The sequence below is a fragment of the bacterium genome, assembly GCA_035419245.1.
Lineage (GTDB): Bacteria > Zhuqueibacterota > Zhuqueibacteria > Residuimicrobiales > Residuimicrobiaceae > JAKPUX01.
In genome coordinates this window covers 115,344-173,014 of sequence record DAOLSP010000003.1, presented here as the reverse complement: position 1 = coordinate 173,014, position 57,671 = coordinate 115,344, and the positions used below count along the sequence as shown (strand labels likewise).

At 60.2% G+C, this 57,671-nt stretch carries 44 protein-coding genes and 1 pseudogene (2 of these 45 cut by a window edge); 2 read left to right on the top strand and 43 right to left on the bottom strand.

From position 1 onward, the window contains the following. The 17 genes from PLH32_06630 to PLH32_06550 all read right to left on the bottom strand — a co-directional run. Positions 1-181, bottom strand: the 5' portion of a protein-coding gene (locus PLH32_06630) for a glycosyltransferase family 39 protein (GenBank protein HQJ64271.1). The gene continues 1,586 nt to the left of window position 1, outside the view; 181 of the gene's 1,767 nt are visible here — the first part of the coding sequence; its start codon is at positions 179-181; its stop codon lies off the left edge, out of view. Beyond that, the gene (locus PLH32_06625) at positions 178-1,284 is read right to left on the bottom strand and encodes a DUF1972 domain-containing protein (protein HQJ64270.1); all 1,107 of its coding nucleotides are present in this window, start codon (positions 1,282-1,284) and stop codon (positions 178-180) included. The genes PLH32_06630 and PLH32_06625 overlap by 4 nt, the downstream gene beginning before the upstream one ends. Then, positions 1,281-3,122 carry a glycosyltransferase family 39 protein gene (locus PLH32_06620; protein ID HQJ64269.1) on the bottom strand — a complete coding sequence of 614 codons (1,842 nt, stop codon included), beginning with the start codon at positions 3,120-3,122 and terminating at the stop codon, positions 1,281-1,283. The genes PLH32_06625 and PLH32_06620 overlap by 4 nt, the downstream gene beginning before the upstream one ends. Continuing rightward, positions 3,122-4,222, bottom strand: a complete 1,101-nt coding sequence (locus tag PLH32_06615) for a DegT/DnrJ/EryC1/StrS family aminotransferase (GenBank protein ID HQJ64268.1) — start codon at positions 4,220-4,222, stop codon at positions 3,122-3,124. Before PLH32_06615 ends, PLH32_06620 begins: the two co-directional genes overlap by 1 nt. A gap of 12 nt (positions 4,223-4,234) precedes the next feature. Continuing rightward, positions 4,235-5,941, bottom strand: coding sequence for a hypothetical protein (locus PLH32_06610; protein HQJ64267.1), 1,707 nt, complete (start codon positions 5,939-5,941; stop codon positions 4,235-4,237). 39 nt (positions 5,942-5,980) lie between these two features. Then, positions 5,981-6,988, bottom strand: coding sequence for an NAD-dependent epimerase/dehydratase family protein (locus PLH32_06605; protein ID HQJ64266.1), 1,008 nt, complete (start codon positions 6,986-6,988; stop codon positions 5,981-5,983). Next, positions 6,975-7,718, bottom strand: a complete 744-nt coding sequence (locus PLH32_06600; GenBank protein ID HQJ64265.1) for a glycosyltransferase family 2 protein — start codon at positions 7,716-7,718, stop codon at positions 6,975-6,977. Before PLH32_06600 ends, PLH32_06605 begins: the two co-directional genes overlap by 14 nt. Positions 7,719-7,734: 16 nt before the next feature. Further along, positions 7,735-8,577, bottom strand: a complete 843-nt coding sequence (locus tag PLH32_06595) for a ChbG/HpnK family deacetylase (GenBank protein ID HQJ64264.1) — start codon at positions 8,575-8,577, stop codon at positions 7,735-7,737. Beyond that, positions 8,564-9,907 carry a glycosyltransferase family 4 protein gene (locus tag PLH32_06590; GenBank protein HQJ64263.1) on the bottom strand — a complete coding sequence of 448 codons (1,344 nt, stop codon included), beginning with the start codon at positions 9,905-9,907 and terminating at the stop codon, positions 8,564-8,566. The genes PLH32_06595 and PLH32_06590 overlap by 14 nt, the downstream gene beginning before the upstream one ends. A gap of 7 nt (positions 9,908-9,914) precedes the next feature. After that, positions 9,915-10,922, bottom strand: a complete 1,008-nt coding sequence (locus PLH32_06585) for an SDR family NAD(P)-dependent oxidoreductase (protein ID HQJ64262.1) — start codon at positions 10,920-10,922, stop codon at positions 9,915-9,917. Then, complete coding sequence (locus PLH32_06580; protein HQJ64261.1) at positions 10,912-11,982, bottom strand: glycosyltransferase; 1,071 nt, start codon at positions 11,980-11,982, stop codon at positions 10,912-10,914. Before PLH32_06580 ends, PLH32_06585 begins: the two co-directional genes overlap by 11 nt. Continuing rightward, the gene (locus PLH32_06575; protein ID HQJ64260.1) at positions 11,979-12,953 is read right to left on the bottom strand and encodes a glycosyltransferase family 2 protein; all 975 of its coding nucleotides are present in this window, start codon (positions 12,951-12,953) and stop codon (positions 11,979-11,981) included. Before PLH32_06575 ends, PLH32_06580 begins: the two co-directional genes overlap by 4 nt. 3 nt (positions 12,954-12,956) lie before the next feature. Further along, positions 12,957-13,958 (bottom strand): glycosyltransferase, encoded by a 1,002-nt coding sequence (locus tag PLH32_06570; protein ID HQJ64259.1) that lies wholly within the window; start codon positions 13,956-13,958, stop codon positions 12,957-12,959. Between the two features lie 43 nt (positions 13,959-14,001). Beyond that, positions 14,002-14,961: a glycosyltransferase family 2 protein gene (locus PLH32_06565; protein HQJ64258.1), complete on the bottom strand. Its 960-nt coding sequence runs from the start codon at positions 14,959-14,961 to the stop codon at positions 14,002-14,004. Beyond that, positions 14,948-15,493, bottom strand: a complete 546-nt coding sequence (locus PLH32_06560) for a metal-dependent hydrolase (protein ID HQJ64257.1) — start codon at positions 15,491-15,493, stop codon at positions 14,948-14,950. The genes PLH32_06565 and PLH32_06560 overlap by 14 nt, the downstream gene beginning before the upstream one ends. Positions 15,494-16,090: 597 nt before the next feature. Then, positions 16,091-17,683, bottom strand: a complete 1,593-nt coding sequence (locus PLH32_06555) for a glycoside hydrolase (GenBank protein ID HQJ64256.1) — start codon at positions 17,681-17,683, stop codon at positions 16,091-16,093. Positions 17,684-18,131: 448 nt separating this feature from the next. After that, positions 18,132-19,052, bottom strand: coding sequence for an alpha/beta hydrolase (locus PLH32_06550; GenBank protein HQJ64255.1), 921 nt, complete (start codon positions 19,050-19,052; stop codon positions 18,132-18,134). 330 nt (positions 19,053-19,382) lie between these two features. Between PLH32_06550 and PLH32_06545 the strand changes: the two genes are divergently transcribed. Then, positions 19,383-21,020 carry a right-handed parallel beta-helix repeat-containing protein gene (locus tag PLH32_06545; GenBank protein ID HQJ64254.1) on the top strand — a complete coding sequence of 546 codons (1,638 nt, stop codon included), beginning with the start codon at positions 19,383-19,385 and terminating at the stop codon, positions 21,018-21,020. Between the two features lie 123 nt (positions 21,021-21,143). Here the strand turns inward: PLH32_06545 and PLH32_06540 are convergent. From PLH32_06540 to PLH32_06520, 5 genes and pseudogenes are all read right to left on the bottom strand, one after another. Beyond that, positions 21,144-21,509, bottom strand: a pseudogene (locus PLH32_06540) (DUF2867 domain-containing protein). Between the two features lie 285 nt (positions 21,510-21,794). After that, positions 21,795-22,142 carry a DUF2200 domain-containing protein gene (locus PLH32_06535; GenBank protein HQJ64253.1) on the bottom strand — a complete coding sequence of 116 codons (348 nt, stop codon included), beginning with the start codon at positions 22,140-22,142 and terminating at the stop codon, positions 21,795-21,797. 29 nt (positions 22,143-22,171) lie between these two features. Continuing rightward, complete coding sequence (locus PLH32_06530) at positions 22,172-22,399, bottom strand: hypothetical protein (protein HQJ64252.1); 228 nt, start codon at positions 22,397-22,399, stop codon at positions 22,172-22,174. Between the two features lie 285 nt (positions 22,400-22,684). Further along, positions 22,685-22,903 (bottom strand): hypothetical protein, encoded by a 219-nt coding sequence (locus PLH32_06525; protein ID HQJ64251.1) that lies wholly within the window; start codon positions 22,901-22,903, stop codon positions 22,685-22,687. Positions 22,904-22,944: 41 nt separating this feature from the next. Beyond that, on the bottom strand, positions 22,945-26,502 hold the full coding sequence (locus tag PLH32_06520) for a DUF4038 domain-containing protein (GenBank protein ID HQJ64250.1): 3,558 nt from the start codon (positions 26,500-26,502) through the stop codon (positions 22,945-22,947). Positions 26,503-26,873: 371 nt separating this feature from the next. Between PLH32_06520 and PLH32_06515 the strand changes: the two genes are divergently transcribed. Next, on the top strand, positions 26,874-31,307 hold the full coding sequence (locus PLH32_06515; GenBank protein HQJ64249.1) for an Ig-like domain-containing protein: 4,434 nt from the start codon (positions 26,874-26,876) through the stop codon (positions 31,305-31,307). Positions 31,308-31,378: 71 nt separating this feature from the next. On the opposite strand, the gene PLH32_06510 is transcribed toward PLH32_06515, so the two are convergent. The 21 genes from PLH32_06510 to PLH32_06410 all read right to left on the bottom strand — a co-directional run. Further along, positions 31,379-32,764, bottom strand: coding sequence for an aminopeptidase P N-terminal domain-containing protein (locus PLH32_06510; protein ID HQJ64248.1), 1,386 nt, complete (start codon positions 32,762-32,764; stop codon positions 31,379-31,381). Continuing rightward, complete coding sequence (locus PLH32_06505; GenBank protein HQJ64247.1) at positions 32,761-34,524, bottom strand: flippase-like domain-containing protein; 1,764 nt, start codon at positions 34,522-34,524, stop codon at positions 32,761-32,763. Before PLH32_06505 ends, PLH32_06510 begins: the two co-directional genes overlap by 4 nt. Before the next feature lie 93 nt (positions 34,525-34,617). Continuing rightward, on the bottom strand, positions 34,618-35,790 hold the full coding sequence (locus tag PLH32_06500; protein HQJ64246.1) for a polysaccharide pyruvyl transferase family protein: 1,173 nt from the start codon (positions 35,788-35,790) through the stop codon (positions 34,618-34,620). A gap of 21 nt (positions 35,791-35,811) precedes the next feature. Further along, positions 35,812-36,795 carry an NAD-dependent epimerase/dehydratase family protein gene (locus tag PLH32_06495; GenBank protein ID HQJ64245.1) on the bottom strand — a complete coding sequence of 328 codons (984 nt, stop codon included), beginning with the start codon at positions 36,793-36,795 and terminating at the stop codon, positions 35,812-35,814. Between the two features lie 17 nt (positions 36,796-36,812). Next, complete coding sequence (locus PLH32_06490) at positions 36,813-37,634, bottom strand: methyltransferase domain-containing protein (protein HQJ64244.1); 822 nt, start codon at positions 37,632-37,634, stop codon at positions 36,813-36,815. Positions 37,635-37,770: 136 nt separating this feature from the next. After that, a complete protein-coding gene (locus PLH32_06485; protein HQJ64243.1) occupies positions 37,771-39,444 on the bottom strand; it encodes a glycerol-3-phosphate dehydrogenase/oxidase in 1,674 nt (557 codons plus the stop codon). Positions 39,445-39,474: 30 nt separating this feature from the next. Further along, positions 39,475-41,358 carry an asparagine synthase (glutamine-hydrolyzing) gene (gene asnB / locus PLH32_06480; protein ID HQJ64242.1) on the bottom strand — a complete coding sequence of 628 codons (1,884 nt, stop codon included), beginning with the start codon at positions 41,356-41,358 and terminating at the stop codon, positions 39,475-39,477. 6 nt (positions 41,359-41,364) lie between these two features. After that, complete coding sequence (locus PLH32_06475) at positions 41,365-42,612, bottom strand: glycosyltransferase family 4 protein (GenBank protein ID HQJ64241.1); 1,248 nt, start codon at positions 42,610-42,612, stop codon at positions 41,365-41,367. Positions 42,613-42,625: 13 nt separating this feature from the next. After that, positions 42,626-44,083, bottom strand: coding sequence for a sugar transferase (locus tag PLH32_06470; GenBank protein ID HQJ64240.1), 1,458 nt, complete (start codon positions 44,081-44,083; stop codon positions 42,626-42,628). A gap of 69 nt (positions 44,084-44,152) precedes the next feature. Beyond that, the gene (locus PLH32_06465; protein ID HQJ64239.1) at positions 44,153-45,103 is read right to left on the bottom strand and encodes a GDP-mannose 4,6-dehydratase; all 951 of its coding nucleotides are present in this window, start codon (positions 45,101-45,103) and stop codon (positions 44,153-44,155) included. Positions 45,104-45,123: 20 nt separating this feature from the next. Beyond that, positions 45,124-47,382 (bottom strand): polysaccharide biosynthesis tyrosine autokinase, encoded by a 2,259-nt coding sequence (locus PLH32_06460; protein HQJ64238.1) that lies wholly within the window; start codon positions 47,380-47,382, stop codon positions 45,124-45,126. Between the two features lie 57 nt (positions 47,383-47,439). Continuing rightward, entirely contained in the window at positions 47,440-48,141 is a 702-nt protein-coding gene (locus PLH32_06455) for a polysaccharide biosynthesis/export family protein (protein ID HQJ64237.1), read from the bottom strand. A gap of 96 nt (positions 48,142-48,237) precedes the next feature. After that, positions 48,238-48,966, bottom strand: a complete 729-nt coding sequence (locus PLH32_06450) for an STAS domain-containing protein (protein HQJ64236.1) — start codon at positions 48,964-48,966, stop codon at positions 48,238-48,240. A gap of 408 nt (positions 48,967-49,374) precedes the next feature. Then, positions 49,375-50,868 carry a glycogen synthase GlgA gene (gene glgA, locus PLH32_06445; GenBank protein ID HQJ64235.1) on the bottom strand — a complete coding sequence of 498 codons (1,494 nt, stop codon included), beginning with the start codon at positions 50,866-50,868 and terminating at the stop codon, positions 49,375-49,377. 164 nt (positions 50,869-51,032) lie between these two features. After that, entirely contained in the window at positions 51,033-51,824 is a 792-nt protein-coding gene (locus PLH32_06440) for a tetratricopeptide repeat protein (protein HQJ64234.1), read from the bottom strand. Between the two features lie 141 nt (positions 51,825-51,965). Further along, the gene (lgt, locus tag PLH32_06435) at positions 51,966-52,781 is read right to left on the bottom strand and encodes a prolipoprotein diacylglyceryl transferase (GenBank protein HQJ64233.1); all 816 of its coding nucleotides are present in this window, start codon (positions 52,779-52,781) and stop codon (positions 51,966-51,968) included. 22 nt (positions 52,782-52,803) lie between these two features. Next, positions 52,804-54,027, bottom strand: coding sequence for a rod shape-determining protein RodA (gene rodA / locus PLH32_06430; protein HQJ64232.1), 1,224 nt, complete (start codon positions 54,025-54,027; stop codon positions 52,804-52,806). Between the two features lie 7 nt (positions 54,028-54,034). Next, positions 54,035-55,828, bottom strand: coding sequence for a penicillin-binding protein 2 (mrdA, locus tag PLH32_06425; GenBank protein ID HQJ64231.1), 1,794 nt, complete (start codon positions 55,826-55,828; stop codon positions 54,035-54,037). 22 nt (positions 55,829-55,850) lie between these two features. Next, a complete protein-coding gene (mreD, locus tag PLH32_06420) occupies positions 55,851-56,360 on the bottom strand; it encodes a rod shape-determining protein MreD (GenBank protein HQJ64230.1) in 510 nt (169 codons plus the stop codon). After that, complete coding sequence (mreC, locus tag PLH32_06415) at positions 56,357-57,163, bottom strand: rod shape-determining protein MreC (protein ID HQJ64229.1); 807 nt, start codon at positions 57,161-57,163, stop codon at positions 56,357-56,359. Before mreC ends, mreD begins: the two co-directional genes overlap by 4 nt. Next, positions 57,160-57,671, bottom strand: the 3' portion of a protein-coding gene (locus PLH32_06410) for a UDP-2,3-diacylglucosamine diphosphatase (GenBank protein ID HQJ64228.1). The gene runs 352 nt beyond the window's last position; only the last 512 of its 864 coding nucleotides appear in the window; its start codon lies beyond the right edge, outside the window — the gene reads right to left on this strand; it ends in the stop codon at positions 57,160-57,162. The genes mreC and PLH32_06410 overlap by 4 nt, the downstream gene beginning before the upstream one ends.

The window sequence follows — 57,671 nt, the reverse complement described above, 5'->3', positions numbered from 1 at the left end:
TCGACCAGTGGGTATAGTCGAGCAGATTGCCGGCATGGTAGACAAGCTTCATCTCGTCCGGATGGTAGCGGAAGGGATCGCCAAAGCCCAGTCCGATGGCCCGGAGGATGAGACCCAGCAGGACGATCAACCCGATTGCGCCATACTCCTCGCGGATCTTTTTTCCGTTCAGCCGCCTCATGGGCGCACCCGCCCGGCCACCCGGGTGAAAAGCGCCTCGTAATCAGCGGTCACCTTGTCCCATGAATAACGCGCATGCACCCTCTGCCGGACGACCTCGCGATAGCGCGCGACCTCGAGGGGGTTGTCGAGCAGGTGCTGCAGCTGCGCGCGCAGGGAATCCCGCTCGCGGGTGGTGAAGTAACAGCCCGCCTGCGCCAGCACCTCCCGGTGCTCGGGCACGTCGTTGGCGAGAATGCAGTTGCCGAAGCCCATCCCCTCGAGCAGAGCCGGATGGGTCCCTCCCACCTCGGTGGCCTGGATATAACAATAGGCGTGCGACTGCAGCTCGCGGTAGCCCTGGCCAAAGACATATCCGGTGAAGAGGATGCGCGGATCCTGCGTGGCGCGCAGCTGCGCGATGTACGCACTGCTGTAGGGCGCGTCGCCGACCATGACCAGCTTTTTGGCCGTCGTCACCTTCTCAAAGGCTTCAACCACGCGGTGGGCATTGTTCTCCGGCTCCATACGGCTGACATAGAGCACATACTCGCGCGGTTTGAGCCCGAGTTGGTCCAGGATGATGGTGGTCTCGCAGGGGGTTTCCGGAGCGCCGTACGGGATATAGGTCGATGGTTTCGCAAATTTTTCAAGATAGTAATTTTGCACCTCGCGCGCGTCGGAGACCAGGGCGGTGGCGGTGAAGGTGGCGAGAAATTCGGAGATACGGTAGAAGGCCTTGCCGGCCCAGTTCCATTTCTGCCGTTTCCACTCGAGGCCGTCAACGTTGAGCACGACGGGCTTGCCCATCAGCCGCGGCAGGATGCAAAAGGCGGCGTTGGCGCTGTTGCAGATGAAGACCATATCATAGCGTTTGAAAAAGCTGACAAGGGTGCAGACCAGAGTATGGACGACCGTATCCAGGTACTTGTGGCTGATCGTCGGCAGGATGCGGATGCGCACCCCCTTGTACCAGGGCTCGTGATAGTCGATGATGTTGCTGCGCCCGTAGACCGTGACCTCATGGCCGCGGGCGGCAAGCCGCGGCGCCATCTGCTCGATAAAGGTCTCGAAGCCGCCATAGTTGGCCGGGATGCCGCGGATGCCCATGATGGCGATCTTCATATCCGCCCCCCTTCCACTTGCCGGTCTGGTGCGGTCTCCCGCCGGTCGGCCGCGCCGCTTAGCCATGCCGGTTCCAGGGCCGCCTGTCCGGGCTCGGCGGCGGCCGGTTCCTCCTGGAGGCGCCAGACCTCGACCGCGTGCTTCGTGCCGCCGACTGCACCGACCCGGTAGTACTCCCGGGTGAGAGCGTCCTGAATAAAATCCCAGTAGCGGTAGAATTTCTTTTCGGTATACCCATCTAGGACGATGAAGGCCGGGGGGTGGGCCGTGAAACGGGCCTCGAATCCGGCATCGTATTTCATATAATAGATCGTCGGGTGCGAGACCATTTCGTAGGGCTGCATTCCCGCGGCGTAGGTCCATACCATCCCGCCGCTGAGCACTTGGTCTGCCGGCTTGCCTTCGTGGCAGAGCAGATGGACCACTTCATCCAGGGTGTACGGCGGCCAGACGCATTCATAGCGCGGGGTAATCAGCCGGCCGGACCAGGCCGCGCTGATAAAAAAGGCCGCAGCAAACAGAAGGGCGCCGAAGCGCAGCGGCCGCCGCCGGTGGCGGGCTTCCAAACCCAGCACCACGCCGGCGAAGAGCAAACCCAGTCCCACGACCGCCAGCCAGTGGAGCGGCAGCCTCCAGGCAAGGCGGAAACAGGCGAAAAGGACACCGTAGAGTAACCCGAGCAGGGCAAAACGGGTGATCCAGCCGGCCGGCCGAACCGCAGGCAGCGCCCTGATACCGAGCAGCAGTAGAGCCGGCAGAGCTTCCAGGAAATATTGGGTGTAAAAGCCGCGCGAAACGGATTGAAACGCGTAAGCCAGCACCAGGATCACCAGCCAGAGTCCGATGAACCTCCGGAACCGCTCTTCGCCGGCGGTCGTACGCCCGGCGGCTGCACCGCCTGGCCGGCGCAGGCTGCCCAGGGCGGCGGCGATGATGAAAAGCGAGAAGAGGATCGAGTCCCGCCAGGCGGCCAGGGTATACGCAGGATCCTGATCGAGGATGCGGAATCCCTCGCTGTCGACTACCCGCTGCTGCGCCGGCAGGATGCCCAGGGTATGGGCAAGGCGGTTCCAGACTAGATTGAGGGGATTGATCTGCGAAAAGAGCAGCTCCCTTCCGCTCAGCGGACCCCAGTAATAGAGAGCGGCGAGCAGGCAGGTCCCGACATACCCCGCAACGAAGAGGCCCAGGGCGCGCCAGCGGCCTTGAAAATCAGAACCCGTAGCGAAGAGCAGAAAGAGGGCCGCCGCCAGGGGCAGATAGAGGGTGGACTGGCGCACATACCAGGCCAGGGCCGCCGCGATGCCGCTGAGCAGGTAAAAACTCCAGAGGCCGCTCTCGTGCAGAGCGCGTAAGAGGAACCAGGCGCTGAGCAGGCAGAGAAACACCGCCGGCATCTCGGTCTTGACCACCGTCGACCAGATCAGGACGCCCGGCAGAAAGAGGTAGACGGCCGCAGCAAGCCAGCCGCGCAGAGGATCATACAGGCGCGTCCCGATGCGGTAGATCAGCCAGCCGCTGCCGAGCGAGGCAAGCAGGGGCAGAAGGCGCCCCGCGTTCAGGGTGGCGCCGCCAAGCTTGATGAAGAGGGCGAGCAGATAGGCATAGAGGGGCTGGCGCGAGCCATAATCGATCACCGGCTGCAGCCCCTGCCAGACCAGCCGGCCGTCGAGCAGATGCGCTCCCTCATCCGGATTGATCCAGCGCACCTGCATCAACAGCAGGCGCAAGAGGGCCCCAGCGGCCAGAGTCAGTAGCATCAGCAGCGTGGGCTGCTGTGCCAGCCCGCGGACGGCAGCGCCCGTTTTACTGTGGAGGGTTTCCAGGAAGGTCCTCATCATCCCTCGAACTGGTTGATGACCCCGGCGACATGGAGCACCTCCTCGTCGCGCATCTCCGGATAGATCGGCAGGGAGAGCACCTCCCCAGCGTACTGTTCCGCGATCGGGCAGGTGCCGGGGCCGAGCCCCAGATCCCGGTAGGCGTTCTGCAGGTGGCAGGGGACCGGGTAGTGAATTTGGGTCCCAATGCCATGATCGGCCAGATGGCGGCGCAGCGCGTCGCGCCGACCGCAGCGCACGACATAGAGATGGAAGACGTGTCCGCTCCCCTCTTGCTGGCGCGGCAGAGTGATGCCGGGATTGGTGATGGCCCGGCCGTAGAGGGCGGCGATGTCGCGGCGGCGACGGTTCCAGGCATCGAGATGGGGCAGCTGGGCGTGCAGAATCGCCGCCTGCATCTCGTCGAGGCGGCTATTGAAGCCCTTGATCTCGTGATAATAGCGCTCGATCTGGCCATAGTTGCGGAGGAGGACGATTTGCTGCGCCCGGTCGTCGTCATCGGTGACGACCATGCCGCCGTCGCCAAAGGCGCCGAGATTCTTGCTGGGATAAAAGCTGAAGCAGCCGTAGTCGCCGAAGGTGCCTGCTGCCTTGCCGTTGCACGTCGCGCCGTGGGCCTGGCAGGCATCTTCGATGACGGCAAGGTTGTGGCGGCGGGCGCAGGCCATCACGGCCTCGATGCGGCAGGCGTTGCCGTAGAGATGGACGGGGATGATCGCGCGCGTACGCGGGGTGATTTTTTCCTCGAGGCGGTCGGCGTCGATACAGAAGGAATCGGGATCGATATCGACCATCACCGGGACCGCCTGGGCGAAGGAGATCGCCGAGAGGGTCGGCACCGCAGTATTGGGCACGGTGATGACCTCGTCGCCGGATTTCACGCCGCTGGCAACCAGGGCCAGGTGCAAGGCTTCGGTGCCCGAGCCGACGCCGATAGCGTGCCGGACGCCGAGGTAGCGGGCGAAGGCCTCCTCGAAGGCCTGAACTTCATGTCCGAGGACGAACCAGCCGCTACTGAGCACACGGCCGACCGCGGCATCGATCTCTTCCTTGATGGCGGCGTAGTGTCGAGTCAAATCGCCAAAAGGTACCTGCATGGGTGCAATCCGTTATTTATATTCGTTCAGAACGCCATAGATGGTGGCGCGCCGCGGCCCCGCCGCCAGACTTTTTATGAGGACAAACCCGGGGCTTTTACCCTCCTCGCCCAGAAAGTCGAGGGTGGTCAAGCCGCGGTTTTTGACCGTCCACTGATGCCAGGCCCCTTTCTTCGCGGCCTTTTCGCTGTAACTCATCCAGGCGGCATGAGTGATGCCCTGGGAGCGCATCCAGGCGTGGAGTTCCGCGGGCGGGAGATTGGGTGCGTCGGAGAGCTTGACAAAATCACGCCGGGTGTCAAGGCCGGTATAATAGGCGACAATGTTGGGCTGGGAGACCAGCAGCCGGTCGCCGTTTTGATAATTTTGCTCGAACCATTCGCCGATGAGGCGAAATTCGGCTTTGGTGTAGTAAACGTCGAATAGCCCCGCCCTTGCGACCGAAAAGAGACGAAAGCCGAGAAAGAGCGCCAGAGTCAGCACCGCGAGGAAGCGGGCCGCCGCCACAGCGGAGCGCTGCGGCGGCGCGTAATAGATGGCCAAGGGCACGAGCGCGAGGGCGACCCAGCCCATCGGCGGCTGATACTGCGGGAAAGGAAAGCGGGTCCGCAGCACCAGCAGGAGTGTCAGCACCGCGACGACAGCCGCCAGCGTCAGCACAATCCCCGATCGCGCCGGACCGGACAGCGCCAAACCGTGTTGTTGCGCCAGCCTGCGCCCCACCCGACTCGCAGCGAGTACGCCGGCGGCGAGGAAGATCAAGGGCACCCAGGCGCCCATGACCAGATAATCGGCGCCGGGGAAGGGCCAAATGACATGCAGCGCAGCAAAACCGGCGAGATAGACGAGAAGCGCCAGGGTCGCCCGCGGATCGCGCCGCCGCAACTCGTAGACGCCGGCCGCAACGAGCAGCGCCGCCACAACCGCCGCAAATCGGTACAAGCCGAGCGGGATGAAGCCGAGCCATTCCGCCCAGAATGCAGGGAAAAAGCTCCAGTTTGGCTGCCAGTGAGTGAAATAATCGGCATAGCTGCTGCCGCCACCCTCGCCGCCGCTCGAAAGCAAGCCCCAGGCAACCAGAAACGATCCCGAAAGGACGGTGAGCGCCAGGGTCCGGATCCGCCGCCGGCTGTAAATCAGATCGGCCAGGCCAAAGGCCCCGATCCCCATCGCCCCCTCGAAACGGACCATCGAGGAGAGCAAGCCGGCGCCATAAGCGCGCCAGTCCCGGCTCAGGAAACGAACAAAGGCCAAGAGCAGCAGACAGGTGAAAAGGAACTCCCCCTTGGGCTTGATCGCCAGTTTCAGGGTCGATGCATGCAGCGCCCAGAGCCAGACCACCCAGGGCGCAGCGGAGGGGATCAAAAAACGTGCAATTCGCCAGAGGAACCAGAGTGAAAAAAGGGCGCTAACCGCCGAAATGAGTTCGGCTGCATAGAGTTCGGCATACTTGCCCGGGATCAGCAGCGAGATGAAAGCGATGGACAGCGAGGTCAGCGGCGGACGTTTAAAGTTGTCGGGCCATTCGAGGTGACGCAGCTGGACCGCCTTCTCGGCATAGTCGAAGAAATCGCTCTCGGGCACGAGAAAATGGTTGAAATGGAGCAGAATGAAGAGGGCAAAAAGGATGAACAGGACCCCGAAGAACCAGCGTGCGCGCAGCCGCGACTGGATCCGGGCCAGACTGTCCAGTTTGTTTTGGTCCCGTATAGTATCCATCCCGTTACCTCTCCCGCCCCCGCGCTGCTGTGTGCGTTACTACCCCCAGTAATGCTCCCGGTGTTTCCGGTAATAGGCCACGGTTTGAGCGAGCCCCTCCCTCATGGAGGTGCGGTAGTGCCAGCCCAGAACCGCTCGGATCTTGCGGTAATCGGCGTAAAAATCACCAATGTCGATCCGTTTTTTTTCCTCGGGGAAGGGGACGATCTCGTATGCACCGCCGCCGGCGATCTCCAGCAGCAGTTTGACAAAGTCCTCGAGCATCATCGGCTCGTCGCCGCCGAGGTTGTAGATATTGCCGTTGCAGTCGTCGAAAGCAGCCGCCAGGCAAAAGGCGTCGACCACATCGTCGACGAAATTGAAATCGCGGATCTGTTTGCCATCGCCGAAGATGCGGATCTTCTGTCCGTCGATCGCCTGCCGGATGAAGACGCTGACGAAGCCCTGCCGGCCGTGTTTCATCAGCTGGCGCGGCCCGTAGGTGTTGGTGAGGCGCAACGAGGTGGCGCGGATGCCATAGACGTTATTATAGAGGATATGATACCACTCGCCGGCCATTTTGTTGATGCCGTTGACGTCGGTTGGATGCACAGCGTGTTTTTCGTCGACCGGCAGATAGTCGGGCTTGCCATACTGCTGCCGCGTCCCGGCGAAGACGATCTTGACCTCGGGATTGTTGTGGCGGCAGGCTTCGAGAATCGAAAGCTGCGAACGGCAGTTGATATCGAGGTCGGTGAAGGGGTCCTCCATGCTGTCGATATGGCTCACCTGGCCCGCAAGATTAAAGATAAAATCCTGTTCCTTGACCAGATGGTTCATTCCGTGCTGATCGCGAATGTCCGCGATATTGATCCGCACCTTCTTCTCGAGGCCCTGGATGTTGAAGAGATTGCCGCCATACTGGGGGATGAGGGAATCGACGATCAGCACCTCGGCGCCATATTCGACCAGCCGATAGGCGAGATTGCTGCCGATGAAGCCCAGACCGCCGGTAATCAGGCACCGTTTGCCGCGGAATTTCGGCGGCAGTTGCTCACGCTTGGGCATGGAGGCCCTCCTTGCGCACCACCAGGCGGTACCAGAGTCTGGAATAGTCACGCGCCACATGATAGAGGCGTACGAAATTGAAGAACTGCGACTTGCCGCTCGCGCGGAAAAAGTGGTTGACTCCCACCTCGGCGAAACGGCAGCCGCTACGGCTCATCTTGTGAATCATCTCGACGCAAATCGTGCCACTGTTCGAGTTCAGCTCGAAGCGGTCGAAAATGCTGCGGCGCATTAGACGGAAATCGCAGTCCACATCCTCGATCGGCAGCGAGAAGAGGAACTTGGAAGTGTACTGATAGATCTTGCCGAGCAGTACGCGGTAATAGGGATCGTGGCGCTTGATCTTGAAGCCATTGACCACGTCGATGTTCTCGTTCATCCCTTCGGCTAGAAGCAGCAGCTGGCGTACGTCGTACTGGGCATCGCCGTCGGTATAAAAGACGAACTCCTTGCGCGCCTCGCGGAAGCCGGTGCGCAGGGCGCCGCCGTAGCCGCGGTTCTGCTCGTGATGGATGACGCGGATTTGCGGAAAATGGCTCTCGAGGAAGTCAAGGATCTCCTGAGTCTTTTCCTCACTGCCATCATCCACGAGAATAACTTCATAGTCATTCGTGATCTTTTCGGCCGTGATGATGGCCTGGGCGGCCATGGTGGTAATGGTACCCCAGTCGTTATAAACCGGGAAAAAGATGGAGAGGGAAGAGAGTTTCTTTTGCACGAGTTCGCTCATAGACGGTGGTTCCGTTTCAATGTTCAAAGGTCGTCAGCTCGATGCCGGCCGTTTCGAGAAGCCGGCGCAGACCGGGATCGCAAAGCAGATTGCATTCGGCCTGGCGGCGGGCGGCAGCGCTTCCTGCAGCCGGACCGGAAGAAAAATGTGCCGGATGGCACATCCATTCATTGCAGCCGGGATGCAAGGCCCGCACCAGACGGTGCGCAGCGTTGCCGCGGCCGGGGTCCAGGTACCAGGACAAACCGAAGAAAACATCGGCGCTTCTGAAGCCCTGATAAACGGTCTCGCAGCGCCGGCTGCAGCGCTCCAGCGTCGCCTGCTGCAGCCGTCCGATCAAGCCGCTGCCCTGCCAGTCGCTCTCGCCCACGCCGCGCACCCGCCGCACCCAGCCGATTCCGGCCTCTTTGGCTGCAGTGGAGGCGACTGCCGCCACCGCCGGCAGAAGGTGAAGATGGTGATGGCTGTCCATATGGCTGAAGCGCACCCCCAGGCCGGCGAGCCGCTCGAACTGGGCAGTTGTTTCAGCGGCCAGCTCGGCCGGCGCGAGCTGCCCGGCCAGGGCGCGGTACACCATCCCCCACTTTCCCGGAAACCGGCCCGATCCATCGACGAGGCTGGGCACCGCCGCCGCCGGGCGCAGCGGCCAGCCGGTGGTCAAATTGAGGTGCACGCCTAGCTCCAACTCCGAGCCCGCCGCCAGGGCACAGGCTTCTTCCACGGCTGCGCCGTTGGCCGCAAGCGAGGCTGAAGTGAGGATGCCCTCGCGCCAGGCCCGCCAGATCCCGCGGTTGACCGCCGCCGAGAGCCCGAAATCATCGCCGTGAACGATCAAGCGGATGCGGTCAGCGTTTTCCATCGCTCGCAGCCGCCAGCTCCAGCAGCTGCTGCCGGAAAAAGGCAGCAAGTTCATCCAGCTTGCGGCGGGAGTCGAAAATCGCCGCCACCCGCGCCCGCGCCGCCTTGCCAAGACGCCGGCCCATTTGCGGGGATTCGAGCACCTCGAGGATCGTCTGCGCCAGCAGTTCGGGCTCGGAGCCCTCGAGCAGCAGTCCGCTCACCCCCTTCTCGACCAGCTCGGGGATGCCCGAGACCCCCGTCGAGATGACCGGCAGCTCCATCGCCATCGCCTCGGCAAGGACATTAGGAATACCGTCGCGGTTGCCGTCCTCCTCGATAACACAGGGAAGCACAAAAACGGCGGCGCTGCGGTATTCATCAAGGACCGCACTGGGCGCCTGGTAACCGGTGATCTCCACCCGGTCCATCAAATGGTTGAGGCGTATGAACATCTCCAGCCGCGGCCGCTCCGGCCCGTCACCAACAATGCGGCACTGGAAATCGACTCCCCGGTCCCGCAAGATCCGGCAGGCGTGCAGGAGCACCCCGAGTCCCTTCTTAGGTACCAGGCGGCCGATCGAGAGCAGGACCGGAGTTCCACCCTCGGAGCGCTCCCCGGGCTGCAACTTTTCCAGATCGAGGCCATGATAATTGACAAAAATCTTGGCGCCGACCTCCGTGCCATATTGATCTACAAGATAGGTGCGGTTGTACTGTGTGCAGGTGATGATGAAGCGGGCCCGTTTGAGCTTTTCCGTAAAGATCACCTGCGGCGTAAAAATATCATAGGCGTGCGCCGTAAAGCTGAAGGGAAGGTCGAGTATCATCGCCGCCAGCAGCGCCAGAGTCGAGGCTGAATCGGCAAAATGGGCATGGACGAGTGTGAACCCCTCCGCGCGCATCTGCCGCGCTACCGGCACAATCAGAACAAAATTGAGCAGCACATTCTGCCGCTGTACCTTGGTCAGCTCCCGCTTGCACGCCGCCCGCAGCAAGGTGCGCAGCAGCGAGACCCCGCGGGTGCGATGACGCCGCGCAAAAAAGTACGTTCTAAGGTAGCGTCCCGGGTGGCGCAATAGGCAGCCGAGATGGCTGCTGATAAGATAACTGGGACGCAGGGAAGAGAGCAGATAGTGCGTCTTGGCGGCCAGCTCCGGCACCTCGAGGTTCTCGAAACCTGCCTGCGGTCGGTTGAGCGCATAGGGGATTACTTCCAGGCCCCGCGCGAGCAGTCCCGCGACCTCGTTGACGATGAAGCGCTCGGAGAGCGCGGGAAAGGCATTGAGAAAAAGCGCGATCTTCGCGCCCGGCTGCAGCCCCTGCAGCCGCTCCTGGTCTGATTCGGTCATCACAGCCTTACTCCCCCTTCTTGATGTACTCGTCATAGCGCTCGCGGTAAAACGCCACGCAGCGCGCTACACCCTCGGCCAGCTCCACCATCGGCCGCCAGCCGGTCGTTGCAGTCATCTTGTCGCAGGAAACCACGAACTTGCGGATGTCGATGCTCTCGCGCTCGGGCGGAAACGGAATGTGCACATAGCGGCCCTGGCCGACGCCGGCGATCACCGCCTTGACCATATCGAGGAACACGGTCTCGATGCCCGAGCCGATCATATAAATCTGCTGGTTGGTCTCCGGCACCAGGGCGGCGCGCACAAAGGCGTCCACCACATCCTCGACGTAAACATAATCCCGTGTCTGCTGTCCGTCACCGTAAACCGTGATGGGTGTATTCTGCATGGCATTGCGTATGAACCAGTTGAGAATGCCATAATAGCCGTGCTGCATTTGGCAGCGCGGCCCATACACGTTATTGAGGCGCAGCGAGACCGCCGTAAAGCCATAGATCTTGCTGTAGAGAAAGAGATATTTCTCCGCGGCAAGCTTGTTAATGCCATAGACATCAGTCGGATGGTCGGGGTGGTTCTCGTCAACCGGGAGATAGATCGGCTCGCCAATCTGGCCACGGCTGCCGGCATAGACCACTCTGGCCGCGGGATGGACCGCGGCCACGGCCCGGCACAGAGCGATGGTGCCGTTGCAATTGATATCGACATCGAGCCAGGGATCGGCCATCGAAATCTCGCGTCCGACCTGGGCAGCAAGATGAAAAATATAGTCCTTCTCCTGGACCAGCTTCTCCAGCAGGGTGTAATCCCGGATATCGCCCTTGACGAACTGGACCTGATCCTTGATCTCCTTGATATTGGCAGGATTCCAGCCGTAAGGATCGAGGCAGGCATCGAGAATGGTCACCGCAGCGCCCTCGTGTACAAGACGATGGGCCAGATTGCTGCCAATGAAACCGAGGCCGCCGGTGATCAGAACCTTTTTTCCGGCCAGTTGGGTGAAATCAACCTTCATGGTTCGTCATTTCCTCGATGAGGGCCGCGAATCCGGCGCCGAGACGCGGCATGGTACAATGTTCCTGAAAAACACGATAACCGCCGGCAGCGAGACGCGCCCGCAATGCCGGATCGGCCTTGAGTTGGAGAATAGCGTCGGCCAGCGCCCGCGGATTGGCGCGATCGACCAGCCAGGCGCTCTCGCCATGGGTCAGCAGCTCCTGCACGGGCTCGTTGCGCGCGGTAATCAGGGGGCGGGCCATGGCGATCGACTCGACCACCTTGTTGGTCGTCACCCGCAGCACCCGGTCGTTGTCACCAAAGATACCCAGGCAGAGGTCCGACCGTGCCATCATGTTCGCCAGCTCGGCGTAAGGGACGGTGTCGTAAAAGCGCACGTTTTCCAGTCCCAATTCTGCGGCCAGAGCACGATCCTCATCGTAGGTGATCCCCCGGCCGACAATCTGAAAGAGGATATCGCGCTCCTCCCGAAGCAGATGGGCCGCCAGGAGGATGTATTTGATGCCATGGAAGGGAGCATACTCGCCGTGGAAATGGACGAGGAACCGTCCTTCCTCGCGCGGCGCCTCTCGCGGGTAGATCTTGGTCTCATCCACCGCCAGAAAGATCCGCCGCATCCGCTCCGGCTTGACCTTGAAAACGTCGCAGAACCAGTCGATATGCGCCTGCGTCTCGAGGACCGTCCGCTCCGCCAGCTTGTAGGTGAGACGGTCGCTGCAACCGTAGAGCCGGGCCCGCAACGAACCCGGTCGTGCCTTGCCGCGGTCGTAGACCATGGTATCCAGGGTGGTGATATACATGTCGAAGAGCAGCGGCTTGCGCGTAAAGAGCCGGATCAAGGGCAGGATGATTTGCCCGTAAAAACCAACGAGGACCAGGTCGCAGTGGCGCGCCAGTCGTATCGCCCGCCAGACCAAGCGCGGATAGTGCCTGAACGAGCGGTTCGGAGGGAAACAGCCAACCACCTCGTAACCCTGTCCGAGCAGAGCATTATAAACGATATGCGTGCGCGAGTAGGAGAGTTCCCGCCCCGCCACAAAGAGGATGCGCGGTCTCACGCCTTCTCACCTGGCTGATCGGTGTGTTGTTCTGCCGTCAGTTCGAGGCGGCGGACGCGATAGAGGGCGCTCTCGATCAGGCGACGGTTGAAGCCGATCAGGTCCGCTACCAGGCCGATGATGAAGACCTGGAAGCCGATCATCAGCAAAACCGCGGCGAGGATCAACGACTGGATGTGGCCGGCGCCGCCGGTGGTGATATAAAGATAGAGAAAACGCAGGCCGATGAGAAAGCCGATTCCGAAAATGGCACCGCCAATGTAGGAGAACATCTTGAGCGGCTCATACATGGTGTAGATGCGCGTGATGGTGGCGATCGAACGTTTGATATAGTTCCAGTTGCCCTTGAATAGGCGCGAGTCACGCAGCTTGGAGTTGGTGCGCACCGGTACATGGCTGACCGCGAGGTTCTTTTTGCCGGCCTGGATGAGGGTCTCAAGGGTGTAGGTAAAACGCGAGAGGACATTCATCTGCAGGGCCGCTTCGCGCGAGAGGGCGCGGAATCCGCTAGTGGCATCCGGAATCTCGGTGGCCGAGACCTGGCGCACGACCCAGCTGCCGAGATTTTGCAGCCGCTTCTTCATCCAGGAAAAATGCACGATGTCGTCGGTCTGGCGGTCGCCGACCACCAGTTCGGCCTGGCCATTGAGGATCGGCTGCACCAGTTGGACGATGTCCGCGCCGTTATACTGGTTATCGGCATCGGTGTTGACGATGATGTCGGCGCCGAGGCGCAACGCCGCATCCAGCCCGGCCATAAAGCCATTGGCGAGCCCCTTGTTCTTGGTCACGCGGACAATATGATGAACGCCGCAACGGCGCGCCACTTCCGCGGTGCCGTCGCTGCTGCCATCGTCGATGATCAGAATCTCGATCTTGTCGATCCCGGCAATCGTGCGCGGCAGTTCAGCCAGGGTGACCGGCAGGGTCTCGGCCTCGTTGAAACAGGGAATTTGAATGATCAGCTTCACGGGTTAGTTGATGATCTCCTCGATGTTGTAATCCTTGATCTCCTTGGCGTGGGTAAAGATGATCATTTCAGCGAGCAGTCCGATTGAAATCATCTGGATGCCGATGATGAAGAGGATCGATCCCAACAGCAGCATCGGCTTGCCGGCAATTCCGCCGAAGCCGAGAATACGGTAGATGAAAAGATAGAGATTGATGGCCGCGCCGGTCAGGGTGAAAAGGGCGCCGATAAAGCCGAGGAAATGCAGCGGTTTTTTCGAATACTTGCTGAGGAAAAGGACACTCACCAGATCGAGGGTACGGCGCAGATAATTCTTTGGATAGAGCGACTGGGCGAAGTGGCCCGGCAGCTGCTCGACCCGGCCTTCCGCGATGCGGTAGCCCTGGCGCTGCGCCAGCACCGGCAGGAAGGCGTTGAGGGTGCCATAGTAGGGGACATGATCGAGCACCTCGCGTCGCAGGGCGAGGACGCCGCTGTTGACATCGTGGAGATGCAGTTTGGTCATGCGGTTGGTCAGGGCATTGAAGGCGCGCGAGACGATCCGGTTGAGCCCCGAGTCGCGCCGGGGATGGCGGACGCCGATCACCACGTCCTCCCCGGCCTCGATCAGGCTGAGCAGATCGAGCGCGTCGGCGGGCTTGATGCGCACCCGGCAGGTGAAATAGAGCAGCACCGCCCCGGTGGCGATTTGCACCCCGGCGTCCAGGGCCGAAGCCTCACCAAAGGAGGAGCGCAACCGCGCCACCTTGACCTGCGGGTTGGCGCGGCTGATCCGGAGCAGCTCGGTCCAGGTGCCGTCGGTGCTGCCGTCATCGACGTAGATCAGCTCGTGCGGCTGCGGCCGGCCGGTCAGAGCGGCAAGGATTTCCTCATGCAGTCCGGCGATCTCATCGCGGTTGTTGTGGGTCAGAACGATGACCGAAAAAAGCGCCGGCCCGGTGCCCTGCGGACGCTGCCCGCTCGCTGCGCTCTCGATCCGGTTCTGTCCACTTGCTGGCATGGTCATTGAAGGCCTATCCTGATAAGAGTTTGGCACTGAAAAGTACGGCTTATTGCCCGATTTGCAGAAAAGTTTTGCGCGTTCCGGTGTTGACAATCAGCTTGCCGATCAGCCCGAAAAAAAGGAATTGCGCTGCGGCCGTCCAGAAGACCACCGTCAGGGTGAGCAGGATGTTCATCTCCGCCAGCGCAGAACCGCGCACCAGCACCGCGTAGAGCAGAGACACCAGGCTGACGATGCCGCAAACGACAAAGAAGAACATCAAGGCCGAAAAGAAGACCAGAGGATTGACCAGGTACTTCATCAGCAGGCGGATGCTGGTCAGATCCATCACCACCCGGAAGGTGCGGCTGAGATTGTACTTCGAGGTGCCGAAGCGGCGCGGATGGTGGCGCACCGGCAGCTCGGTAATCTCCGCCCCCTCGATGCGCATCAGGGCCGGAATGAAGCGGTGCAGCTCGCCGTAGAGCGCGATGCGGCGCAGCATCTCGCCACGGAAGGCCTTGAGCGAGCAGCCGGTGTCGTGCAGCCGGACATCGGTGAGCGAACAGATCAGCTTGTTGGCAATTTTTGAGGGCACCTTGCGCAGGACGAGCTTGTCCTTGCGGTGCTTGCGCCAGCCGCTTACCACATCATAGCCCTCGTCCATCTTTTCGAGCAGGCTGGGGATATCGAGCGGATCGTTCTGGAGGTCGCCATCCATGGCAACGACGATTTCGCCGCGCGTGGCGGCAAAGCCGGCGGCCATGGCCGCGGACTGGCCAAAATTGGCTCGGAAAAGAATGACCCGCAGCTGCGGATGCCCGGCGGCCAGGCGGCGTAGGATCTCGCGCGTGCCATCGCGGCTTCCGTCATCGACCAGGATCACCTCCCAGGGCTTGCCGATCCCCGCCATCACCGGCTCGATCGCCTGCCAGAGCCGCTCGACACTCTCGACCTCGTTGTAGATCGGCACGACGAGAGAGAGATAGGGCGTCTCGGTTTGATCCGGTTGCTTATAGGCGTTCATAGCACTTTCTCAGTCGATTGCAGAGATACCACAGGCCCCAAAAGAGGAACATCACCAAGAGTTCGATGCTGATCGTATGCAGATTATGGATGTTGAACAAGCTCGGTAAAAAGGAGGACGCCTCGCCGCTACGGTGCACATCGGAGAAAATTTGCATCGGCGAGATCAGATAACCGCTCCAGAAAGGCCAGAACAGCGGTGCGCCGAAGGGCGCGGTCGTGTCTTTGGCGAGGAGATCCAGGCCGAGATGGAGCACGCCCGCGGCGATCAGGAGGGGAGCGTAGCGTCCCTTCTCCCTGAGTATCCGGCTGCCGCACCATCCAGCGGCCGCAACGAAAATCAGGGAATGGGTGGCCTGATGGTGCCAGGTGTTGGCATTGCCTGCCAGGAGCAACCCTAAGGCCAGATCAATATCCGGCAGCAGGGCGAACACCATCACCGCCGTCGCCAGGAGCGTTTGGTGTCGCCAGGAACGCCCGCCGGCCTGAAAGAGCAAGACACCGGCGGCCATATGTCCGATCGGGGTCGGCATCCTTTTCCCTTCTCCCTCCACCCCACACCTGTTTCTCGGGCCCACCCGGCTGGTGCCACTCCGGCACCCTCTCGGTCCCACCCGGCTTCTCGCTCCCCTATAGCGCGGCCGTCGCGCACCGGCAGCGCTCATTCACTACAAGGTAGCGTCAAGAAGCAGCAATTGCCGAAACAAATGAACCGGCCGGGCCGGATAAAAAAAATGCCCTGTGCGACCCGAGAAAGGATGACCAGGGCCAACAGGTGCCATTCCGCGGGTTTGATCCTGCAAAAATATAGGTAAATAATTAATTATTTACAAATCCATTTTTAGCGGATCCGCGGGACACGGTACGCACCAGTCCGGAACAGGGCGCAAGGACTGCAGAAAATTCGCTTGCTTCTTGCTTTAAGTAGGCCGTTCGGGGCCCTTCCGTCAAGGAACAGCTGGGGGTTTTCCGCAACTATCCAGGAAGCCGCTTTTTCGAGGGAGAGATCACCGAATACTCCTTCGTCTCCCTTCCCGGACAGGCAGAAACCATCACCTTCACCTCCGCGTCGACCTTGCTCATGACGGAGAAGAGGTGCGGCCGGCAGGCGATACCGGCCACGCTTCGTATCAGTTCCCTCGGATCAGCCTGACCAGAAACACATCATTTTCGCGAAGTTCTACTTCCGTGACAAAAGGAGTGCCGGCCTTCACTTCGACCAGCTCGTTCGCCACCGGCGCGCCATCGCTTAGTCGCTTGATCTGCTCCACCTGTTTCGGCGTGAGCTGGGCGGGCTTGCCCATAGCCAGATAAATGGCATAGGCATCATTGACGCGATAGCCCACCTGGGAGATTTCCAGCCTGTAGAGGCCGGCGGCAATCCCCGCGACCGAAATCTTGACCTTGCCCTTGGCTTTGGCCGGGAGATCACGGATGTAGTACTCCTGGTTGTTCACCGTATCACCGGGATGGGTGTTGGTGAAATCCCAGAGCAGCACCTGGACATTGCCTGTTTCATCCTTACAGGCCCAGGAGCACGAATCGGTGTTGACCAGCTCCAGATTTCCGAGCTGATTGAGGAACCTAAAGGCGAAAAAAGCCGGCTTGCTGATGCCCTGGTAATTGAGCAAGCCGAAGCCGCCGTGGAAGGGAGTGAAACGGGGCCCAGCTTCCTCAAAGATATCCGTAAAGACCCAATACGACATCGAGTTCGCCGCATCGCCCACCTGCTTGAGTTTTTCCAGCACATACGCCGCTTCGTGATAGCTGTCATGGATGGGATCGGCCGGGGTGTAGGAAGCGCTCCATTCCGTATAATGCAACTCCAGATGGGGCATGGCCGAGGCGGCGATCTCCCGGCGTGAGCGGAGCACATCCCCGCTGACGCTCAGGGGATTTTTATCGAGAACCGTCCCGGCATTCCCGAATTCATCGAGGTACCCTTGCTTGACCCCATACGCGTGCGTGCTGATAAAATCCAGTGTCAGCTGATTCTTGGCGCAAAAATCGATCATCTCCGGCACCCAGGCCGCGCCGGCCGTGGCGGGACCCCCCACGCGATAGGCTGCATCCACGCTCTTGATGGCCTGGACGGTGTGCCGGTATAACCGGAAATACTCCGCCTGGGTTCCGGTCCAAAAGGCATTGAGGTTGGGCTCGTTCCAAACCTCGAAATACCAGCTCCGCACTTCATCCGCGCCATAGCGTTCGGTGAAATGGAGGACGAGACGGCGGATCAGCTCCTCCCATCGCTGAAAATCCCGGGGAGGCGTGACGTTGCCGTGCCACCAAAAAAGGGTCTGCTTGCCGCTCGCCAGGGCCTCCGGCATGAATCCCAGTTCGACAAAAGGCTTCATGCCGATGCTGAGTATATAATCGTAGAGAAGGTCGATGTACTGAAAGTTGTACTCCGGATTGCCCCGGCGGTCCTCGCGGTACACACCCATATCGTCCGTCAACAGGCCGTGCATACGGATATACCGGAAGCCGCATTCTCGCTTTACGTAGGCCAGCTGCTGCTGCCAGTCGGCCCGCAGTCCTTCATTGGCCCGCCCGGCGCCGATGCATTCCCGGAACATGGGATTGAAGCGGCCCTTCACCGCGTTAAAATCAAGTGCGATCACCCGCTCCGGCACAGCGGCCCGTATGGAGGTCTTGCGCTCGGCTGCGCTCGGCTGCAACAACAGGCCGAAGATGAGAAGGATCAGCAAGCGGCTTTTCATGGGTACTCCTTTTCCTGGCAGATTTATCATGCAAAGGCTATCTCATCGATCACTTTATGGAATTCGGCGATCCCGGGGCAGCAACCTGCCGCAGAAGCCGGGTCCGTTAAGAGGGACCGTTTGTACGCCGCGCGTAAGGCGGTCAGCCTCTACACCGGATCCTATCCCATCCAGAATCCTTTGCGATGCGATACGCCAAGCACCTTCCTGCAGTCGGGGCAAAAATAGATATATCTTTTGCCGAAGAAGCTTTCCAGTTCCCGGCACCATATTTTAAGGAGTTCTTTACCACAATGGGGGCAAATGGGGAACACATCCTCTCTCTCTTCGACGGGGAGCATGGCTGGATCCTCCTTGATTTAGGCGTACAGGCTTTATTTCTTGCGGGATGGGTCGGGGTTTTGCGATCGACCCGTCCCGGACGGTAAGGCCACTTCAGGCGGCGCGTTCAAGCCTTGGCATGGCTTCTTACAAACTCGCAAATCTCTGCCATCGCTTGCCTGGCTTCGGGAAACAGCGGGGAGAGCAGCGGAAAAGCATGGACCATCCGCGGCCATTGGGTCAGGGTTACCTCCACCCCCTGGGCCTGGGCTTTCTGAGCCACATGGACACAATCATCCAGATGAATTTCATGCGTCCCGACACAAATAAGCAGCGGGGGAAGCCCCGCATAGTCGCCAAACAAGGGGGAGAGGAGCGGCAGGGTAGGATCGTTTTCACCAATATAGAGCTGAGTCCATAAATCCCATGACCCCATAGGCGCTATATCATTATGTGCATTATACTTGAAAGAGTCCGCCAGGCATCTGAGGTCGGTGACAGGCGAGATGGCAAACGCCGCTTTCGGCAAGCCTATCCCCCGCTCCTTTAATGCCAGGAGGAGAGAAAGCGTCAGTGTGCCGCCAGCGGATTCGCCGCCGACCAGGATATCCTGAGGCTGGTATCCTTCCTTCAAAAGCCACTGATAAGCGGCAACACAGTCGTCGAGCGCGGCCGGGAAAGGATGCTCCGGTGCGAGCCGGTAATCAAAGACCAAAGAGTTTAATTGAGATCCCGATGCGAATTTGGCGACATGCATCCGGTGTGTTTGGCATGAACCGGAAATAAATCCGCCGCCATGCAGATACAGGAGCACCTTCCCCGCAGCAGGATGCTCAGGAAGGATCCATTCAGCGGTCATGGTGTTGATGTTTTCCTTTTTGGCAGTGACATCTTTCGGCAGCTTCAGCTTGGCCGTCGAACGGTCCACTTCATCCCGGAATTTTGCCACTGAAAAATTGGAGTCAACCACTTCGGGTTTCAATTTCAGCTTCAACAAATGCCTGTTTTTAATAAGCCAGATAAAGAGTCTGCTGCGAATGCTTTGCATGGATGCTCTTCCTTTCATACCGGTGTCCTGATCTGATGAATCCCTGCCCTCTTTCTCCTTCCTCTGCCTGGACGGTCAGCCGCTACGACGGAAACCATCGACCCGGGGTTCGGTTATCGGTCCATCCTGCCCTGGTTAATATAGGGGATTGCCAGGTTGCGGTCAAGCACTTTGTGGCAAGACCGATGCCGGTCAGGATTGACCGGCGATTTGACATTGCGGCGAGAGCGTCGATGATCTCATGAAATAAAAGATAGATCAAGGCCGTTATCGTTTGAAACTGCCCCGTGATTCCATCCTTTGCATGTTTTCCGGGAAGGAGTAAAATCGATGCGAGGTCATGCTCTTAACCATCTGTGGATAGTCCTGGCAGCGGGCTGTCTTTTCTGGATGACCCGTGGTTATACGGCAACCTATACTGTGCTCAATACCCTGGATGCCGGCGCCGGCTCGCTGCGTCAAGCCATGCTGGATGCCAACAGCCATTCCGGCCCCGACACCATTGTTTTCAATATTCCCAAGACCGGATGGCTGTTCAACGGTTCCTGCTGGTTCGTTGAACCGGATACACCTCTTCCCCAGATCACCGATGATGGCACGGTGATAGACGGTGACAGCCAGGCCCGGCATCAGGGGGACACCAACAGCGACGGACCCGAAGTGGTGGTCAGTGGATATCATGGCCAATCGTCGGGATGGCGCTGGTCGGGTCTTATCATTTTGTCGGCGAATAATCTGATCAAAGGATTGAGTATCAGCTCCTGGACACAGAATGCCCTCTGGATCAGCGGTGCGGCTGCTCATCACAACCGCATCGTCGGCAATTACATCGGCCTCAATTTCAGCGGACTGGATACCCTCTCCTCACCCAATACGACGGGCATCTATGTGGACAATCAGGCGCGATACAATGTGATCGGCGGTTCCACAGCCGAAGAGCGGAATGTCGTTTCCGGCAACCGTTTCGCGGGCATCTACTTTTTTCAGGCGGATAGCAACCGCGTGACCGGCAACTATATCGGCACCGATCGCACCGGTTTGGGAGCGCTCGGCAATCGCGATTGCGGCATCGATCTCTGGGGAAGCAAGGGGAACACCATCGGCGGGCCGGCACCGGGTGAAGGGAATCTCATTTCTGGAAACCTCAATTACGGGATCGCGATCTATACCGCCTCGTCGAGCGGGAACTGGATCACTGGGAACCGGATAGGCACCAATTACACGGGGAGCTGGGGGCTGGCGGATCAGCGGGTGGGCATTTATATCGAAGCCGGCTCGAAGAATCGTATTGGACCGGACAATCTCATCAAGCACCACCGGTTCGCCGGAGTCTTTGTTCTTGGCGCACAAGCCCTCGGCAATACGATCACGCGCAATACGATTTCGGATAACGCGGGAAAGGGTATTTATCTGGCGGACGGGGCCAACAACAATCAGGCGCCACCGCTTACCAGCCTCACCCCGGATGGGGCGCAGGGAACAACACTCCCTAACGCCGTGGTTGAGATTTTTTCGGATCCGGCCGATGAAGGTCTGACCTTTGAGGGCTCAACCCTCGCCGGCCCCGACGGCGCTTTTTCCTGGACGGGCCGCTGCACCGGTCCCCACGTCACCGCCACCGCCACCGATGCGCAGGGAAGCACCTCCCCATTCAGTCAGCCGGTTAATATCACCAAAGTTGCCGATAACCGGCAAGTCCAGCCATCAGCCTTTTGGCTGGAGCAGAATTATCCCAATCCGTTCAATGCGGCAACCACCCTTCGTTTTACTCTCGCCGATCGTTTGCCCGTGACCCTTCAAGTGCTCGATCTGCAAGGACGGGTGGTGGCTTCACTGGTGCGACAAACCATGACTGCCGGTAATCACGCTCTCGTTTTCGATGCTACCGAACTCGCAACCGGCGTTTATCTCTGCCGCCTGCAGGCCGGAACACTATCGACAACACGTCGGATGATCCTGGTAAAATAGCCGGAGCGGAGAAAGAACCTGGCCGTAACCCGTCAGCCGGGGCAGCCATTCCAGAGCAGTTCCGGTCACTGCCGTCGGGTCCGGTTGCGAAGTACCGGATATTGCAGGGCTGCAGGATAGCCCTCAAGCTGCCAATCCGGCCCCTTTCTGCGCCTCATTGACGATGCCGCGCAACATGCCAGTAAATACCAGTTGGCGCACGGGGTACAGCGCAAACCAATAGAGGCGGCCGAAACATCCTATCGGGTCGAAGACGGCCGTTTGCTGGATCATGGTCTCAAAGCCCTATGCAAGGACCTCGAATTCAAGCCAGGCGCGTCCCGGCAGCCATTTTTCTTCGGCCAGGCGCAGGCGGCGATCGGGTTCCAGGGCCTCAACCCGCCAGAAATCGACGGCATCGCCAACGTGAAGTATCCGTGGATGCGGCCGTCCTCGGCGCATGCCGATCCCGCCCACCAGCAAATCCATAAATCCCGGCGATCGCCACAGCCAATTCCAGACGTACCATCCGCGATCGCCACCAACACAGCCCGTCCAAAGTTGCGCGCCGCCAGCCGATCGGTCTCGACGAAGGAGCCGTATGAACCCATCGAGTGCACGAGGTAAAAGGCCGACTCTACCCCTTGCAACGCGCGATCAAGTATTGCGCGATCGAGGAGGTCACCGGCGACTACCTCGGTGGCGGAACTGGGCGCACGCCTTACTGCTTGCGGCCGACTCCATCAAGGCATTATTAACGCCGTGATGGCTGCAATTTGAGGGCGCCCGGAGTCACTACCGCAAGATTTTCTCCATCTTCTTTCCTTGAGCGAGCTCGTCAATCAGCTTGTCCAGGTAGCGAATTTTTTGCATCAGCGGATCTGCAATTTCCTCCACACGAACGCCGCAGACGACACCCTTGATGAGCGCACAGTTCGGATGAAGGGCCGGGGCTTGAGTAAAAAAGGTTGCGAGGTCATTTTCCCGTTCGATTTGCCACTGCAATCCGGCCTGGTCGTAACCCGTCAGCCAGCAAATAATCTGGTCCACCTCTGCTTTCGTGCGATTTTTACGCTCCGCTTTTGCGATGTACAGAGTATACACCCTCGCAAATTTCATTGCAAAAACCTGATGCGTAGACATGGTGGTTTCTCCCGTAAGTTGGGTCCATTTCAAGCTGCCCGGTTGAACAGGTCCATGCCTCGCAAAACGAGAGGCTTGTTCGCGTCAGCCATAAACAACCTTTCCTTCCTCGCTGAAAACGGATGCCATACCACTTTGCGGTAGAACGGCAGCCGGATGGGATAGGCTTCCATCCATCTTTGGTGCACCAGTGTGTCAGCGATAAAATCGGGCATGGCATGGAGAGGACGTCTGAGTCGCGAAAACGATCCGCTCATGCTGGGTTCCTCTACAGGTCAGAAAACCATTTTCCATGTAAAACATAGATTTACGCCGATTTCTTCCCCCACGCGGGTCCTGACGGACAATAATCAGGGTGAGGGATAATCGTGGGTTGGCACCGGCCGGGTGTGTACACGAGTTCGCGGACGAGCGCGCGGCGCGTGGGCGCGAGAGCGAGCGGCCGGGAGGGACCGCGGGTGAGCAGCCAGGCAAGCGCGAGAACGAGCGGCGGGTGGGCGGCCGGGCCAGGTGGCCGGCCGCCGGGCACGAGTCTTCTTCGGTCAGAGCACCGACAGGGCAAAGGTGACAAATGCGAGCACCAGCGCTGCAATGGCTATCGCCAGAGACCTGGTCTCGACTGAGAGCAGCGCACGCTGGCTGCGCTCATCGAGAATCTGCCCCGCAAGGATAAAATTGCGATGATCCGGCGGAAACTGGAGCTGAAAATCGAAGAGCTCCGCATCGTCCTTCTTGGCTAATTGTTCATACGTATAATCCATACGCGTTCCTGCCTTCTGCGACGGACAGCCCCCCATGGAGGCTATTCGGCAAAATCAAATCCGATCGGAACCGAGGGCGGCGTCGCATCGATGACGCTGCCCTCGCTCTTTTTCACCAGGACCAGATACATCGAGGTCTTGCTGGTCCCTTCATTGCCGCCCAGTACCACCTCACCGGCGGGAAAGGTACGGCTGTAAAGATGGAGCGGTGAATCGTCGGTGGTGATGATCTCCGCCCCGGTGTCGCTCCATCCGTCCAACCAGGCGGGGCGCGTGCTTACGCCGTTGTCGTAAGCGACCAACACGGTCGCCGCCAAATTGGTCCGGAATGAAAGCCAGTGGGCATCGCTGCGCTCCTTGTCATCGTTCTCGGTCATGATCCAGGTGAAGCCATGGCAGATTGCAGGGACCGAGACGAGCTTCAGGTCGCGGTCGGTGTAATAGGCGCTGCTAACACCGAGCTGCGCCAGCCGGTACGTCGCCGGGCTGAGCTCGGTGAGCTGAAGGGTCGCTTCAAAGCGATAACTCAAGCTTTGGCTTACTATGGTGTTTGGAAGCCGGGCAAGGTCCTTGACCCCCGAGACTGCCAGGGTGTAGGCCGTCCCGGCGCTGTGGGCTGCGGTGGTCAGGGTGACCTGGGTGCCGTCGGCGGAAAGCAGAGCGGCGAGGACTGCCACCGCCGGGCTGACGGTATAGTTGGTGACGGACTGGGCCGAGGCGCTCTCGACCTTTTCATCGAAGGCGATTGTAAGCTGGGTCGCCGAGACGACCGTCACTGTGGTGACCCGGGGCGCCTGGGTGTCGCCGGTGGTGGAGATCGTCAACTCAGCGGCTTTGCTCTTGTTGCCGGCGTCATCGAGGCTGCAGACCGTATAACGGTACGAGGTGGATTCCTCCAACCCTTGATCGGTGAAGGTCGCCGCGGTCACGGTGGTCAACTGCGCTCCATCGCGGAAGATCACGTAGCCGCTGGCGCTGTCGCCATCGGAGGCGGCCGAAGGGGCGCTCCAGGACAGGGTGATGCTGTGCATCGTCCGGTTGCTGCCCAGGAGCCCGCTGGGGGGATTGGGCGGAATGTCATCCGCGCGCAAGCCCGCGCCGATATGGAGCGCCCAGTCGCCGCTGAAGGGCGGTGTGAGGGTCTGCTTTCCGCCTCCGGTCACGGTGCCGGCGGATTGGCTGACCCCGGCGCGGGGATCGAGCCATTCGACCGGCAAGGTTCCGCTCACCTTGGTCAGGTCGATGGTAACCGGTCCGCCATTACGGTTGTAGGCGAGATACTCGACTCCCGGCTTGGCGAGCAGCTGGCCCGCGCTGGTCCACTCGGGATGGGGCTCCATTTCGGCAATGGGGAGGCGATCCATGAGCTTGTTGAGAAACTCGACCCAGCGCTGCTCCTCGGGCAGTGCCGCCGGATCGTAGCCCCCCTTGTCCGGGGCATAGGTTGTGAAGAAACCATTGGTATAGTATCCGCCTGTGGTGACGATCTCCCATAGACCAAAGCGGCTGGCGGCATTATCCTGGTCGGGATACATGTAGCCGAGTTCGGCGTTGACCACCGGCTTGTTGTAGACCCGGTCGCGCTGGATGTCGCGTGCGTGATAGGGAGTCTGCTGCATCACCACATCCATCCAACTGCTCGCACCGAACTCGGCACTGCTGGTGCGGCCGGTCGGATGGAGGGTGATAGGATGGTCATAGGGATCATACTTTTTCACCAGTGCCCCCCAGTCCGCGAACTCGCTGGTGGGACGGCTGTAATCCGTGGGGATCTCATTGTACTCGCCGCAAAGCACCCAGATGACATTTTTGGCAGCAAACCGGGCGACCAGGTAGCGGAGGTATTTCTCCCACTGATCCGACGAGAAATTGACATACTCTTGCGCCCAGGAGAAGAGGATGACCGGAACGATCCCCTTGCTCAGGGCATAGTCGATGCGTTTGTCGATCCAGTGAAAATAGCCGGGATTGAGCTGGTCGTAATCCTTGACTTCGCCCTCTTCGGCAAAGCAGGTTCCGCCCTCGTTCTTCCAGAACCCAAGGCCGTTGATATAGCTGTTTACGATCGACTGCATGGCGGTGTAACCCTGGGCACTACGGAGGTCGATGATCTCCTTCCAGCGGCCGTCATAGGGCAGCAGCGAGGTGAAACCGCGCCAGCTGGTGTCGCCCTTCCAGAGCCAGGCGGTTCCATCGTCATACATGAAGGTATAGGGCCGCGAAGGATTGGTGCGGATGAAACCGTGTGACATCGAGGAGACACAGGTGAAGGTGCCGCTGCGGCTGAGGGCGGGCGAGGAGCCGCTTATCTGATAGCTCCAGGAGCCCGTCTCGGTCGGGGCCATGCGTACCTTCCAGATATCCTCTCCATCCCAAAAGCCCTCGATCTCGATGGTCTTGCTCGGCCCCTTGAAAATGCCTTTGAGGCGGACATCGCGATAGGGCCGGGTGCCGCCGATGCCGGGGGCTTTGATGGTCACTTCGAAGGGCTCATAGCGGCCGACCTCTGTGAGCTGCTCGCCGCGGGTGGTGAAGGTGGCGTTGAAGGGCGCCGTCAGGGCCAGACCGGCCTTGTCCCTCGCGGTCGCGGCCACCTTGACGGTATAGGTGGTATTAGCCTGCATCAGAGCGCTGTGCTCCCAGGCCAGAGCCGAACCGATCCACCGGAACGAGCCGGCAACAGCCGGCGTAATGCTGAAGGCAGTCTGGGTCGCGCTTTCGTCCATCGGCTCGCTGAAATAGACCAGGATGTCCGCATCGGGGGCGACGGCACCGCTGCCGGAGGCGGGCTCAATCCCCTTCACCATCGGCGGCGTCTCGTCTATGTAACGGTAAAACTTAAAATCGGTATAGGTCAGCCCGTTCGGGGAGGCATACCCGCCGCTGCGGCTGTTAAGCCCGGAGCCGAGACGCAGGACGTGGTCCGGCGGAGCGTATTCAACCCCGAAACTGGAATAGTCCCAATCCTTGATCTGGACTCCGTCGAGGTACCAGGTCATATGGCCGCTGCCCCAGACCAGGCGGTGTTGGTAGACATGCGCCTTCTCCCATTCGAAGGGGCCGACCGGCGGATCCTCGAAGGCATGCGGATCATCCTCATACCCGCCGTTGAAGGCGGCGACGTTGAGACGCAGTTTCATCCGCTTCCACTTGAAGAGATCGCCCGCGGTGTAGCCATAGATATGCATGACGGTCTTGTAGGGATTATGCCACTGGACCGAGCCGTACCAGCTGTTGTCGTCATCCCGATCGTACATGCCGAAGAGGGTATAATGGACGTTGTCAGAACCCGGGACGGCCTTGCCGTCGCGGTCGTACCCGACGTTGGGAAAGACCTCGTTGGAGGCGAAGATGCCCTTTACCTTGAACTGCACCTCGCCGGCGGCGCAGGTCGGGATCTTGTATTCGATATAATCGAATGCGGTCTGGGTGATCCATCCCGCCGCGGTAAGCTTGCCGCCGCGCTGGGACCCCTTGGTCGCGCCGGCCAGGGGATCATCGATTTCGAGAACCATGGAGACGGGCTGGGCGGCCGCCGCCGTGATCCCGATCAGCCCATAGAGAATTAGAATACCATGCCTGATGCTGCGTAACGCCATGTCGATACCTCCCGTTCCATGCCGGAGTGCCGGTTCATTGAATTCGTCCTTTCCACTTCCCCGGCGACTCTCCCTGCAAAGAACGGGCCAGTTTTTGGCACATTGATTTAATGGAGGTTATCGCCTCCAGAGTTCGGCCCGGTTACAATAATGAAAACGGGCAATTGCATTTTTGAGCCACCTGGTGCAACGGATTGCGCGCTCTTCATGTCATGCAGTCGGATTCCTGTTCACAGCCACACCTTTCCCAGCCTGCAAAGACCTTTGCAGCTTTCCGCGAACAGCGGGTTCGGCCCGTATAGATTGAACAGCTATCCTTATGGTTCTCTTCCTTTTGCGGGATGATCTTCTCTCCTTCTCCGGAGCATAACATGCGTAATCTCTCAATGTTGCTGATCCTCCTCCTTGCGGGAACTGCGCTGACGCAAACCATCCCGCAGCACAAGCGCCTGCTCTACTCGGACAGCCTCACCAGCGGCACGTCCACCCGGATGGGCCTGCTGACCAACAAGGGGGGTGAGTTCTTACCCGGCCGCGGCTGGAAGGCTTCGACGCAAAACAGCCAGTTGATCATCACTTTACCGGCCAGTCTGCCATCCGAAGGGACCTTTGTCATCAACGTCACCAACTTCGACCCGGTCACGCAGAACGTCGATGCCAAGCAGAACATCCTCAGCATGGCCTCGCACCTGGAAATGTATTTATCGCCGCAATACGACACGGGTTCGTGGTGGCTCTACCGCACCGGCACCGGCTATTCCGACGGTCCGGGCATGGCGGGGTTCCGCATCGATTACGCCAGCCGGGGGGTGGACACCCGCAGCGACGGCCGGGCGATGCAGAGCGCAACCTGGAGCTACAAGCGAACCTATGAATTCAAAGTGGTTTGGCAAGCCAGCTGGATCAGTTTTTACGTCGACGGCAACCTGATCATGGATCCCAAGATCAGCGGCACGGGCTGGTCCGGCCAGAATCAGTTTTTCCGCTACATTTTTATCGGCCGCGACAGCAAAGGCTATCCCGGCCAGCCGGGGCCAATCTGGTTCAATGCGCGCGTCTACGTGCCGGGTCCCGCCCTGGCGGTGAGCAAACTCTCGGGCGACAGCCAGAGCGCCTACACCGGGGCCGCTCTCGCCGCGCCCTTGGTGGTCAAGGTCGCTGATCTTGACGGCAATGCCCAGGCAGGCATCCCCGTCACTTTTTCCTTCATCCAGGGCGTTGGGCAGATCGTTGAGCCGCAGCCGGTGCAGAGCGACGCCTCCGGCCTCGCTGTTGTCCATGTCCGTCTGGGATCAGCGGCCGGAAGTTATGCCCTGCAGGCGGCCGTGGAGGGAGCGGCGCAATCGCCCGTCGCCTTTACGGCCACCGCGACGCTGCCGACCATCGGATTGCGCAAGGTGAACGGGGACCATCAAAGCGGTAATGCCGGAAGCCTGCTTTCCACCAGTCTGATCGTCGAAGCGGTCAACAAGGAGGGATCCCCTGTCGCCAACGAGCCGGTGGTCTTGCAGACGCTTGACGGCGGGGCTGTGAACGGTCAGGGGTCCATAACCCTGACTACGAACACGGCCGGCAGAATCAGTGCCAACTGGACCCTGGGGCCGACTGTCGGGATCCAGCGGCTGCGCGCCATCCATGGAGATTCGCTGGTCGAGTTCACCGCCAACGCCACCGCATCATTCAACCGCAGCCTGCGGCTCGTCAGCGGCGGTGGGCAAAATGGAACCCCCGGACAGCGCCTCCCCGCCCCCATCATCGTCCAGGTCCGCGATGAATTCAATAATCCGGTTGCCGGTCAAAGCATCCTCTTCTCCGTCACGGCCGGCAATGGCCTCCTCGAAGGACAATCCTCGCGCAGCCTCCTGACCGATGCGGAGGGCAAGGCAATGGCTCAGTGGAGCATGGGACCCTATCACGGCGTCGCGCAGCAGCTCCAGATCTTCGGCATGGTCAACGGTCTGCCCATGACGGGCTCTCCCCTCATCGTGGAGGCCGGGCTCGGTGCCGCGCCGGACAGCGCACACTCATCCCTCAGTGCCACAACCCCCGTCCTAGCCAACGGCAGTGAAGTCTCGAACATTACCGTCACCCTGCGAGACGCCGCTGGCCAGCCGCTCATCGGCTATCCCGTCCGCCTCGCAGCCAGCGGCACAGGGAACAGACTGACTGTGGCTGACTCGCTGACCGACTCAGCCGGCCAGGTCACGGCGGGACTGACCAGCACGACAGCTGGCAGCAAAAGCCTCTTTGCGCGCGTGCCGGGCGCTGAACTGCTGATGACCACCACCGTCGTATTCAATCCGCTCCCGCAGACCGCCGCGATCATCCAGATGGTCTCCGGCAACGATCAGACCGGTACAGCCGGCTCTCTCCTGCCTGAAGAACTAGTGGTCAAGGTGATGGACAACCAGGGCGGAGCGGTCATCGCCTATCCCGTCGAGTTCTCCGTCGTATCGGGAGCTGCGATGATCTCCGGGGAATCCTCGCTTACGGTTCTTACCGACGCCCAGGGGCTGGCGCGCGCAGCCCTCACCTTGGGAACGACCGCGGGCACGATCAGCGTGACCGCCCGGACGGCACCGCTGACCACCCTGGTCCCGTTCACAGCCAGGTCCATCAGCGGTGCAGCCTACCGGATGACCGCGCAGAGCGGCTTCGCCCAGAGCGGTGCACCCGGCAAAACGCTGCCCAGCCCGATTGTCGCCTCCGTATGCGACAGCTTCGGCAATCCGGTTGCCGGTTATGCCGTGCTGTTCAGAGTCGTCTCGGGTGGAGGCACTCTCGCTGGCGCGAGCGAGCAGGTGGTGATCAGCGATGCCGCGGGGAACGCCTCTGCCTTCTGGACCCTGGGCCGCTATCTCGGCGCCCTCAACCAGTTGGTGATCAGCGGCACCAATAGCGAGAGCGCCCTGGCGGGGGCTCCCCTGCTCATGGAGATGGCCCAGCCGGTACTGCCGGAAATCACCCTGAGCACGGTTTCTGCCACAACGCCGGTGATCGCCGATGGCAGTGCCTGGTCGGATATCACCGTCGAACTGCGCGATTCCGCCTCACGCCCGCTGGCGGGATACACGGTTGATATCACCGCCAGCGGCGCCCATAATTTCATCAGCCTGTCCGACTCGCTCAGTGATCGCGACGGACAGGTTCGGGCCAAGCTCCGCAGCACCACTGCCGAATTGAAAGTCGTCAACGCGCTCATCAAGGGCGCCGACTTTTCCCTGGCCGATACCGCCCAAGTGCGCTTCCAGCCCCCGGCTCTTCTCGACCAACTGCTCTATGTTTCGGGCGACGACCAGACCGGACGCATCAGCTCACCCTTGCCGCTGCCGCTGGTGGTTCGTGTCCTCGACCACAATAAGCAACCCAAGGGTGGCGTGGTTGTGGAACTGGCCATCACCACCGGCGGCGGACTGGTAAACCGCAAGGCGGCATGCAGCGTCTTTTCGGATACCGCCGGCTATTGCCAGGTCCTCTGGAGCGTGGGGCCGGTGGCCGGGCGCCACAACAATATCCTGACGGCCCGCATTCGCGGACTGGAACAGACCACCCTGACCTTCAAGGCCTCCGCTGCAGCCAGCCAACCGGCGCAGTGGGCTATTGTCAGCGGCAACCAGCAGAGCGGTGTCGTCGGCCGTCCTCTGGCTGCCCCTTTCCGCATCCAGCTGGGCGACGCCAATGGCAATCCCATCGCCGACCAGGCGGTACTCTTCAAGGTGACCGAAGGCGATGCCCATTTCTCCGGATCGCCGGAATTCGCCACCCGGAGCGATGCCGCCGGCCTCGCCTCCGCCCTGCTGTCGCTGGGGCAACAGGCGACCACCAGCGTAATCCAGGTTTATGCCGGTGATGCCCCATTGCCCCCCCTACTCTTCACGGTCACGGCGGCTCCGGACGCACCTGCGGCACTGGTCAAGGTGAGCCCCGACAGCCAGCGGGTTGCACTTCCCGGCTCGAGAGGGGTGGAGCTGACCATCCGGCTGACCGACCGCTATGGCAATCCGGTTTCTGGAGAACAGGTGAGCATCACCGCACCGGACGGCGGCCATGTGCTTTCGCAGCCCATACTGGTCACCAATGGCCGGGGCGAGGCGCTTTTTCAGGTCCGTCCGGCTGATTCTCCCGGTCTTTGTCATTTCAGCTGCCAAACCGCCGGCGGCATCGCCAGCCTCTGGTCGCTCATCGGCTATCTTCAGGAGAGCAACCGGGCACCGCTCCTCGCCGGCTACTCGCCCGCCGATACGGCGCTGACCCTGGTCGCTCCCGGGACCTCCCTGACCTTCGGATTCGACACCGTGCTGGATCCCGACGGTGATCCCCTCTTCTTCGAGTGGCGCGTCAACGACGTTACCGTGGAACACCAGCAGACCCTCACCCTGGTCGTCAATCCCACGCTCGCACCCAGTGCGGACGGGATTTTTACCGTCACCGGCAGCGTCAGCGACGGTAAGCTCGCCACCGAGGTCCGCTGGCATTTTATCCTCAATCGGACCGGGGTCGCGGAAGCCTCTTCAGGAGCGCTGCCGCAGTACATTGAACTCGGACAGAACTATCCCAATCCCTTCAATGCGTCAACGACCTTCACGCTGGCGCTTCCCGTACGGCAGTACGCTGCGCTGCGGATCTTCAGTCTCAGCGGCGAACTGGTGCAAACCCTCGTCGATGGCGAGCTGGCGGCGGGCGTATACCGTTTGGTCTGGGAAGGACGGAACCAAAAAGGAGAGGTGGTGCCTTCGGGAGTTTACTACGGGGTGATGCAAGCCGGGGGGATCAGGCAAACCAGAAAGATTGCTTTGATGCGGTAGCGGCGGAAGGCCAAAAGCAGGCGCCGCGGATCTCTGGATGGAGCCCCGCGGCGCTGAAAGAGAGCAAGGGATCAGCCGATCGGATGGTTGGCGATCCCTTTCTTTTTCATCAGCTTTTCGATCTCGACGATGGAACGCGGGGCGTTCGAGAGCACCCGACGACCGTCCGGCGTCACCAGGACGTCATCTTCGATACGGATGCCGATGGTACGGTAGGCGGCCGGCACTCCAGTCATGGCAGCGCCGATGTAGATTCCCGGCTCGATGGTGATCACCATGCCCGGCGCGAGCGGACCGTTCCCCTCGACGTCGTGCGCTTCGAGGCCAAGCTGGTGGCTGATCCCGTGCGGCAGGAATTTCGCCACCTCCTCACCCGCTTTCATCAATCCGAGTCTGATCAGACCGCTGCCGATCACCGCCGCAGCCTTTTTATTAAGATCGGCGATGGTCGCCCCCGGCCGGATCATGGCGATCGCCGAATCGTGGGCTGCCAACACCAGATTATAAATCGTTTTCTGCTCGGCTGTAAAGCGGCCGCCTACCGGAATGGTGCGGGTGACATCGGCGCAATAGCCCGCATACTCCCCGCCAACGTCCATCACCACCGTCTCCCCTGCCTCCATCCGCCGCTCGTTGGTATCATAGTGCAGGATGACCGAATTGGGCCCCGAGCCGATGATCGAGGAGAATGCAGCAGCCGCGCAACCGCCGCGCAGGAAACCATATTCGATCACCGCCTGGAGTTCGTATTCGTACAGTCCCGGCTCGCAGCTTTTTATCGCCTCGCGCAGCGCGGCATCGGTAGCGTCGATCGCCTTTTGCATCAACGCCACCTCCCCAGCCGACTTGATCAGGCGCAGCGGCATGATCAGGGAAGCAGCCGATTTGATCTGCAGGCCGGGATATTTGTCTTTCAGGACTTTCTTGCTGTCGCGGTCAAGGAAATAACCCTTGCCTGCGATGGGATCGTTGATGAAGGAGGGCGACAAGCCGGCGAGATAGAGCAGGTGCTTACCCTCAAGGATCTGGCCGAAGAGACTCTGAAACCGGCTGTCGGGGAGAGCCGCCTCGATGCCCAACTCCCCGCGGAGTTTATCGGGCCCCGGTGTGATGCCGGTGTAGGCATTGGTTCGCGAGGGTGGCGCGAAGAGGAGTTCATGGACTGTTTGCCCCTCCACCGCAAAACCGGCGGGGACGAGCAGAAGCACGACACCCGGTTCACGGCAACCGGTGAGATAGTAAAAATCTTCATCCTGATGATAGGGATAATTGACATCGCCGGCCCGGGCGACGCTGGCCGCTGCGCGCACGACCAATACCTCGCTGCTGTCCATGGCGGTCAGCAGCTGCTGCCGGCGGGCGCGGTACTCCTGCGGGTCGACACCAGCGACCGTTTGCGTGGCGGCGTTAGTACAGTACGCAAGGAGGATGAAGAATAACAACCTTGTATTTTTCATGATCCTTCTCCACTTTCTCCGTTCCGTGTTCCCACCACCCTGGCGGGAATGCCCCGGGCGATTGAAAAGGGTGGGATATCCTTGGTCACCACCGCAGCGGCCCCGATCACTGATCCTGTGCCGATGGTCACGCCATCGAGCACCATCACCCCGGCACCGAGCCAGCAGTCATCCTCGATCACCACCCCCCCCTTGCTCTCGTAGCCCTGACGCATGATCGGCACATCGAGGCGATCGAACCTGTGCTGCGCCCCGCCGATATAGCAGTTGGCCGCCAGCAGGACGTGCTTGCCGAACCGGATCCGGGTCGTCGTGCCGAGGCGGCAGTTAGCGCCAATGTTGCTGTACTCACCGATCTCGATGGTGCCGTTGCGCGTCGCCAGCACCGTGCCGCGGCCGAGGAGCACTTCATCGCCCAGGGTGATACCGCTCAGGTCGTCTCCCTGAGCGGAAAGCGAACAGTACTCCTCGATGACGCAGCGCTTGCCGATGCTGATTTTCTGGGGATGGCGCAGGGTGACATTACGGCTCCAGACCGCCCCCTTGCCCTGGTGGCGCAACAGAGTCGGCAGGGTGACCTGCCGCAGGGCATAGCCGATCATACCCGGCATCGGCAGACAGAAAAAAGAGACCATCTCGTACTTCAAAAGCCGCCACAACCGGAAGCGGCCGATGACGATTTCGGCGTACTTGTGCAACGGCGATTTGCGGCGCCGCATGACATCCTCAAATCCGCTGAAGTATTTGACCTCGCCGGCGACATCCCCGGCGCCGATCTCCCTTTCGGGCTCTCGGTCCATGGTCACCTCCTGATCGATGCGAATCCCCAAGGTCGAATAGTAGACGCCGCCAAGCAGGCCTGTCACCAGCGCTTTAACGCGCATCAGCAGGGCCACCGAGAGACCGACCGCCCCGCCAAACCCCAGACGGTCAAAGGTGAAAAAATAGGCCCATTCCGCCAAGCCGATCCCGCCGATCGAGATCGGCAGCATCATGATGACCATGATGATCGGGGTGATGATCAGGGCATCGACGAAGGAGAGCGGGCATCGGAAGGCCAGGGCGCTGACCCAGACGTTGACCACAGCGGCTAGATAAAAGAGAAAAGAGTTGACCATGGCGAAGACCAGGGCGCCGCGCTGATCCCGGATCGAAAGGATCGCTTCCTGGAATTTCCGCAGCTTGGCGAAGATCCGGCGGAGGAGGCCGACCGGGGCTTTGCTCTCCATCCAGCTCAGGTAGTGCTCATTGAGGAGGATAACCAGCAGGGCGAGGTAGCCGGCGACCGAGATCGCTATGGCCAGAGCCAGCCAGGCATCCCAGAGGGCGCGCAGGGCGATGAAGAAAGCGATCACCGCTACCAGGATCAAGGCGGTCAGGCCGGTGAAGCGCTCGATGAAGACTGAGGCGAAGGCTTTGGCATTTTCACCCGTCGCCTTGCCGAGGGCCCAGGCGCGAACGACGTCGCCGCCGACGTTAGTCGGCAGCACCGTATTGAAAAAATACCCCACCATGTAAAGCCAGAAGAGGCGCCAACCCGAGGCGTGGATACCCTGAGCGCGCAGGATGACCTGCCACTTCCAGGAGCTGAGAAAAATCAGCAGGGGAGTGAGGGCGATGGAGAGGCCGAAATAAAACCAGTCCGCCTGGCTGATCGTCTGCCCGAGCTTGCCGAGATCGACCTTGAAGAGCACCCAGGCAATCAGGGCAATGCTGATCAGCCAGCGGAAGAGTAACGAGAGTGACTTTTTTGCGGACATACGCTGCGAAGGGTTAATGTGACGGCGCGGCGCGCCGCCGGCCGGCTGGCTGCGCGACGGAGCATGCCCCCGCCGGAATGCATGGGCGACGCCTCACCCCAGGTACTCTTTGAGCACCTCGGCCGAGCGGCGCGCTTTCTCCTTCTCGCGGGCTACCTGGGGCAGCATCACCGCACGGATCCGCTCCCGGTCGCTCCAAGCCGCGTGGATACGGGCGAAAAAGCTCTCGACCGCCAGTTCCTTGAAATCGACGAGATGGGCTTCCATGCCGATGGTGCGCATGTAACCGCGATTCTTCGGGTAGGTGACGATGCCCACAGGCGGCACTCCCATCGCCGAGGAGAGAATCAGACTGTGGGTGCGCATCCCGGCGAAAAGCTGGACGCGCTGCAGCACAGCGCAGATTTCGCGGTAGGTGTAGACTTTGTTGGAGATCATGCGGACACGGTCACGGTGATGAATCCGCCCGAGCACCTGGGTGGCAATACCCATGTCCATGTGCTGGGTCTCTACGAAAAGGACATCCACGTCCAGCTCGGAGATCACGCGGTCCACGGTGGCCGCATAAAGCTCGACCAGATTGTCGCGGCCGAAGGTGCCACCCTGGCGCACAAAGGCATCCACATAACTGTTGACGTTGAAGCCGATCACCGGCCGGCCACTGCTGAAGAGGCCGGCATCGCGGCAAATCTCCTCCAGACGCGCTTCATCGACCGGCTTGGCGTTCAGAGCGCAGTCCGCCCCCTCTATCACCCGCGGATGCTGAAATCCCTGGCGCTCGAGCAGCTCGACCGACTCCTGGTCGCGCAGGATCAGGGCGCTGGTGTGGTCGAGGATGCGCTGCAACGCTACATGGCCGGCACTGGTGCGGATCGGCCCAAGACTGCAGTTGTAGAGCACAATCGGCACACCCTTATGCCAAGCGCGCGGCAAAAAATGCGACAGGGTCCAGAGATAGTTGAAAAGCGGATTATAGAGCTTGCGGTCAAAGAGAATGGCGTCGGTCACCAAAATCAGGTCCGCTTCGCGCATGGCGCGCAGCACCGGGTAGCCGAGGATCTTCATCGAGCCGTGCCAGGGGGTCATAGGCACCGGCTGAATCCTGTATTCGGCGAATTGCCGCTGCACAAACCCGGGATTGATGGTCGGAATGGTGAAGAGGACCTCCGGGTAGCGCTGCGAAATATCCTCCAAAACGCCACCAAGGATGGCAGCATCCCCGGCATTGCGGCCGGAAAAATTTCCTATGACATTGATCGTTTTCATGGCGCCTGCTGATTAGAGTGTTCAATCCAGATAGCCGTTTTCCTTGTACCACTGCGCGGTGCGGTGAATGCCTTCCTCCAACCCCACCTTCGGCTGAAAGCCGAGCTCCCGTTTCGCCTTGCTAATGTCAAAGGCACGATCCTTGACGAAAATATCGACGCGCCGGCGGAAGATCGGGGGCTGCACGCGCAGGGGGATACAGATCTTTTCGCACAACCAGCCGGCGGCATAGACCGGCCAGACCGGGGGATGTAGCCGCGGCGGGGCGACCTTGAGCGCCGCCGCGACCATCTTGGCAAAATCATTGAGCGTAAACCAGCGCTCCCCGGCGATGATATAAATCTCGCCGGCCGCAGCCGGAGTCTCGGCTGCAAGACGGAAGCCCTCGACGATATCGGTGACATAGCTGAGGTGATACAGCACATTGCCGCCGCCGAACATGATGAATTTACCCTGATGGATCATCCGGTACATCTTGAGCATCCGCATGTCGCCGGGGCCGTAGATGCCCACGGGCCGGACAATGGTGACCGGGAGACCCTTATCCCGGTGGTAGAACATCGCCACCTTTTCACCCTCCGCCTTGGTCTCCTGATAAATATCCCCGGGCTTGATCGGTGCGGTTTCGGTGGCCGGCGGTTTTTCGATGTGACCATGCACCCCGCAGGTGCTGCAGTGCAGCACCCGCCGCACCCCCATCTCCAGCGCGGCGGCCATCACATTCTCGGTGCCGGTGACGTTGACATCCCAGTAGGCCTGGTCCGGCTGATTGGCCTCGCGATATAACGCCGCAATGTGATAAACCACGTCGATGTTGCGCATCGCCTGGGCCAGGTCCGCCTTGTAAAACAGATCGCCGGTGAAAATATCGACCCCTTTGGCCTTGAGAAACGCGGTGTTGCTCGTCGGCCGAACGAACGCGCGCACCTGACAGCCCCGTTCGACAAGATGATCGACCATATAGCCGCCGGTGAATCCGGAGGCGCCGGTGACCAGAGCCCTCATCCTCCTCTCCCTCCTGCTTATTTTTTAGCGAGCACGACCGCCGCATGACCGAAGCGGTTGCGGATGCAGCCGGGCAGCAGATTGTAGAGCGGAACAAAGATGTAGTTGAAGCAAAAGGCCAGGAATCCCTTGCGTGGGGAGTGTGTGGCCCGGGTATAATCGAGAAAAATCTCTACCGTGCTGAATTCCTTGAAGAGCTCGCGCAGCTGCTTTTTGTCATAGAGCCGGGTGATCGGTGCATCCTCATGGGCGAACTCGAAATTAACCCGCCCCAGTTGGGTGAGCAGGATCTTCCAGGAATATTTGTAATAGAGGGTGATCGCCGCCTCGCCGCCGGGCTTGAGCACCCGTCTGACCTCGGCGACCGCGTTTTCGGTGCTCTCGGTTTGATGAAGCACGCCGAAAGAGGCGACGATATCAAAGGTATGGTCCGGGAAAGGAAGCTGCTCGGCGTTGCCGAGCTTCAACTCGGCCTGGAGATGGTTGTGCTCGAAATTGCCCTTGGCCAGTTCCAGGGCGCCCGAGGAAAGATCAAGGCCGGTGACCTGCATCCCCGCCTGAGCCCAGGCGATCAGCTCCCAACCGGCACCGCAGCCGATCTCGAGCATCTTGCCGCCGGGATATTTGGCCGCCTCCCGGGCGATCAGCCGGTACCGGTGTTCGTAATTCTTGCGGATGAAGGCGCCGACAGTGTCGTAAAACTCAGGCGAGCCGATCTGACGCGGATCGCCGGTCCAGAATTGGGTGGTGTTGACGTTGTCCGTCCAATAACGGCGCACTTCGTCAATCGTTTTGTCGTCGCTGCCCTTCCACAGGTAAGAGCCAATGGCATCAGACATAAAGACCTCAAATTGCGAATCGGTTAAGAATTAATTATTTACTCAATACTAGAGATGTTACACATCTTTTGCGTAATTTCAAAGGCCGAAATCGGCGCGCCGGGCGCCGGGTGGGTGCGAGAGCGCTGGCACCGGATCAGGCCGGCCGATAGCACGCCTTGAGCGTCGCAAGCTCCCGCGCCACCCGCGCCGCATCCCATCCCAGCGCCGCCGCCATGATCGCCGCCGCCTCGCCGGCCGCGGCATCGCCGGGATACTCCGCCGAACCCAGTTCGGTGCGACGCAGCACGACATCGGCCAGGGTCAGCGCCATCTCCCGCTGCACGGCATGCAGCACCTCGGCGCGCAGGACCTTTTCCTGGCCAGCGAGCGGCCGCAGCCCCGCTTCCATCTCCGCCGCCGTCCTGAGCACCTCGCCGAGGCCGGTGCCGTAATTGCGCGCCAGTTGTTCGAGTTGCCCTTCCGTCAGCCCCTGCGGCCGCTCGGCTTGCTGCGTCGCGAGAAATCCGGCGAAATCGCCGACGTCTCCGCCCCAAACCGGCCGTCTGCGGCCCTGTGCGTTTTCCAGGCGCTTGCCCAGCTTGCGTCCGGCCGCCCGCACCGCGGCTTCGGCCACCCCGCGCGCCGTCGTATACTTGACGCTGAGTACGCTCAGCAAGCCCGGGATCCCCTGTTCCCGCTCGTGATCGTAGATGCGGAAGTGCTTGGTGATGCTGACATCGCCGCTGACAGCGTCGACCCCCGCCATCGGCAGAAGCCCGCCGTAAAAGAAAGTGACCTCCTCGCGGCGGATCTCTGCCCCTGGCATGGCCTCATTGGCATCTTTCAGGAATGCGGTGATATCCGCCTCACTCACCCGATACGCGCCAGCCGTCCCGTGCCACGGACGGTGGTCGGTACCGATCATGGTGTACGCCCGCCAGGGCACGACGAAGAGCAGCCGTGAGCCTTTTTTGACCAGGGCATCCGCATCCTTGAACTCCTTGCGGCTGTTGACTCCGAAGGCGAACTGGTCGCTCAGCCGCCGCTTGACCACCAGGTTGAGGGCGGTCGAGAAGGCCTGAGCGGGCGGGCGTTTTTCGCCGAGCAGCGCAAAGAGATCGTTGATCCAGGGACCGGCACAGGTCAGAGTCTGGCGGGCGCGGATCTCCACCGTGCCGCCGCCCATTGCATCGCGGGCGCGCACCCCGGCGACCCGGCCGCCCGCCAGGATAAAAGCCTCAGCGGCCAGATGGTTGGCCACAACCGCTCCATTGTCCACAGCGGAACGTACAAAGGCCAGGGCAAGACGCTCCGAGTTGTACATCGTGGCGTCGTACCAGACCGCCCCGCCGTTCAGACGCTGCCGGTCGACATAAGGCACCAGCTCGAGCAGCTTGTCGCGTGCAAGCACCCGGCCCATCGGCAGGCGATGCTCCCGGTCCAGACCGCAGTTGCGATCGGCGCTGAGCAGATCGTTCATCAACAGGGCGATGCGCATCACCTCCGGGCCCTTGATCGCATGGCCGTAGGTCGGCATGACGCACGGGAGCGGATGGACCAGGTGCGGGGCGATCCGCAGCAGGGTACGGCGCTCAGCGATCGATTCGCGCATGCGTTTGAGATCGGCATGCTGCAGATAGCGCAGCCCGCCGTGAACGATCTTTAAACTGTTGCCCGAGGTGCCGGCGGCGAAGTCCTTCGCCTCGATCAGCGCCACCGAGAGGCCGGCCAGAGCCGCCTCGCGCGCCGCTGTCGCACCATGGATGCCCCCGCCGATGATGAGCAAGTCGAATTCACTTTGCACAAGCTGGTTGAGGTCGCGTTGCATGAAATCTCCGTTCGTATGGGATTACTGCCCTCAGGGCCGTATGTAGCGGGCGTACCACATCTGAAACATCAGCAGTGCCCAGAGGCGGTGACTGTGGTTCTCGGTTCCCTCGAGATGCTCGCGGATCAACCGCTGCACATAAGCCGGCTCGAAACAGCCGGACCGGTCCAGAGCGGCTGGCGAGAGATAATCGAGCATCATCGGCCGGAGTTCCTCTTTCATCCAGCGCTTGATCGGGATACTGAATCCCTCCTTGCGGCGGTTGAGGATCTCCTCCGGCAAGATCCCCCGGAAGGCCTGCTTGAGAATATACTTGCTGCGCTTGCCGTTAAGGCGCAGGTTCGGCGGCAGAGTCGCGCAGAACTCGACCATGCGGTAATCGAGGAAGGGCGCCCGGGTCTCGAGCGATACGGCCATCGACATCCGGTCGACCTTGACCATGATGTCATCGACCAGATAGGTGACGATATCGACATACTCCTGCTGATCCAGCGGTGCCTCCGCCCCGCTTTCGGCAAAAGCCAGGCGGATGAAACCGTACGGATCGCGTCCGGACAGCTGCTCGCGCAGAGCGGGATGGTAGAGCAGGCCTTTCTCGGCTTCCTGGAGGAAGATCATCCAGCGTACGTGCTGAAGATCGGCCGGTAGCCGGCAGCCCTCGATGAAGCGCCGTGATTTGTTGAAGAAGCCCTTTTTCTTTTCAGTCGGCGGCAGCAGCGCGACGGCGGGTTCGATCACACCGCGGCGCAGCCAGCGCGGCAGGCGCTGATAGCGCCGGGCCAGTTGCTCGGCGATATAGGTCTCATAGCCGCCGAGCAGCTCGTCACCGCCATCGCCGGAGAGGGCCACAGTGACATGGCGGCGGGCCATCTCCGAGACCATCCAGGTTGGAAAAACCGAAAAATCGCCGAGCGGCTCGTCGAGTTGGTGCACAATCCGCTCGGTCAATCCCACTGCATCAGGGGTGAGAATCTCCTCGTGATGCTCGGTGCCGAAATAGCGTGCCACCTGGCGGGCCCAGGGCAGCTCGTTGTAGCTGGCGTTGTCAAAGCCGATGGAGTAGGTCTTGACCCCGTTGCTGGAGGTCTGACTCATCATCGCCACGACCGCGCTCGAATCGAGTCCGCCGCTGAGAAAGGCGCCGAGGGGCACCTCACTCATCAGGCGGATACGGGTCGCATCGCGCAGCAGGTCGCGGAATGCCTCGGCGGCTTCGGCCTCAGAGCGGGTGACGGCCTGGTACTGCAGACGCCAGTAGCGCTGGATGCGCAGCCCATGGTCATCGAGGGTAAGCCAGTGGGCCTGGGGCAATTTGTGGATCCCCTTGAAAATGCTCATAGGCGCGGGGATATACTCAAAGGTCAGATAGGCATCCAGGGCGCGGGGATCGATCACGCGCGGGATGTCCGGCAGGGTGAGGATGGCCTTGATCTCGGAGGCGAAGACCAGACGCCGTTCATCATGGTAATAATAGAGGGGTTTCTTGCCGATGCGGTCGCGGGCAATAAAGAGGCGTTGGTGCTTCTCGTCCCAGATGGCAAAGGCGAACATGCCGTTGAGATAGGACGGACAGGCTTCACCCCACTCCTCCCAGGCATGGAGAATAGCCTCCGTGTCGGCCTGAGTGTGGAAGCGGTGACCGCGGCCTTCCAGCTCGCGGCGGAGGTCGAGATGATTATAGATCTCGCCATTGAGGATGATGGCCGCGGTGCGCTCTTCGTTAAAGATCGGCTGCTGCCCGGAGGCCAGGTCGATGATCGCCAGGCGGCGCATACCGAGCCCGGCCGGGCCAGCGAGATACTGACCCTCTTCATCGGGGCCGCGGTGGATGATGGCGTCGCACATGGCCTGGAGATCAGCCTTCGCAACCGCGCGTTCGCGATCCCGGTTGATAATGCCGCAGATCCCGCACATGGGCCCTCAAACTCCCGCTGCCGTGGAGACGATCCACTGCACACGGCGCAGATATTCGCTGTAGCTGTAGTCCTTTTCCGCGAGTGCGGCCGCTGCGGTGATCCGCCGCGCCGCCGCGTCACCCTCCGTAAGCGCCTGACGAATGCCGGCGGCAAAGCCCTCGGGGGTGACATCGGTCAGAATCGCGACCTCGTCGTTGAGGATCTGGGTATGGGTGATATGACGCGTGGCCACGATCACCCGCCCCGAACGCAGATAGGAGTAGATCTTGAGGGGCGAGTTGGTGCCGCTGAGCCGCGGCGAGACCAGCACCTCGGCGATCTCGATAAAACCTGGGATCTGCTGCGGCTGGACGAATCCGGTGAAGACAAAATGATCCGCCACACCGTGCTGGCGCGCCAGCGCCCGGCTGGCCTCCACCTGCTCTGGGCTGCCGCCGACGAGCAGGAACTTGATCCCGCTGCCTTCGCCGGGCGGATTCGCCGTTGCTGCGCCCGGCACACCTTCTGCCAGCAGACGCGCTGCGCTTTCGATCAGCAGGGGGATGCCCTGATAGGCCTCAAGAGTGCCATAGTAAAGGATAATCCGGGCCTCGCCCAGGCCGTACTGCGCGCGCAGCCGGGCGGCATCCCCCGGCGCAGGCGGAAAGACCATGGCGTTGTCCCCCACATTTTCGATCAGCAGGCTGGTCTTGTCCGGGAATTTCTCCTCCACATAACGCTGCAGCTCCGGACAGATGGTGATCACCGCGGCAGCCTGGTTTATCGTGCACGCCTCAAGCCGCTCGAAGGCCCCCACCAGCAATCGCGATTGCGAGTAGCGGAAGTTGTGGAGCTGCTGCGGCAAGGAGGAGTGCATATCATAGAGGTGCGGCAGGCCATGGCGGCGCGCCAGCCAGACCCCAAAAAAGCCCGCCTCCTCATGGGTGTGAAGCAGATTATAGCCGCCGCGGGCAGCCAGCTGCCGTGCACGCCACCAGAGCACCGCATCGAGCAGAATCTTGGCCTTCGAGGGGCCGATCTTCACCTGATGGATGCCGGGCACCCCTGCGGCGCGATGGATCTGCAGCCCCGGCATCACCACATCCGTGCCGATGGGATAAGTGACCAGGTCGACTTCATGGCCGAGCAGGGTCAAGGCCTTGATGCGGTGCAGAACGCTGAAGGGGGTGCCGCGCGGCTGGAACCAGGGCTGCGGCGCGATCATTAGAATGCGCAGCTTTCTCGGGACAGGGGGAAGGGTATAGGTGGTCATCCGGACTTTCCTGTTATTCAGCGCCGTAACCGGTCAGCACAACGAAGAAGGTTTTGAAGAGGATCTTGACATCCAGCCAGAGCGACCAGGTGTCGATATATTCGAGGTCCATTTTCATCCATTTATCGAAACCGATCTTGTTGCGGCCGCTCACCTGCCAGATACAAGTGATGCCCGGCTTGAGGCTGAGGCGGCGCCGCTGCCAGACTTTGTAATCCTCGACCTCGCAGATCAGGGGCGGACGCGGTCCGACTACGCTCATATCGCCCATGAGGACATTGAAGAGCTGCGGCAGCTCGTCGATGCTGGTCTTGCGGATGATCCAGCCGATGGTGGTGATGCGCGGATCGCGCTTGATTTTGAAGACCGGCCCGTCCATCTCGTTCTGCTGCAGCAGATCCTTTTTGCGCGCCTCCGCATCCTCCACCATGGACCGGAACTTGTAGAGCGTGAATTTGCGGCCATTGAGGCCGATGCGCGTCTGCTTGAAGAGCACCGGCCCCTTCGAGGTCAGCTTGATCAGCACCGCGACCAGTAGCAGCACCGGAGAAAAGATGGCCAGAGAGACCGAGGCGATCGCCAGATCCATGATCCGTTTGATAAAGAGCTGCCACTCCTTGGCATGAAAGGTCTCGAATTCAAGCAGCGGGAAGCCGTTGAAATCCGTCTGACGCGTCCGGGCGATGTGGATGTTGAACAGGTCGAGGGCGATCGAGGTCGAGATGCCGAGTTCCTCACAGGAGAGGATGGCCTCCTCGATGCGGTGCAACCAGAGCCGCGGCACGACAAAGATCACCCGGTCGATCACCACCCGCTTGACGATGAAGGGGATGTCCTGAATCCGGCCGATGACGCGATAACCGTCCACTTCCTTGCCGTACATGCCGTGTTCGTCATCGATCAGTCCGACGATGTGCAGGCCCCAATTGGAATGAAGTTTGATGGCGCGGATAAAATCGCGCGCCCGTCGGCCGGTGCCGACGATGAGGAGATTTTCACGATTATAGCCGCGGCTGTGGACCCGATCCAAGAAGAGCAGCAGCAATTTACGCTGTCCGAGCAAGAGGGCGAAGGCGAGAATGACAAAGACCGAAAAGTAGAGCCGACTTGCCAACTCAAGTTTGAGGAGGAAGATCAGGCTGCCTGAAGCGACGGTCGCCCAGATGGTCGAGACAAAAAGGAGCCAGGTGAATTTGCGGAACGAACGGGTGCGGTAGTTGCGGTAGAGGCCATAAAGTGAAAAAATCGCAGTCCAGATGATTGGAAAGCCAAAGATCATCTTCCAGTAATTGGAAGCGAAATAGAGAAAGCCCGAGAAGGTCGGTGAGACCGCATAAGCCTTGACGTGCAGCTCGGCCACGGTGCGGATGTATTCATCGACAAAATACGCCAGTGGAAATGTCAACAGCAGGGTGACCAGATCCGCCACCCGCATCACATTCCCCAGGAATCTTTCCTTTTCTGATACCATACGATTCGATAGTTAAGATCACAGCCGACGCGCTTTCAGGCGGCCGGCCCGGGCCGGGCAATGGATGCATTATTTGTAATAGCTCTTGAACCATTCAGCGAAGGCGATGATCCCCTCCTCGATCGGCGTCGCCGGTCGGTAATCCAGCTCCGTGCGCGCCAGGCGGATGTCGGCAAAGGTGACCGCCACATCCCCGGGCTGCTCGGGATGAAACGCCAGCTGCGCCTTGTGCCCCAAGGCTGCTTCGATCAGCCGGATGAGATGCAGCAGTTCAACGGTATTGGATTCCCCCAGATTGTAAAGATGATAGCCGTCGCAGCGCTCCACGGCGGCGTAAAGGCCCTGGACGATGTCGCCGATAAAGGTGTAATCGCGCCGGGAAGTCCCATCGCCGTACACCGGAACGGGCCGGCCCGCCATGATGAGCCGGGCGAACTTGTGAATCGCCATGTCCGGACGCATCCGCGGGCCGTAGACCGTGAAAAACCGCATGCAGCTCACCGAAAGGCCGTAAAGATGGTGCCAGGTATAGGCCATTAATTCGCAGGCTTTTTTGGTCGCGGCGTAGGGCGAGATGGGATTATCGACCGGATCGCTCTCGGCGAAGGGGACCTTACGGTTATTCCCGTAAACCGAGGAAGAGGAGGCCAGGACCATCCGGCCGACGCCATGGAGACGGCATGCCTCGAGCAGATGTAGGGTGCCCTGAACGTTGACCTGCTCGTAAAGCAAGGGTTCCTGGATCGAGGGGCGGACACCGGCCCGGGCGGCAAGATGGACCACCTGGTCGTAGCGGCGCTCCGCAAAGAGCGCCTCGACCGTCGGCCAGTCGGTGATATCGCCCGCAATCAGGCGGTAGGCGGGATGGCTGAGATAAGGCTGGACGTTGGCCCGCTTCAGGGCCGGATCGTAATAGTCGTTAAAATTGTCCAGGCAGTCGACCGCATGGCCCTCATCGAGCAGTTTGCGGGTGAGATGGGAGCCGATGAATCCGGCGCCGCCGGTCAGGAGGAGATGCATGAGTCGCGGAAATCCGTCGGTTAGTAATGATAATAACTGTAATTCTGCACCAATTGGGTGTCCGAGCTGTTGAGCACAGCGCCGACCAGTTTGGCCGGCACCGTATGAAAGATCTCCATTTTCTCCTTTGCCTTGCTGATCTTGGTCTTGCCCGCCCGCACCACCAGCACCACCGCATTGACCTGGGTGCCGAGGACCACGGCGTCGGTGGCTGCATCGAGGGGCGGCGTGTCGAACAGGACGATATCGAACTTGCGGCTGGCCTCATCGAGAAAACGGCGCATGAGCGGCGAGCCGAGCAGCTCCGAGGGGTTGGGCATGAGCGCGCCGCAACTGATGAAGGAGAGGTTGGGGATATGGGTCTGCTGCACGATCGAGGTGAGGGTGACGCTGGTGCTGAGATAATTGGCCAGCCCCGGCTCACGGCGCATTTGGAAGGTATTATGCAGCACCCCTCGGCGGAGATCGGCGTCCACCAGCAGGGTGTTGGTGCGCTGCTGGGCGAAAATGATCGCCAGATTCGAGGCGGTGAAGGATTTGCCCTCTTCCGGGGCGACGCTGGTGATCACGATCGAGTGCGGCCGCTCGTGGTTGCGCGAAAAGATGAGCTGGGTGCGGAGCGCCCGGTAGGCCTCGCCGATCGGTGTCGGCGAATAGTCGTGGGTCACCAGCTGACGGTCGATCTGCTTGGCCTTTTCATGATCGTGGTATTCGGGGATGTCCTTGAAATCGACATTGGGAATCGCCCCGAGCACCTTGAGACCGAGATGCCTCTCGACGTCGCCCGGCGTCCGGATGTGCCGGTCGGCCAGATCGATGCCCAGCGACAACGCCAGACCAAGAGCAAGCCCCAAAGCGCCGCCAATGAAGATCTTGGTCGACTTGCTGGGATTGATCGGTACGGTCGGCTGGATAGCCCGGTCGAGGATGGCGATATCCTCGCCTTCTCCGCCATCGGCGATTTCGATTTTTTGCAGCTTAGTATACAGCGTCGTATAGTGATCCTCGCTGATGCGCTTGTTGCGCTCCAGCTCCATCAGCCGGTATTCGTCATCGGGCAGCATCCGCTGTTGCGCCTGGATCGCATCCATTTTGGTGCGGGTCTCGGTCTCCTTCTGCACCAGAGTGTTACGATAGTTCGAGGCGAAGGCGATAATATTGTCCTGAGTCTCGCGGATGCTCTTGCGGAGATTGACCAGGGGCGCGTAATCGTCCGAATAATCCCGTGAAAGATCGGCGAGCTGTTTTTCCTGGGACTCGAGCTGATCGCGCAGCAGGGCCAGAGCCGGTTCCTCGCGCATCGCGGAAAAGTTGGCGAGCTGGCGGACGATGAGACGGCGGTATTGTTCCGGATCCGAGCCGACCACCGGCTCGCCCAGCTTTTGCAGCAACTGCGTCAGTTGCTCACGTTGTTGCGGAATTTCCCGCAAGGTGTAGCTGTTGAGCTGCATCTCATCCTGAATGGTCTTCTTGGCCGCATCCAGGGAGAGGGGATACTTGGCGTAAAAGGCGCGCAAGTTGGCATCCGCTTCGCGCACCTTGGCGGCCGCAATCTCAAGACTGCCCTCAAGCCGTTTGCGGTAGGAATTGGCATCCCGGTCGCGCAACCGCAGGGTCTCCTGCACGTAGATGTCCGCAATCTGGTTGAGCTGGTCATCCAGATTCTCACGGTCGGGCCCCTTTATCGTCAGTTTCATCAGATTGCCGTTTTTGCTCACCTCGGCGGTGACCATACTGTTCAGCTCCGCGACCGCCTTCTCGAAAGGCCGGATCCGGAAAGTAACGAACTGCGGCTTTTCGACGAAGCGCGGGTTGAGACGAAAAATAAAGCCGTTACAGGTATCCGGCCGCGACAGGACATCCCAGACACTCAGGCTGTCGAGCAGGGTCTCGCGGGGGTATTCCACCAGAAAGATGGAAAAGGTGCCGGTCGAATCCACTTGGATCTTGTACTTTCCGGGAACAGGGCTGGTGGTGGTATGAAACTCGCTGAAAACCTCACCCTGGGGACCCGATTTGCTCCCCATCTGCAGAGCCAGGCCCATCCGCGCTGCAACGCGCTCGGCAAAACTGCGGCTGCGCAGCTCGGCCTGACGGCTCCAGCTGAGGATGCTCTCGGACTCGGTGTCGAAGCTGCGGGTTTTGATGGTGGCGAAGGTGCTGTAGATCGGCACCTCGTTCTTGGAGTCCCAGTAAAACCAGGCAGCTCCGGCAGCGGCCAGAACTACAATCAGCCACTTCCGTTTCCAGAAGCCCTTGAAAAACTTGCCAAAATCCATGGCGGGGCTTTGTGGCTCAGCTCCGCCTTGTAAAAGATCCAGGTCGTCCATATCCGGTCAAAGATTGGTGTTGGTTTTATTATAATTCATCAGGGTCAGGTAAAAGGTCAGCATCGCCATGCCAAACTGCAGATACCGGATGATGGTATCAAAGGAAATGCGATTGACACGCGGAGCGACGATCTCGTCGCCGGACTGGAGTCCCAGCTCGTACAACGACTGGCCGCGATAAAAGGCATCGCCGAAGCCGCGATAGAGCGGTTCGCCCTTGCGCATGATGTACATATCCTCAAACGAAGAGAGGGTATGCAGGCCGCCTACTTCTTTCATCATCTCCCAGAAAGAGATGTTGGGATTGAAACGGTAAAGCCCCGGCTGCGAAAAACCGCCCTTGAGCTCGAGCCGTATCAGCGGGATGACCAGGATCAGGGGCTCCTTGGCAAAGGGCTTGAACTTTTCCTGCAGCACCTGGGCGACTTCCTCCGGCTTGAGACCCGCAACCTGAACCCGGCCAAGCGGGCCAAGGCTGATCTGACCGAGGCCGTCCACGACGAATTCCTTGTCGTGATAATTGCCGACAAACTTGGCCTTGTCCGAGGGGAAAAGGTTTTCGTAAATATAAAGATGGATGGCATCACCCGGGGTGACGCGCAGCGCCTCCTGGGTCAGGTCCTGCGCCCCGGCCGGCTGTAAGGCGGCGAGGGCGAGCAGCAGGACGGCCACCATCAACCCGTGCCGATGAACCAACGGGCGTTTCATGTCAACTCCTATGCATGGTACGACCAGGGCAGCCTGACAGTGGTTGCGGGAAAGGAAGATCCCGATGCTGCCGGTCCAGGAGGACCGGCTACAGGATCAGCGAGAACGATAGAACCGGTACCGTTTGGCCTTGGTCTCGAGTCCAAGACGCTTGAGGATGCCACGCAGTTTGAAAAAACCGATCCGCGTATAACCGAATCGGGGCGAATTGAGCTGCCGCTTGATACCGAAGGGGGTCATCAACGGATTCTCTGTCACCAGCTTTTTGATCTTTTCATTGAGTGGCAAGTCGACGTCATCGATGGTGCGGCCGCGGGCGACGGTGATGGTACGCGCCGTCCGGCTCTCCTTGACCACCGGGGGGAGAAAATCGGCGGGATTCTCAACGGCGCGGTCGGTTTCCCACAGAGGCGCCGCGCTGGTTCTGCCATTTTGCTCCATCATGGAAGCACGCAGATCCACACCCTGGCAAAAGTCATAGTCATCGATGGCTTCCTCAAGGGAATCGTAACAGGTCAAAATTCGGTTGAACTCCAGCATTTCAAACACTTCATTCACTTCCGGGATCATTTGAATAATTTTGAGATCCCCACCCTGCTCACGCAGGCCGCGAATCTCCCCGACAAATACCCCCCACCCTGCACTGCTGACATAATTGACCGCCCCAAGGTCGATGATGATCTGGGTCACCCCCTCCTGGATAATTTCGGTCAGCTGGCGCTGCAACTCGGGTGAGGTAGTGGTATCCACATACCCTCTCACCCGGAAAAGCCCGATATCGCGCAGAGCGCCAACACGGTCCACTGTAATTTCAATACCATCCATCCACAGCCTGTATGCTCAATTCAAATTGATTCGGCACCACCCGGGCGCTTTCATCCCTCTGGGCCGGGCAGCCACTGGCCTTTTTTATGCAAAGTTGGTGCCAGCAAATCTCAGGCCGGGCGGGTCGCCTCCCGCCGGAGGGTGTGGATTCCTCCAGGTCTATCCTATTGTGTTCTATGTTATTGTTACAGCGTGCGGCAGACGGATCCGGCTGTGCAGGAGCCGGAACAGAACCCGTCCGCAGAAAACCTGTTATCGTGCAAGACATAATTGTATCATCATGAGACAGAGGAGAGCGGCGGCCAGCAAATAAAAACCCCTCAGAAACGGGGGTCTTTGCCCGGCGCAATCGCGGGAAGGGAGAGGAAGAGTCAAGCAGTGACAGAACGCGCGCGGGGCCCATCCATCCTATCTCTTCTTCTTGGCGGTTTCCAACCTGAGATAGAGCTTGATGTATTTTTCCGCCGCGATTGCCCAGGAGAAATCCTGCTTCATGCAGCGTTTAATCAGTTTCTGCCACCCCTTGTCGTCGTGAAAAGCAGCGACGGCGCGACGCACGGCGTCGACCAGCGCTTTGGACGTATAGTCATTGAAAACAAAACCGTTGCCGTTCGCAGGATCGGCACCGGCATCGAAAATGGTATCGGCCAAGCCGCCGGTTCTGCGCACGATCGGGATGGTCCCGTATTTCAGGCTGTACATCTGATTGAGACCGCACGGTTCATAAAGGGAGGGCATCAGGAACATGTCGCTGCCCGCCTCGATCAGATGGGCGAGCTGGTCATCGAAACGCAGAAACACCGCAACCTGTTGCGAATGGCCCTTGCGGATCTTTTCAAGCAGTTTATGATACTGCGGATCGCCGGTACCGAGGATGACCAGCTGTACGGGCAGCTTGACTAGGTCGTCGATCGCGGCGGCGACAAGATCTAAGCCCTTCTGGTTGGTCAGCCGGGAGATCATGCCGACGATCGGCATCTCCGCGGCGTATGGCAGGCCTGCTTCCTTGGCCAGGGCTTTCTTGTTCTTCTCCTTGTCCTTGATACTTGAGGTGCTGTAGGTGGCCGGGATCAGATTGTCCTTTTCCGGATTCCAGATGGCATAATCGACTCCGTTGAGGATGCCAAAGAGATCCTCGCGGCGCTCGCTCAGCACCCCCTGCAGCCCGCACCCCAGCTCCGGATCGCTCTGAATCTCCTGGGCGTAAGTCGGACTGACTGTGGTGACCAGATCGGCGTTCTTGATGCCCGCTTTGAGAAAATTGATCTTGCCGTAGAATTCCAGGTCGCTGCCGACGACCGCCAGTTCTTTCGGCAATCCGAGCTCGTCGAGCACCGCCGGAGGGAAAGTGCCCTGAAAGGCGAGGTTGTGGATGGAGAGCACGGTGATCGCCTTGGCGAAAAAGGGATCGTCCTGGTAGGAATTGCGTAGCATCCAGGGGACCAGGGCCGTCTGCCAGTCGTTGCAGTGAATGATTTGCGGCTCCCAGTGGAGTAGCTTGATGGTCTCGATGACCGCTTTGGAGAAGAGGAAAAATCGCTGGGCGTTGTCGGGGAAATCCTTGCCCGTCGCGGAATCGACGTAATAATCAGCGCGTTCAAAAAAGGGCCTGTAATCGAGAAAGTAGACCTGAACCTTGGTATCGGGCAGAAAGGCCGATTTGGCACTGACCACATGTTCCCGGGCGCCGACGCGGATCGGAATATCCTTGAGGCGAATGACCTCCCGCAGCGTGTACCGCCTTTCACTGATGTTTCCGTACTTGGGCATCATCACCCGCACATCGTGCCCTTGTTCGAACAGCGCCTTGGGTAGAGCGCTCGCGACATCCGCCAGCCCGCCTGTCTTTGCAAATGGAGCCACTTCGGTGGATAAATAAAGAATTCTCAGCCGGTTTTTCATCCTTGTTCAGCCCGATTTGGTTACAGGAAGTATAATGGTATGAAGGCGGCCATAAGCCATTCCATGCTATTGTTTTATTAAGTTATTAAAAAATCTTGAGAAATGCAATAAAAAAAAGGGTGGCCCCGTGGCCACCCTTGCAGAGAACTAGCCTTGCTTGCGGATCAAAGGGTCTGGAGATAATACTGGGCCCGGGCCCGGAATTCGCTGTCGGGATAGGTATCGAGCAGCTTCTGGAACTCCGCTTTGGCCTTTTCCACATTGCCGGTACGGGTATAGCAGAGCCCGAGCTTGAGTTGGGCATCGTCGTTCTTGTCCGAGTCGTGAAAAGTGAAAACCTTTTCGAACTCGATAATCGCCTGGTTGTAAGCGAGCATGCCGTAGTAGCACTCGCCGATCCAGTACTGGCAGTTATCGGCCAGTTTGTTGTTGGAATCGGTCGCGATCAGGGCCTGAAACTCCTGCACCGCTTCTTTGTAGCGGCGGGCTTCGTAGAGGGCGCGCGCCCGGTCATAACGCTGCTGGTAGGTGCCGCTTGGTGAGATTGTGGTTTTGACTGGCTTGATTTCCATGGGCGGCTCGGTATTCTCAGCGGCGTTCAGCTGGCGGTCGCGCTCGGCCAGTTCGGCCTTGAGGTTGGCGATCTCGATATCCCGCTCCTTGAGGGTCTCCTCAAGCCGCTGGCGATCGTTCTCAAGCCCTTCGGCGGAAGGCTGGGGCTGGGCGGCCTCGGCCGGCTGATTCTTGTTCAAACCGAGGAGGCGCATTACTTCATCCTCGTCGGTGCTCTTTTTGGCTGTATCGACGGTGGCCTGTGGTCGTTCTGTCGCTCCCGAAAGGGCCGCCTGCTCGGTGGCCAGAGAGACCTGCTTCGAGCTGCTGCAGCCGTTCCATACCATCGCCCAGGCGGCGATAGCCAAAAAGCCAAGCAAACCGCTCATGTGCCATATTTTCATAGTGCGCTCCTACCGATTTGGGTTGGCTGTTGACCATTCCGTATGCCAGAATCGACGCTGCCGAGCCGTTTCCTGAGGGTGAAAATCAGCAAAAACTACCTATTTTTTCCTAAGTTAAGATATCATAGTCGCCCAAAAAAGTCAAGCATTATTTTGCGCCCGGCCTTTACGCTGTTGCCAGAGGTAGAGTCCGGCACCGAAGAGAATAAGCGCCACGCTGATCCCCTGGTTCATGCTCAACCCCTTGCCGCCCAGGCGCAAAAGTATCATGGAATTCTCGTAGTACCGGAAAAGATCGATGATGAAGCGGCCCACTCCGTAAAAGATGAGGGCCAGATAGAGCAGATAGCCGTCGAATTTGGGCTTGCGATCGATCCAAAGCATGGCGCCAAAGATCACCAGAGCGTAGAGCGAGGAGTAGATCTGGGTCGGATGAATGGTGATCCCCTGGTACATCGCCCCGGCCGGGCTGTCTGGCGGGAAGACCACCCCCAGGGCGCAGTGGCAGGGTATGCCATAACAGCAGCCGTTGAGGTAGCAGCCGATGCGGGTGATGGCTTCGCCAAGGAAGAACATCGGAATGACCGTATCGGCGATCTTGAGAACCGGCAATCTTTTGGCGCGCAGATAGAGGATCGAAGTCACCAGGGCCAACACAACTCCCCCCAGCATGGTCAGCCCGGCGATGCCGATCTGACCGTTGCTTTGGAAGGGATTAAAGGTGTCCGTCCAGTGACCGGCGAACTCGTCGAGATGAAATATCACATACATGAAGCGTGCGCCGATAATCGAGGCCAGGATGATGACCACGGAAAGATCCATGATCTTTTCGGGGTCGATCCCGCGACGTTTGGCGCGCCGCACTGCCCAAAAGATGCCCAGCAGAAAGGAGATGGCCAGGGTGAAGCCGTAGGCGCGCATCTCAAAGGCGCCCAGCTTGAAAAGCACAGGATGCATGAGAGTCCTCCAGAAGGATGGTTTAAAAATAACGCTGGGTCGCCGCGTTGGAGAGCAGCGCTGCCATGGTCATGTTGGTCAGCATCGCCGATCCCCCGTAACTTATGAAGGGCAGCGGTACCCCGGCTACCGGCATGATCCCCATGGTCATGCCGAGGTTGACAACCGCCTGAAAGGCGATGGTGATGACAAGGCCCATCGTCGCCAGACGGGCAAAACGGTAGCCGCTGGATGCGGCAATCTTAATCCCGCGCGACAAAAAGACGAGAAACAGGGCGAGTACGGCGAGCGAGCCGATGAAGCCCCACTCCTCGGCCAGCACCGAAAAGATGAAATCGGTGTGCTGCGCCGGCAGGAAGCGCAACTGGGTCTGGGTGCCTTGCAGCAGCCCCTTGCCCGTAAGGCCGCCGGAACCGATGGCCACCATCGACTGGATGATCTGGTAGCCGACCCCGCGCGGGTCGTTCACCAGCCCGAGAAAGGTGAGGATGCGCTGCTGCTGATAACCGTGCAGTCTCTCCCAGACCAGGGGCGAGAGGGTGCCGACGAAGACATTCACGAAAAAGACGCTCCAGGCCACCCGTTTGCTGCGCCGGGAGAGGTAAAGGACGGCACTGATGAGAAGAATGGCCGCGCTGAAGCTGTAGTAATTGAACGAGGCGAGAAAGGCGATCACCGGCGAGACAATGACGAAAATGGTGAAGGGCTGCAGACCGCGCCAGTAGAGCATCGGAATAATCACCGCCAGATAGACCAGACTGGTCCCGAGGTCGGGCTGCTCCAAGACCAGGACAAAGGGGATGAGCACGATGGCAAAGGCGATCAGCAGATTTTTTATCTGATTGGGATTGACTTGCTCCGGCGCAAAAAAACGGGCGAGAGTCAGGACCAGCACCGGCTTCATGAACTCGGAGGGCTGGATCTTGACGCCGCCCACCTCGAACCAGCGCTGCGCGCCACCGCTGATCGAACCGACCAGATCGATGCCGAGGATCATCAGCAAGAGCAGGGCGTAGAGCGGATAGGCCAGGGAGAAGATGATGTGCAGCGGCACAAAGGTCAGCGCGAAAAAAAGCGCCAGCCCGATGGCGACCCAGACGATCTGTTTGGCAAAGTTATCATGGATCGCCGCCACCTTGCTGCCGTGCGTCGCGCTGAAAACGGCCAGCAGGCTGAAGAGCGAAAAGAGGAGGACACAGATCAAAATAACCCGGTCGACCCGCGTTTTACGAATATCATCGAGCATCACAGCCTCATGGACGGAGCGGCGCCGCATTCGCTGCAGATGCCGCCTTTTTCAGATCAAAATATCGGCGCAAAAGCGCGCCGGCAACCGGGCCCGCCGCAACACCACCTGCCCCGCCGTTCTCCACCAGCACACAAATAGCCACTTCGGGCTCCGCCAGCGGGGCGAAACCGACATACCAGGCGTGCGGGTCACCATGCGGATTTTGTGCGGTGCCGGTCTTGCCTGCTACTACCACGTCCGGGAGATAGGTGCTGTGGCCGGTTCCCCCCGGGCTGTTGACCACCCGGTACATCCCCTCCTGCAGAATGGCATAGGTCTGCTGCGAAACCCCCTCGACGGACTTGGACGCAAGCCGCTGTTTGTAGAAACGCTGCGTCCGTGGATCATAGATCTTGTAGACAAGGTGGAGGGGATAATAGCGTCCCTTGGTGGCGATCATCATCGTGTATTGCGCCATCTGGACCGGCGTGACCAGCAGATCCCCCTGGCCAATGCCCAGATTCAGCATCATGCCGCTGGACCAGCCCTTCTTGCCGAAGACCCGGTCGAGATACGCGCGGTCCGGGAGAGTACCCACCTCCTCCGCCGGCAAATCGATTCCCGTCCGCGCCCCAAAGCCGTACCCTTTCGCCGCGGCAGCCCACTCGTCAACCGAAAGACGCATGCTCAGGCGGTAGAAATAGGAATTGCACGAGACCTTGATGGCATCGACCATTGCGAGCGTGCCGTGGCCCTTTCCGCCATGGCAGAGAAAGGTGCGGTCGCCATATGTGACGCCGCCCGTGCACGGGAACGTGGTCTCCGGCGTCGCCTTGTGGGCCTCCAAGGCCGCCGTGGCGGCAACCATCTTGAAGGTCGAGCCGGGGGGGTAGGCGCTCTGGATGACACGGTCGTAGAGCGGCTTGCCCGGATCGTTAAGCAGACGCTGCCAGTCGGCGGCGCTGAGCGTGCCCGAAAATAGTTCTGGATCGAAATCGGGCTTGCTGCAGAGCACCAGCACGCCGCCATCCCGGACATCGACCATCACCGCGCCGCCGATCTTGTCACCCAGGAGCGAATCCGCAAGGAACTGCAGCCGCGAGTCGAGCGCCAGATAGAAATCCCGCCCGCGTATGAAGGGACGGTCACCGGCGCCGGTGATATCCTTGACCTCCCGGCCCACTGCATCGACCTCGATCGCATCGTAGCCGACCTGACCGCGCAATTCACGGTCGTAATAGGCCTCAAATCCCTTTTTGCCCACCAGATCGCCCGGCAGAATTTCTTCATCCTGGCGCCGCTCCAGTTCGCTCCTGGAGACCTCGCCAATATAACCAAAGAGATGGGGGGATTTGATCCCCGCCGGGTAGATGCGCCGCGTTTCGGTCTCATAGGTGACGCCGGGATACTCCAGCTTGTTCTCCTCAAGCTTGACCAGCATCGCATAGTCGATGTTGTGGCGCAGCTTGAGAAGGACAAAGGGATTGTCGGCCTGGTCGAGTTTGCGTTTAACCGCAGCGGGCTCCTCCTCCAGCAATCCGGCGAGAAAGGCGATGGACTTTTCGTTGCCGCGCACCTCGATCGGAAGAGCACTCAGGGTGTAGCTGGGCCGGTTCTCCACCAGGGGGATGCCGTTGCGGTCATAGATGACGCCGCGCGGCGGCTCCAGACGCAACCGCCGGGTGCGGTTCTTGTCCGACTGCAGCTGATATTTATCATGCTGCACGATCTGCAGTCTGAAAAGCTGCACGGCCAGCGCGATGAAGGCGCAGGCGAGCACGATCTGGATGATGCGGGCGGAACGATCTTGGGAGAGCATGATCTGACATCAGGAGTTAGCGTTAAAACAGCGGCGTCGGTTCGGTTTTGTAGATCTTTTCCCAAATGGACTGCGGCACAATGGCGAAGATAATGAGCGCCCAGAACAGGGTGTAGATGGCCGGCAGCAACACCGCCTGGATCATCCCCTGCAGCGCCCCGGCGGTGCCCTGGATGTTAATGATATAGAGCAGCAGATTCTGCAGGACCGCCAGCACGCCGACGATCGCGCCGGCATTAAGGCTGTAAGCGCTCTGCAAGGAGCGGTAGCTCATCACCGATCCGCTGATAAAGCCGACCAGGCTGAGGGCCAGGGCATGACTGCCAAGGAGGCTGCCGCTGAGCGAATCCGCGATAAAGCCGATGCCTGCGCCCCAGAGGGTGCCCTGGCCGCGACCGGCGAAAAGCGAGACCGCGCAAACCGCGATGAGGATGAAATCGGGCGAAACGCCGCGGATCGCGACCAGATCGCTCACCCCATGCTGCAGTCCGAGGGCGACCACCATCATGACCAGGTAATAGAGCAGGTTCATTGCGGCGCGCCTCCCTGCGGCCTGCGGATGATATAGACCTCCCGCAGCAATGCCAGGTCCACCTTGGGCTCGACATAGATCTTGCGGTACATGCCCGATTCGGCTTCGTCGATGAACGAAACGGTGCCCAACTTCAATCCCGGCACGAAGATCGAATTGGTTCCCGAGGTGACGATCAGGTCGCCCCTGCGCACGTCGCCACTGAGGTAGATTCCGGTCAGGATGCCACGGTTGTAGCCCTCCCACTTGAACATCCCCTCGAGGCGGCTGCGCTGGACCATGGCGGCGCAGCTGAAGGCGCGGTCCTCGAAGGCCTGGACTGTGCAATAGGAGGCGGAGACCGAGTGGACCCGGCCGACCAGACCGTCAGCGGAGACCACGGTCATGTTGACGCGCACCCCCTGGGCGGCTCCGACGTCGAGAATCAGTGATGAGAGGCCCTGTTGCTGCTGCCGGCCGGTGACAGTGGCGGCGATGAGATCATAGGGCGCGGTCATCTTGAAACCGAGGAGCTGGCGGAGACGCACATTTTCGTACCACGCCTCGGCCATCTGGGCGTTCTTGAGCTGAAGGGCAGCGTTTATCTCGTGCAGACGGCGATTCTCGGTCTCGAGGGCCAGATAGGCGCGGAGGTTCGCCAGGGGTTCGGTCATTCGACCGATGATCTCGAGGCTGATGGTGTGGATGCTGCCGAGCGTGCGGGCGTCGTTGGCGAAAAAGAGGGCGCCCAGCGAAACCAGGACCGCCAGGAAAAGGATCAGCCAGTCGCGCAAGAAGGAAGATATTTTGCTGTCTTTTTTCACAACTCATCCGTCCGGGACGCTTGCCCGGGAAAATAGGGGCGGCTCACCTGGCCGTCCCACTGGAAGAGGGCCGGTACGCCGGCTGCGATGCGCGCATAGGTGAAGGTGCTCATCCAGGCACCGGTGTTGACATACCAGCCGCGGCCATGCGCGAGCAGAGCTGGGACATGGGTGTGACCCATGACGACCAGATCGTAGGCCTCTTCCAGCCGGCTGCAGGCCCAGGCGCGATAATCACCATCGTCGTAGCGTTCCGTGCGTTGGGATTCTCGGCTCAGATGGGCACAAAAGTGCGCCAGCGGAATACCCCAGTCCGGGTGCAGCAGCCGGTAAGCGGCAACCGCGAGGGGATGGCGGAGCAACCCTTTCATCAGCCGGTAGAGATGATCCCGGCGGCGCAGACCATCGCCATGCAGGAGGAGGATGCGCCGGCCGGACTGGGTCAGTTCCAGAGCGTCGGGATGGACGGTCACGCCCACCTCTTCGCGCAGAAAGGTGCCGAGCCAGA

Coding starts and splice junctions, on each gene's coding strand:
- PLH32_06600 (HQJ64265.1), bottom strand. CDS start 7,718: ATGAGCGAACTCGTGCAAAAGAAACTCTCTTCCCTCTCCATCTTTTTC.
- PLH32_06610 (HQJ64267.1), bottom strand. CDS start 5,941: ATGGATACTATACGGGACCAAAACAAACTGGACAGTCTGGCCCGGATC.
- PLH32_06475 (HQJ64241.1), bottom strand. CDS start 42,612: ATGACCACCTATACCCTTCCCCCTGTCCCGAGAAAGCTGCGCATTCTA.
- PLH32_06495 (HQJ64245.1), bottom strand. CDS start 36,795: ATGAGGGCTCTGGTCACCGGCGCCTCCGGATTCACCGGCGGCTATATG.
- PLH32_06455 (HQJ64237.1), bottom strand. CDS start 48,141: ATGAAACGCCCGTTGGTTCATCGGCACGGGTTGATGGTGGCCGTCCTG.
- PLH32_06525 (HQJ64251.1), bottom strand. CDS start 22,903: ATGGATTATACGTATGAACAATTAGCCAAGAAGGACGATGCGGAGCTC.
- PLH32_06615 (HQJ64268.1), bottom strand. CDS start 4,222: ATGCAGGTACCTTTTGGCGATTTGACTCGACACTACGCCGCCATCAAG.
- PLH32_06515 (HQJ64249.1), top strand. CDS start 26,874: ATGCGTAATCTCTCAATGTTGCTGATCCTCCTCCTTGCGGGAACTGCG.
- PLH32_06570 (HQJ64259.1), bottom strand. CDS start 13,958: ATGACCATGCCAGCAAGTGGACAGAACCGGATCGAGAGCGCAGCGAGC.
- PLH32_06585 (HQJ64262.1), bottom strand. CDS start 10,922: ATGAAGGTTGATTTCACCCAACTGGCCGGAAAAAAGGTTCTGATCACC.
- PLH32_06440 (HQJ64234.1), bottom strand. CDS start 51,824: ATGAAAATATGGCACATGAGCGGTTTGCTTGGCTTTTTGGCTATCGCC.
- PLH32_06555 (HQJ64256.1), bottom strand. CDS start 17,683: ATGAAAAGCCGCTTGCTGATCCTTCTCATCTTCGGCCTGTTGTTGCAG.
- PLH32_06460 (HQJ64238.1), bottom strand. CDS start 47,382: ATGGATTTTGGCAAGTTTTTCAAGGGCTTCTGGAAACGGAAGTGGCTG.
- asnB (HQJ64242.1), bottom strand. CDS start 41,358: ATGTGCGGGATCTGCGGCATTATCAACCGGGATCGCGAACGCGCGGTT.
- mreD (HQJ64230.1), bottom strand. CDS start 56,360: ATGAACCTGCTCTATTACCTGGTCATGATGGTGGTCGCCCTCGGACTG.
- PLH32_06505 (HQJ64247.1), bottom strand. CDS start 34,524: ATGTCCGCAAAAAAGTCACTCTCGTTACTCTTCCGCTGGCTGATCAGC.
- PLH32_06520 (HQJ64250.1), bottom strand. CDS start 26,502: ATGGCGTTACGCAGCATCAGGCATGGTATTCTAATTCTCTATGGGCTG.
- PLH32_06625 (HQJ64270.1), bottom strand. CDS start 1,284: ATGAAGATCGCCATCATGGGCATCCGCGGCATCCCGGCCAACTATGGC.
- PLH32_06590 (HQJ64263.1), bottom strand. CDS start 9,907: ATGACCGAATCAGACCAGGAGCGGCTGCAGGGGCTGCAGCCGGGCGCG.
- PLH32_06565 (HQJ64258.1), bottom strand. CDS start 14,961: ATGAACGCCTATAAGCAACCGGATCAAACCGAGACGCCCTATCTCTCT.
- PLH32_06485 (HQJ64243.1), bottom strand. CDS start 39,444: ATGCAACGCGACCTCAACCAGCTTGTGCAAAGTGAATTCGACTTGCTC.
- glgA (HQJ64235.1), bottom strand. CDS start 50,868: ATGAAAAACCGGCTGAGAATTCTTTATTTATCCACCGAAGTGGCTCCA.
- PLH32_06595 (HQJ64264.1), bottom strand. CDS start 8,577: ATGGAAAACGCTGACCGCATCCGCTTGATCGTTCACGGCGATGATTTC.
- mrdA (HQJ64231.1), bottom strand. CDS start 55,828: ATGCTCTCCCAAGATCGTTCCGCCCGCATCATCCAGATCGTGCTCGCC.
- PLH32_06535 (HQJ64253.1), bottom strand. CDS start 22,142: ATGTCTACGCATCAGGTTTTTGCAATGAAATTTGCGAGGGTGTATACT.
- PLH32_06450 (HQJ64236.1), bottom strand. CDS start 48,966: ATGGATGGTATTGAAATTACAGTGGACCGTGTTGGCGCTCTGCGCGAT.
- PLH32_06620 (HQJ64269.1), bottom strand. CDS start 3,122: ATGAGGACCTTCCTGGAAACCCTCCACAGTAAAACGGGCGCTGCCGTC.
- PLH32_06465 (HQJ64239.1), bottom strand. CDS start 45,103: ATGCATCTCCTCCTGACCGGCGGCGCCGGATTCATCGGCTCCCATCTC.
- PLH32_06550 (HQJ64255.1), bottom strand. CDS start 19,052: ATGCAAAGCATTCGCAGCAGACTCTTTATCTGGCTTATTAAAAACAGG.
- lgt (HQJ64233.1), bottom strand. CDS start 52,781: ATGCATCCTGTGCTTTTCAAGCTGGGCGCCTTTGAGATGCGCGCCTAC.
- PLH32_06500 (HQJ64246.1), bottom strand. CDS start 35,790: ATGAAAACGATCAATGTCATAGGAAATTTTTCCGGCCGCAATGCCGGG.
- PLH32_06470 (HQJ64240.1), bottom strand. CDS start 44,083: ATGGTATCAGAAAAGGAAAGATTCCTGGGGAATGTGATGCGGGTGGCG.
- PLH32_06560 (HQJ64257.1), bottom strand. CDS start 15,493: ATGCCGACCCCGATCGGACATATGGCCGCCGGTGTCTTGCTCTTTCAG.
- rodA (HQJ64232.1), bottom strand. CDS start 54,027: ATGCTCGATGATATTCGTAAAACGCGGGTCGACCGGGTTATTTTGATC.
- PLH32_06545 (HQJ64254.1), top strand. CDS start 19,383: ATGCGAGGTCATGCTCTTAACCATCTGTGGATAGTCCTGGCAGCGGGC.
- PLH32_06490 (HQJ64244.1), bottom strand. CDS start 37,634: ATGTCTGATGCCATTGGCTCTTACCTGTGGAAGGGCAGCGACGACAAA.
- PLH32_06510 (HQJ64248.1), bottom strand. CDS start 32,764: ATGAAAAATACAAGGTTGTTATTCTTCATCCTCCTTGCGTACTGTACT.
- PLH32_06530 (HQJ64252.1), bottom strand. CDS start 22,399: ATGAGCGGATCGTTTTCGCGACTCAGACGTCCTCTCCATGCCATGCCC.
- PLH32_06605 (HQJ64266.1), bottom strand. CDS start 6,988: ATGCCCAAGCGTGAGCAACTGCCGCCGAAATTCCGCGGCAAACGGTGC.